We start from the raw sequence: 40829 nt of genomic DNA on the forward strand, positions 1-40829 counted from the left end.
TTAAAATATCTAAAGTTAATCATTCCTAACAAAAGTATATAAAATAAATCTATATATCAAAATATTTTTTACATAAATTAATTAATAATGATCATAATTCAAAAGCATAGAATCTATGCAGAAATAACAATATGATTCATCAGCTAGTATAATAAAATCTGTCATGATTGATTCATAAACCGATCATGACAGATTGATCAACGAATCATGATCGGTTGAATAACTTATCATGATCCGTTTCTTAGTGAAGAAGATTGATAATACAGCCGTGAACTTTAAGTTTATAGTTAAGCATTACGACGTTAACGGTAAGCAACTATCTATACAATATACAAGCCACTGGTAGACTATGTATAAAATAAAAAGAGAATTAACCATTAAGAAATTAAGAGGCATTAACTTTATTCTCAAATTTGAACTTGATAGCCTTAACATCTTAATGGTTAGAAAAATTAGAATAAGATTGTACCCAACGGCACAATTTTCATAAGGCATTCATCATCGCCAACTTTGATGCTTTTGAGCAGCTCAACATCGACTTCACATCCAAACGCTTTCTCGAAAAGCACTTTACTGTAACCGGTAGTGCACTGACACCAGGTTTTCGTCGGTAATTTTTGCACTTCGGCAAGCATCGGGCAGGGACAGAACGGAAACATAAGAAAAAGTGCTCCGTCGCGATATGACAAGCCGGCGGCTTGAGCTTTCTTCTGCGAACCGAATTCCTCCAAATTGGAAGCGTTTGCCATCAACTCTTTTACCAATGCCAGTTTTTCGTCCATCTCATAGCCGCATTGGCAGCTGATTCGGATGCTTTTGACGGTTGGAGAATCGAAACTTTCTTCCAAACGTTTCATCGTGTTTGCTACCCAATCCTGATTGTTTTCCAAAGGATGATCCACAATTGTTTCTGCCGTATTTTCGTCGCTTTCGTTTTTACAGCGTTGAAAATCGCCTGTTCCTGAATTTTTCTTATATCGAACATAGTTTTTTGATAATTATTTAAAATAGAAATAGTTGTCCCAAAAAAGGGATACTGTTTTCCTGATAATAAAAAGTACACGAAACCTTTCCCGAAAAGAGTATTCGGAATAATCAAACATTAACCTGTGGTTTTCTGAGGTTAACTATGCTGCAATTACCAATTTAAGAATAGTGTTCAAGGTTATTATTTTTGGTCTAGATGCAAAGATAATGAAAACATTCATTCCGTTTTCTATTTTAATACAAGAATTGTTGAGTATAAATTAACTTTAGTAACCCTGTAAATAATGAATCTTACATCATCCCCACTGAATGTGGCTCTAAATGATTTCAGCTTTGCATTGAAAAACTACAATTTATAGGAGTAAGAGATATTTCTTTCTTCTTATTCAGATTATCCAAAATTTATGCTTAAATCTTCAAGCCCTCAGAATTTCGGTATGATCCTAAAATATCCACTGATCCGCTGATCCCTTAATTCGATGTAAATAGCTGATATATAAGTAAAAAGGAAACTAATTAATATTTAGTTTCCTTTTTACTTTGTACACCCTCAGGGATTCGAACCCTGGACCCACTGATTAAGAGTCAGTTGCTCTACCAACTGAGCTAAGAGTGCAAAATAATATAATTCTTTTTAAAAACGCTTCAAGAGTACACCCTCAGGGATTCGAACCCTGGACCCACTGATTAAGAGTCAGTTGCTCTACCAACTGAGCTAAGAGTGCATTTCTGTTTTGCGGTTGCAAAGGTAGGCTATTTTTTCAAAAGCGCAAATAATAATAATGTTTTTTTACCCCTTTCCATCACATTTTTCAATCTAGAAAGTATATTTCAGAAGGAATAGTTCGCCTCAGTGCAACCAACTGAAAGTCCTTTCCTGCGATGATTCCTCTATCAAGAAGATGCATCTCAACGGTCTTATATGCCAACTCCGGATGGTTATTATCTTTACTTAAATGGCAGAGCATATATACTTAAGATTTGCTTGGAAATTTTCTGCAAGGAATTCGGCAGTTTCTCTATTGCTCATATGACCATTGGGACCAGCTATCCTCTCCTTAAGATATTTGGGGTATGGACCCATAGCCAACATCTCATCATCATAATTTGCCTCCAATATTAAATAATCTGCTCTTTTTATGTATTTGGCTGCAGTTTCAGTAATATGACCAAGATCAGTAAGGAATGAGAATACCTTTCCATCTATCTCAATGCAATAACCTACATTGTCGGTTCCGTCATGAGGTACCTCAAAAGCTGTGATCTTGAAATCTCCTACCTCAACACTCTCCTCTTTTTTTATGAAATTGACAGAGGTAGATAGTTTTTCTGTTACACAATAACTCTTATTTATTCCTTTATGTATTTCGGGTGTAGTGAATACTGGTATGCCATATTTCTCTCCAAGGTTTCCTACTGCTTTTATATGGTCTGCGTGGTCGTGAGTGATGAATACTGCTTTAATCGTGCTAAAATCTAGTTTGTAGTCTTTAAATATCTTTTTTACATTTCTTATTCCTATTCCTGCATCAATCAATATGCCATTTTTTTCAGTTCCTAAATAGTAACAATTTCCGCTGCTTCCACTTCCTAAACTTAAAAACTTTATTTTCATTATCGAGTACTATCTTTATTCATTCTAAAAACAAAGAACAAATATAGGTAAAAAGAAAGAGCCAATCTTTACTTTTTAAGGAAATAAAAGAATATGATTGATTATTGATAAAATCCTTAGATATGTTTATCTGTAATTTTTTTCAGATTATGTTTTGATATTTATTTATCTATTCGTAGTTTTGCGAACAACAAACAAAATAATTATGAAAGATAAAAAGTATACATCTGAACAGGAACAGATTGCTCGCTTTGCTAAGGCGATGGGACATCCTGCAAGAATGGCGATACTGTCATTCCTGTCAAACCAAGAGAGTTGCTACTTTGGTGGAATTCATGAAGAATTACCTATTGCAAAGGCTACTGTATCACAACATCTTAAAGAGTTGAAGGATGCTGGGCTGATACAAGGTGAAATTGAAGGCCCTAAGGTGAAATATTGTATTAACAAAGAGAATTTTGAATTAGCACGTAACCTATTCCATAATTTTCTGTCGGAACCTAAATGTAAAGGTGACGAGTGCTGCTAGGAACAGCTTTTTTTTAATATGTATATTCGTAGTTCTGCGAATAACAGACAATAATCTATAAATTAATAAAATATGGAAATTAAAGTATTGGGAACAGGATGCCCAAGTTGTAAGGCATTGTATGAGACTGTAAAACAGGCTGTCGAAGAAATTGGCAGTGATGCTTCTGTGATAAAAGAGGAAGATCTGCTGAAGATTATGAACTATAATGTCTTATCACTTCCTGCACTGGTTATTGATGAAAAAGTTGTTTCAGCAGGAAAGAAATTATCATTAAATGAGGTAAAGAAATTTATTAATCAATAATAATCTGTTTATGAAAAGCTTATTTTTTTATTTAATGCTACTATCAATGACTCTTGCCTCATGTGGAGAAAACTCAAAGAGCGAACAACAAAATAATAATGAACCAAAAGAGGCTACGTCAAAACTATCTGCCAACCATATTGAGGTACTATACTTCCATGGAAGCCAAAGGTGTATAACATGTAGGGCAATCGAAAGTAATACATTGGCACTTCTTGATTCTCTATATACCAAAGAGAAGGCTGACGGAAAAATTGTATTTCGCGTAATAGATATCTCGGATGAAAAGAATGAGAAGATAGCTGACAAATACGAGGTGACTTGGTCTTCCCTATTCGTAAATGGATGGAAAAATGGAAAAGAGAGCGTAAACAATATGACTGAGTTCGGCTTCTCATATGCCAAGAATTCTCCAGATGAATTCAAGAAAGGTCTGAAGGATAAGATTGATCAAATGCTAAGTGAGCTATAAGATGGATATTATTCAATCTATATTAGACAGTAGCACTATTCCTACAATTACAACTTTCCTATTAGGAATATTGACTGCGGTGAGCCCATGTCCTCTTGCAACTAATATTACTGCCATAGGCTTTATCAGCAAGGATATTAAAACTCCGCATCGTATATTCATAAATGGACTGCTCTATACTTTAGGGAGGATGCTAAGCTACACTGCTTTAGGATTTATCATTATTCCTATATTACGCGAGGGAGCAAGCATATTCATGATACAGAAGTCCGTAAGTAAGTATGGAGAGATGTTTATAGCTCCGGTAATGATTATCATTGGGATAATTATGCTCGACATCATTAAACTAAACTTACCTAAAGTGAATGTAGGTGTTGAGCGTATAAAGGACAGATTAAAAGGTGGCTGTGGTGCTACATTCCTAGGAATTCTTTTTGCTCTTGCTTTCTGTCCCTCAAGCGGTTTAATATATTTCGGGATGCTTATGCCACTTTCTGCAGCCGAGTCAGGTGGCTATCTGTTACCTGTTATATATGCTATTGCAACAGGTTTGCCCGTAATCCTCTTTGCATGGATATTGGCTTATAGCATGGCAGGCTTGGGTAAGTTCTATAACAGAATACAAGTTTTTGAGAAGTGGTTCCGTAAGATAGTAGCTCTTCTTTTTATTGCCATTGGAATATATTATGCAATAGTATTTTATTTATAAACAATAATCATAAAAATAATATCGTTATGAAAAAAATAGAAATATTCGATCCTGCTATGTGTTGCCCTACAGGATTGTGTGGAACAAATATAAACCCTGATTTGATGAGAATTGCTGTAGTAATTGAGGCTCTTAAGAGACAGGGAGTGACTGTAGTACGTCATAATCTACGTGACGAACCACAAGTGTATGTTACAAATAAGGTAGTTAATGAATTCCTTCAGAAAAATGGAGCGGAATCTCTGCCAATCACTTTGGTAGACGATGAGGTTGCTGTATCAAAAGGATATCCAACAACCAAACAGATGAGTGAATGGACCGGAATTAACCTGGATTTGATGCCTGCATATAAGTAATTGAGATGAAAGAATTTAATATTAATGATATGGAACTCACCAAATACCTATTCTTTACCGGAAAAGGTGGTGTGGGTAAGACATCTTTGGCTTGTTCAACAGCAATCGGACTGGCTGACAGAGGTAAGAAAATATTACTTATCAGCACCGATCCTGCATCCAATCTGCAAGATGTATTTAATGAGTCACTGAATGGACATGGTACCGAGATTAAAGAGGTACCTGGTTTGACAGTGGTAAACCTAGACCCTGAGCAGGCTGCTGCTGAGTACAGAGAGAGTGTGATAGCTCCATATAGGGGACTTCTTCCTGTGAGCGTGATACAAAATATGGAAGAACAACTTTCAGGCTCTTGTACTGTAGAGATTGCTGCATTCAATGAATTTTCTGATTTTATTACATCGGCTGAGAGTGCAAGGAGTATGACCATATTATTTTTGATACTGCTCCTACTGGGCATACTCTGCGTATGTTACAACTTCCTTCTGCATGGAGCACTTTTATAAGTGAGAGTACTCACGGAGCATCTTGTCTGGGACAACTTTCAGGATTGGAAACTCGTAAAGAGATATATAAGCAAGCTGTAAATACTCTGGCAGATGGAAATGCAACACGTCTTGTATTGGTAAGCCGTCCTGATACTGCTCCTCTTAAGGAGGCCGCTCGCTCTTCAAAAGAGCTTCAGCTATTGGGTATTAAGAACCAGCTGCTGGTAATAAACGGATTGCTTCAAGAGACAGACGAAATGGATACTCTCTCGTCACAGATCTATGAACGTCAACATGGTGCAATGAATAATATTCCTGATACACTAAAGGGTTATCCTATCGACTTTGTTCCGTTACGCTCATACAACCTCTCATCTATTGAGAATATAAGACGTATGTTGCTTGATGATAAGATAAAGGATGTAAATGGTTATACTCCGCTCACTCCTTCGCATACTTTGGATTCATTGGTTGCCGATCTGCACAAAAGTGGTAAGCGTGTCATCTTTACAATGGGAAAAGGTGGCGTAGGTAAGACAACTATAGCAACAGAAATTGCTCTTAAACTGAAGAGCATGGGTACTAGTGTACACCTTACAACGACCGATCCTGCAAATCACCTCAACTATGAAGCTGCTATAAAAGCGGGAATCTCTGTTAGCAGGATTGATGAAGAGGAGGTATTAGAGGCTTATAAAAATGAGGTAAGAAGTAAGGCGGCATCAGTGATGACAGCAGAGGATATGGAGTATATCGAAGAGGATCTTCGTTCTCCGTGTACTCAAGAGATTGCTGTATTCCGTGCCTTTGCAGAGATAGTTGACAAGGCAGAAAATCAGGTGGTGGTTATTGATACTGCTCCTACGGGGCATACTTTGTTACTACTGGATGCTACTGAAAGTTACCATAAAGAGGTGGAACGTACTCATGGGGATTCTCCTGAATCGGTAAAGAAATTGCTTCCAAGACTGAGAAATGAGAAGGAAACTGAGGTGGTTATAGTGACATTGCCTGAGGCAACTCCTGTTTTCGAGGCTCAGAGACTGCAAGCTGACTTGAAACGTGCCGGTATACATAACAGATGGTGGGTAGTAAATGCTTGTCTTTCACTTACAGAGACAAAAAATAAGTTCCTGCAGACAAAAGCTCAGAATGAGTTGATATGGATAAAAAAGGTTGAGGAATTGTCGAATGGCAATACAGCACTTATAGCTTGGAAAAATAGTTAGAACAATGAAAATATTAATTCTTTGTACGGGAAATAGTTGCCGTAGCCAGATGTCACATGGCTTCATGCAATCATTCGATAAAAATCTTAAAGTCTTTTCGGCAGGTACCAAACCTGCTGAAAAGGTAAACCCTATGGCGGTGAAGGTGATGGCTGAGTGTGGTATAGATATATCTCAGCATAAGCCTAAGAATGTAAACATTTACGTTGATGAGCCATGGGATTATGTTATAACTGTTTGTGGTGGTGCTATGGAGAGTTGCCCTACTTTTGCAGGAAAAGTAAAGAACAGACTGCATATCGGATTTGATGATCCTTCTGAAGCTGTAGGCAGTGTCGAATTTATAGATAGCGAGTTTCATAGAGTATGTGATGAGATAAAAGAGCGTTTCTATGACTTTTATATCAACGAAGTAAAACCTCAACTTAAATAGAAATATCATGGAAGAAAAAAAAGGAATAGGCTTTTTTGAAAAATACCTCACTATATGGGTTGTCTTATGCATTGTTATAGGTATCGCTGTGGGACAATGTATTCCTGCCATACCTGATACACTAAGTAAGTTTGAATATGCTAATGTCTCAGTTCCAGTAGCATTGCTGATATGGTTGATGATATATCCTATGATGTTGAAAGTGGACTTTCAGAGTGTTAAGAATGTGGGAAAACGTCCTAAAGGTATAATAATAACATGTGTCACAAACTGGCTAATAAAGCCATTCACAATGTTCGGTCTTGCATGGATCTTCTTTTTTGTTGTATTCAAGGCTCTTATTCCTGCTGAACTGGCTAATGAGTACCTTGCCGGTGCTGTGCTGCTTGGTGCTGCTCCTTGCACTGCTATGGTATTTGTATGGAGTTATCTTACTAAGGGTGATGCAGCATATACGTTGGTACAGGTAGCTGTAAACGACCTGATAATATTAGTGGCTTTTGCTCCTATTGTAGCATTTCTGCTGGGTATTGGTGGAGTTGAAATACCTTGGGACACACTCCTACTCTCTGTATTGTTGTTTGTTGTAATACCTCTTACAGCAGGTGTATTAACACGTCTTTATGTAGTAAAGCGTAAGGGAATAGAATACTTCAATAATGTATTTGTTAAGAAATTTGATAACTATACTATTGGAGGACTTCTTCTTACACTTATTATATTATTCTCTTTCCAAGGTGAGACGATTATGAATAATCCGCTTCATATTCTGCTTATTGCTGTGCCACTAATTCTGCAGACATTCCTTATATTCTTTATAGCATATGGATGGGCTAAATGGTGGAAACTTCCTCACGATGTTGCTGCACCGGCAGGTATGATTGGTGCAAGTAACTTCTTTGAGTTGGCAGTGGCTGTAGCTATCTCACTTTTTGGATTACAGTCTGGTGCTGCACTTGCCACGGTTGTAGGTGTGCTTGTTGAGGTACCTGTGATGCTTATTCTTGTTAAGATTGCAAATAATAGTAGAAAATATTTTGAAAGAGCTCTATAGCATATGCTATAGAGCTCTTTTTTATGCCTTTATATATTTTACACCTATTCCTACATCAATCAATAAGCTATTTTATTGATTAAGATTCTCTCTTTTTTTGTCAATTATTACAATGTATAGTTTTGAATAACAAAAAGATAATAATAGAATAATAGTTAGTTATTTTGCCTATCTTTGAAGTCAGTTTAAAGATTAAATATATACATTATGTATAATGAATACAGGCCTTGCGATTTATTGTCTCCATTTATTCATCGATTTTGGGAATTTAATGGCAATATAACAAAAGGCATGCATTTTAATATACTTCCCGACGGATGCACTGACATTATTTTTACTCTTGGAGATGTAGCAAATGCATGTGGGGATGATATAAGGCTGCGGCCTTACAATACTTATTTTATCGGTCCGATGTCACAATACTCTGAACTGATTACTGATTCGGATACAATAAATATGCTTGGCATACGTTTCCGACCATGCGGATTGAGCAATTTTGTCTATATACCATTAAATGAACTTCGCAATAAACGAATGCTCTTTTCCGACATAGAGGCCCTATTTGATAATTCCATTACTGAAATTCTGTGTGAAAAGAAGAATATCAGAGAGAAAATAGATTTCTTGGAAAAACTTCTCATTAGTCGCTATTATAACAGAGGTAATGAGATAGATCGTAAGATCCTGCTAGCTGTAAAGGAGATAGATTCGAGTTATGGGACACTGTCAATAAATAAGTTATCGGATAGTATAAACATGTGTCAAAGACATCTTGAAAGGAAATTCAAGATGTATACAGGTTTCTCTCCCAAGGAGTATAGCAGGATTATCCAATTTAAAAGAACTATGGATTTGCTGTCGGGCACAGAATATGATAATCTACTATCTGTGGCTGTCCAGGCAGGATATTATGATGTGGCTCATCTATCTAGAGAGGTCAAGAAGTTATCAGGTTCTTCTCCTACTTCATTTATATCATCTCCTCAACCGCTAGATGAGTCGTTGGCATATTATGGACTATAAAGTCGATTTTATACAACATTGTCTATTCACAAGATTATAATTTTGTCAATATAAATTAAACAATATAATATGAAGACTATTTTAGAGAAAGCAAATGAGATTTTGCAAAGATGTGATGTAGTTGTACTTACATCAGTTAACAGTGAAGGTTTTCCAAGACCAGTACCACTTTCGAAGATTAGTAGTAACGGACTTAATGAAATCTGGTTTGCAACAGGTAAAGGTTCTGTTAAGGTAAGAGACTTCTCTACTAACAATAAATCGGGAGTCTGCTTTTACGAGCAAGGGAATAGCATAGCTATGGAGGGCATAACTGAGATAGTTTCAGATATAGAATCTAAGAAGAAATTTTGGCAGGATTGGTTCATCGAACATTTCCCAAAGGGAGTTGAAGATGAGAACTATATACTTTTGAAATTTATTGGCAAAAATGCTACCATCTGGATAGATGGAGAATTTGTCCATACTAAAATTTAAGGCTATGATTTGGATTATTGTATCGATTATCATTGCTACTATTATTGTTGTATTGGCATATTTTGGAGCATTCCATAATGTTACCATCCGGACGGAGAATGTCGGTGGTGAGACTGTGGTATATAAGAGTGTGTTAGGTGATTATAGACAGACGGCATCTGTCTCTGACGAAGTCTATTATTATCTTCAGGATGAGTTGAAGATTGTTACTTATAAAGGAATAGGTTTATACTACGACGATCCAAAGAAGGTGAAGAAAGAAGAGTTGAAATCGGATGTAGGATGCATAATAGAACCTGAAGATATTGAAAAGTTGGAGAATGCTGATTGTAAATATAAAATAAAGAAGTTACCCGTCCAGGAGTCAGCTGTCACTGAATTTCCTTTCAAAGGCTTTCCATCTGTTATACTCGGTCTTATTAAGGTATATCCTAAAATGAATAGATATGTGATAGAAAATAGTATTGCCCCGAAACCATCGGTTGAAATTTATGATATTCCAAACAAGAAAATAATATATAGAAGATGAGTCATCTTCTATATATTATTTTTTTCAAGATTATTTTTTATTATTTCCAATATTCGTATAGAACCTGTCATCTTAGGATTCTCATAACAATCGTATGCCTGTTCGAAAAGATGGGCTACTGTTTCTTTAAGGTCCGGAGAGAATGCAGATGAGGTGATCTGCATAGATTCGGGTAGCTTCTGTTGGTCAAACCAAGCTTTTAGAGCATCTATCTCTTCTAGAGTATATTTTTTCTTTTCCTGTGCCATTATTCTTATTATTAAAATGGATAACCTACTGCAAAATGAAAGGCAAAATCTCTGCCGAAATCAGGACGTGTGATTGGATATTTCTCCTTCCCGGTACGCATCGGATTAATCGCTTTCATACCTCCATCGAATCTGAGAATAAGATAATCAAGGTCCATACGAATACCTAAACCATAAGCTACAGCTATCTGATTATAGAACTTGTTTATCTTAAAGACACCACCAGGCTGGTCGGAGTTCTCTTTCATATTCCATATATTTCCTGCATCAACAAAGGCTGCACCATTGAACTTCCAGAATAGATGTGTTCTATATTCAAGGTTCACATCTAACTTAATATCACCTGTATAGTTCAGGAAGTCGAGCTTGCCGTCTGTACTTCCCTGGAATGCACCTGGACCTAATGAACGTACTGTCCAACCTCTAACACTGTTTGCACCTCCTGAGAAATATCTCTTCTCGAATGGAAGCATCTTTGAGTTGCCATAAGGTACAGCTATACCACCACCTATGTGGAATACCAGACTGTTGCGTGGGTCGATTACGAAATTCTTTGTATAATCTACATCGGCTTTTACATATTGTGCAAATGGGATGTTGGCCAAAACAAAGCTTTCATTGTTCTTTGGTGCAACATTAGCCAACTTAGAAGCTGCATAAAGAAGGTTTCCTGCCTCTTCGAAACTGAAACGTATAGTGTATGAATCTTTAGTAGGATTCTTGTTTACAGATGTCCCAAGACTGTTGAAGGTGTAGTTATACCCCATCTTTACTATAAGTTGGTCTTCGTAACTATATTTCAGCAGAGAGTTTGATCCTGTCATATTATCCAGATAGTCGCGGAACTCATCAGAGATTTTTGGCATATAGATATAGTTGATATCTATAAGGTCGAAACGGTGGATATTTCTAAGACGGCTCCAACGGTAACTCCAAGATGCTGATGCTGATGTACGTGAGAACTCAGGACGTATCTGTGAACTGAACTTAATTCCCAATTCGGATGTAGCTCTAATCTTATTTTTGAATGATGAAGAGAGAAATGGGAACATAAACTCAGGGAAGTTAAGATTTGACTCTATTCCATACTCTGTATAGTTGTCACTGGCATATCCACCTTTAAGTCCTGTGATGGCCTCGTATGCTCCTCTTAGCTTAATCATAAATGACTCGGAACCTCTGAATAAATTCTTATGCATAAAGGCTACTGATGCTGCTGCACCAATATCTCCAGCCGAGTTTGTACCTTCAAGCTCAAATGAGAGGGACTTATTGTTGGCCCTTGCCATAAGAATGTATGCATCAAGACTGTTAGGAAGTGAATCATTCTCAAGGAAGCGGATGTTTGAATATTTCAAGGCATTAAGTCGTCCTAATGAGTAGTAAGTATTTCTTACATCCTGATCATTGAACAAACCATCTTCCTTAATTCTGTTGGCATTGTTCATCACCTTTGGCCTTAGGTAGCAATTCTCCTTGAAATAGATATTTCTGCCTTTGTACTGGATAGAGTCGTAACTACTCAATGTCGACTCATCAATGCGAGGTATGTTATCGTCGGCAACAAAATTGACGCTGTTGACTTTATACTGACTATGATCTGTAGGTGCATCCTCTTTCCTCTTTTGATAAGGAAGAAGACGCATTGTAAGGTCAATCTGATTGATGTTTCTGCTCGTATCAGCTTGATAAACTATAAAATCCTTAGTGAATTTATAATAGCCATTATCCTGAAGAAGTTTGTTTATACGGTCTCTCTCGGAATTGAGTACATTTACATCGAAGAGCATTCCCTCTTTTATGAGACTCTGCTCTTGACTGCCTGATATCAGTTCTCCAATCTTAAGATCTTTGATGTCATATGCTATTTGACGGATATAATATGGATGTCCGCTAATAATCTTATAAGTAAGCTTGAGTTTGTTTTTGTTTACCTTCTTCTCCATATTTACTGTAGCACCCATATAGCCGAAGTTTCGTGCAGCTTTTTGCATTTCATCTTTGGTCTTGATGGCTGTAGCTTCATCGTATATAACGGGTGCATCACCAATTTTACGGAAAAATTTGTTGATAGCTTTAGTGGAGTCCCTGCCTGAGGCGGAATAGATATACATAGGTATTTTAACTATATTGAACCACTTAGCATTTGGATTCTGACGTATATAGTTATTGAAAAGAGCAGGTTTCAACTCTTTTTTGTCTGTCTCAATCTTTACTTCATCGAGTAAATACTTCTTTTCGGGAATGAACTTACTTACTGAGCATGAGGCAAATAGGAACATTGAGAATATTGTTGTATAAACTAACGCGCTTTTCTTCATATAAATCTTTACACATCACAATTGTACACAAAGATAGATATTAATTGAAAATATCTTATTAGCTTTGTTTTATAATATTGTTTTTTAACCGAATTATATGCTCAGCAAGAACAAAATAAAATATATTAAATCGCTTGAACTGAAAAAAAACAGAAAGGAAGAGAAAGTATTCGTAGCAGAAGGTCATAAGAGTGTTGATGAACTGCTTGACTGCTTTTCATGCAAGTTGATTGTAGCAACAAGTGAGTGGCTCAGTAGGCATGATGATATAAAAGCTCAAGAGATTATTGAGGTAAGTGATGATGAACTCGCTAAAGCGAGTTTTCTGAAGAGTCCTCAAGAGGTTCTTGCTATATTTGAGCAGCCTGAATATAAGTTAGACGTATCTCTTCCTAAGAATAGTCTTTGTCTGGCACTTGACGAGGTACAGGACCCGGGTAATCTTGGAACAATAGTACGTGTTGCAGATTGGTTCGGCATAGAGAATATATTCTGCTCTTTGGGAACGGCAGATATCTATAATCCAAAGACTGTTCAGGCAACAATGGGAGCTATATCGAGAGTAAAGGTTCACTATTGTGACTTACCTGCATTCATCTCATCACTTGAAGGTGTGAAGGTATATGGTACTTTCCTTGATGGAGAGAATCTATATGACTCTGCCATCTCTGAAAATGGGCTTATAGTAATGGGTAATGAGGGCAACGGAATAAGCAGCGAGATAGAGAAGATGGTAAACAGCAAGCTATTAATACCAAACTATCCTGTAGGAAGGACAACATCGGAATCTCTGAATGTTGCTATGGCAACAGGTATAATCTGTGCCGAGTTCAGAAGAAGGATAAAGAGATAAGTTCTGAAGGTTTATTTCAGCAGACTGATGTTTCTCTCTGTTATGATTGAATCCGAAGTAATATCTAAACCTATATATGCCAGGCATAACTGTTGCCGGAATATATACGGTTTACATTTTTATCTATAAATTCGCTGATTCTTAGATTGGTGAAATTGTCTATCTTATTGGATGGTGAGCATACAATCATACCTCCTATCCACTCTACTGCCTCTCTCTCAACCTGCAGCGGATAATCATTTACTATAACTCCATTTTCCAGTTCAATGACATGATTGATTAACCTTGTAGTTGCATCTTTTATTATGATATTTGCTGCTACTCTTCTCATCAGTTTACCTGTCTTCGTTTCCTTGGTGTTCTTGCCTTTATAGAAAGTGGATCGTTCTTCAGAGGCTGTATCTGATTAATCATAGAACTATCGACAGTCGTCGTTATTTTCTGGACTGAATCAAGCGTTGGCTTTTGCAATGTTTCAGTAGGCATAGTTTGCGCAGGATTTGATACTGAAGTTGTGTCATTTGCCGGTGTTACCGCATATTTGTTATGTATCTTCAACAGTGATATGTTATTTGCCAGCATACCTGATAATTTCCTGTTACCTTTATAATAGATAAAACCATTTACACTTCTTACTTTGTATGGTGCTACATTTGCACTGAGGAAGAGTGTACGATGACCTGAAAAATTGACCTCCTCTGTGCGGCCTACTACTGAATCATTGTCTAAGGTGATATTTACGCAGATGATTGCGATCTGTTTGCCTGAACTGAGGAAATGGAAATCACCATCCATTATGTACATATCATTTGCTCTGAATGATGTATCAGCAATAGTGGTGAAGAGAACCTTATTGGTCAATTCGGATGATGTAAGCCAAACAAGATCACTCTTATTCCATATATCTATTGTATCGCCTGAGAAACTCTTCTCTTTCTTAACATTAAGATTTGCTGTAGCATCCTCTAAGAGTTTACTGTTCTTTGCAAATCTCTTGTCGACATTCTTATAAATCTTAGTCAGCTCATCAGCATGTTTAGAGTACCACAACATAGATGAGTCGAACTTCTCGGATGTTATATTGTACTTTTCGAACACATACTTATTATATAGTTCTTTCTTATAATACTCATTGTATTGAAGTTCATCACCCATAACATTGGCAAGATGATAATCGTATAGAATATCCTCCATCTCAGAAGGATCTATAACATCATCAGGAATCTGCTTGCCGCAGCCAAAGAGAAATGTTGATATAAGAGCTATTGATATGAATATATGTGATCTATGAAACATCTTACTAAAGTTTTTTGTCTTTTGGATGAGAACCAACATTTAGCGTCTTGCTATAGAACAAGAGAAGAGCAATAATACCGCAGCTTATTGAAGCATCGGCAAAATTGAATATAGGACTGAAAAAGATGAAATGCTCACCTCCAATAAATGGTAACCATTCAGGCCAATTTGTGTCAATAATTGGAAAATAGAACATATCTACTACCCTTCCGTGAAGGAATGACTCATAGCCTTGACCGAAAGGTACGAACTTAGCTATGGATGTATTCGTACTTTCGTTGAATATCAAACCATAGAAAGCGCTGTCGAATATATTTCCCATAGCTCCGGCCAGAATAAGTGATATACAGACAATGAACCCTGTATTGTAATTCTTTTTGATAAACTTATTGAGATACCATATAATAATTCCTACAGCTACAATACGGAATGTAGATAGGAACAGTTTACCTATCAACTCCATTCCAAAAGCCATTCCGTTGTTCTCGGTGAAAAATATGTAGAACCAGTCAGTAATATGTATACTTTCGTGCCAGTACATATTTGTCTTTACCAATATCTTAATAACCTGATCTATGATCAAGACAGATAAAACAATAATAACAGCTATTCGCCCCTTAGTAAAAAATTTCTTCATTCTGCTTGTGAGATAATAATTTGCCTATCATTAAAATAAGAACAGAAAAACATCAACAATAGTCATAAGTGATTGACTATAGCATGCTTTTCTGTCCTTATATATTTAATCAGTATTCTTTCACTAATTATTTTTTTCCATCATTCTTTGCTTCAATACTCAATGTAGCATGAGGAACGGCACGAAGTCTCTCTGCAGGAATAAGTTTACCTGTTTCACGGCAGATGCCATAAGTCTTGTTTTCAATTCTTATTAAAGCAGCCTGAAGGCTCTGTATAAATTTCAACTGACGAGCAGCAAGGCGTGTAGTCTCCTCTTTTGAAAGTGTACTTGCACCCTCCTCCAATACTTTGTATGTTGGAGATGTGTCGTCTGTATCATTACCATCCTTATTCATGATACTACTTTTCAAACGGTCATAATCACGTTGAGCCAACTCTAGCTTTTCCATAATTATAGCACGAAACTCTTCAAGTTCAGCATCGGAATATCTCGTTTTTTCAGACATAATACTATATTTTAACAGGTTAATATTCTTTTGTAACTTCTATATAAAGATTGAAGTCATCAAAATTAAGTTCTGTACCATTTTGTATATCATCTACTAATTGCAATGAATTAGCCAGTACTTGATTACAAATATAACTATTATATTCATTTACCGCATCATCTGTATTATTGTTTTTGCTCAATAATATGCTGATTTTATCGGTAATTTCAAATCCACTACTCTTACGTATGTTTTGAATTCTATTTACAAGCTCACGAGCAATACCCTCTTTACGTAATTCATCTGTTATAGTAACTTCAAGAGCAACAGTAAGTTTGCCTTCATTTGTTACTAACCATCCAGGGATATCTTCGCTATATATTTCAACATCAGATGTTTCGATAACTGCAGACTCTCCATTCAGATCAAGAGTATATTTACCATCTCTCTCCAATTGTGAGATAGCTTCCTGTGACATTTCTGCTACGGCACCAGCTACAGCCTTCATCTGCTTGCCAAATTTAGGGCCAAGTTTCTTGAAGTCGCATTTTACTCTCTTAACTAGGACACCCTCTGCTCCATCAACGAATTTTATCTCCTTGACATTAACCTCGCTCATGATAAGATCCTTAACAGCATCAATATGCTCTTTCTGAGCCTGATCAACTACCGGTACCATAATACACTGTAGTGGCTGACGTACTTTTATGTTCACTTTACGACGAAGTGCTAATACCATAGATGTAACATCTTGTGCCATCTGCATTCTTGCCTCCAACTCTTTATCGATGAGAGACTCGTTACAAATAGGGAATTTAGCCAAGTGTACTGATACAGCACTATCACGACCTGTTGTTGATACAAGATCAAGGAAGAGACGGTCTGCATAGAATGGTGCTATAGGTGCCATCAACTTAGCTATTGTCTCAAGACATGTATAGAGTGTCTGATAAGCAGATAACTTGTCGGTTGACATAGCATTGCCCCAGAAACGTTTACGGTTCAGACGAACATACCAGTTACTAAGGTTGTCGTTTACGAAATCTGTTATAAGACGTCCTGCCTTTGTTGGCTCATAATCGTTAAGACATGCGTCAACATTCTTTATAAGTGAGTTAAGTACAGAGAGTATCCATCGGTCAATTTCAGGACGATCTTCCATCTTAACATCAGCCTCACTATATGTAAAGTTGTCCACGTTTGCATATAGTGCAAAGAATGAATATGTATTGTAAAGTGTTCCGAAGAACTTTCTTCTTACTTCGTCAACACCTTCAGTATCGAACTTAAGGTTGTCCCAAGGAGAAGCGTTGGTAATCATATACCAACGAAGTGGATCGGAACCGTATTTATCAATTGTATTGAATGGATCGACAGCATTACCAAGACGCTTAGACATCTTGTTACCATTCTTATCCAATACTAATCCGTTAGAGATAACTGCCTTGTATGATACACTGTCGAATATCATAGTTGCAATAGCGTGAAGTGTGAAGAACCATCCTCTAGTCTGGTCAACACCCTCAGCTATAAAGTCAGCAGGATATACATCCTTATTATCTAAAGCATCTTTGTTCTCGAATGGATAGTGTATCTGTGCATAAGGCATAGCACCTGAATCAAACCATACATCAATAAGGTCTGTTTCACGTTTAAGTACATTTCCGCTATTTGATACAAGAACTACATCATCAACGTATGGACGGTGAAGATCTATCTTGTCATAATTTGTCTGATTGTATTCACCAGGAACAAATCCCATGTCCTTATAAGGATTAGATTTCATAAATCCTGCTGCTACAGATTTTTCAATCTCATTATATAGCTCTTCTACAGAACCTATACAGATCTCTTCGCCATCATCATTACGCCATATTGGTAATGGAGTACCCCAATAACGTGAACGGCTTAGGTTCCAGTCATTAAGATTCTCAAGCCATTTACCGAAACGGCCTGTACCTGTTGACTCAGGTTTCCAGTTGATTGTCTTGTTAAGTTCAATCATTCTCTCCTTGCAAGCAGTAGAGCGGATAAACCAACTGTCTAATGGGTAGTAAAGAATAGGTTTATCTGTACGCCAGCAGTGTGGGTAGTTGTGTACATGCTTCTCAATTTTGAATGCCTGATTGGCACCCTTCATCATCATGCAGATAACAATATCAAGAGATTCTGCATTCTGTGCAGCTTTCTCATCATATTTACCATCTACTGTGAACTGGGGATCGTATGCATTCTTAACCCATGCACCCTGATATTCTTTATATTTCTCTACATCGACACACTCTTTTACGAATCTCTCGTCTAGTTCGTCAAGCAGATAGAACTTACCTGTAAGGTCAACCATAGGACGAGTCTCACCCTTCTTATTTATCATGAAGAGTGAAGGGATACCTGCCGCACGTGCAACGAAGGCATCGTCGGCACCAAATGTTGGAGCAATATGTACTATACCTGTACCATCTTCTGTTGTAACATAGTCACCGGAGATTACTCTGAAACCGTCATTACTTGGAGTCCATTCACCCTTCTCGTTTACAGAGACAGGCTTAACCCAAGGGATGAGCTGCTCGTATTCTATTCCGATAAGGTCTGTGCCTTTGTACTCACCTACTATCTTGAATGGTATCAACTTATCACCCGGCTTATAATCTTCAAGTGCTATCTCCTCAGCTTTCTTGTTGAAGTGAGTATAAAGCAGATTCTTAGCAAGAACTACAGTAATAGGTTCGCCAGTGTAACTGTTGTATGATTGTACTGCTACATAGTCAATCTTTGGTCCGACACATAGTGCGGTATTTGAAGGAAGAGTCCATGGAGTTGTTGTCCATGCTATAAAATATGGAGTACCCCACTGTGCCATCTCTGCTTTAGGGCTCTTCATCTTGAACTGACCTACAACAGTTGTATCTTTTACATCGCGGTAGCAACCAGGCTGATTAAGCTCATGAGAGCTAAGTCCGGTACCTGCTGCCGGAGAATATGGCTGAATAGTATATCCTTTATATAGAAGACCTTTGTTGTAAAGCTGCTTGAGCAACCACCAAAGAGTCTCAATGTATCTGTTATCGTATGTGATGTATGGATTTTCAAGGTCTACCCAATATCCCATCTTATGAGTCAGGTCTGCCCACTCCTTAGTGAATTTCATGACATCCTTACGGCATGTTGCATTATATTCAGCTACAGAGATAGTCTTGCCGATATCCTCTTTTGTGATGCCGAGTGACTTTTCTACACCAAGCTCAACAGGAAGTCCATGAGTATCCCAACCTGCTTTTCTCTTTACCTGAAAACCTTTCATGGTCTTGTAACGACAGAATGTATCTTTAATGGTACGAGCCATGACATGATGAATACCAGGCATACCATTTGCTGAAGGAGGACCTTCGAAGAAAACAAATGAAGGTGAGCCTTCGCGTTCTGTCATACTCTTGGCGAAAACATCGTTTTCATCCCATTCTTTCAATACATCTTTATTGACCTGTGAGAGGTTGAGTTGAGAGTGTTCTGCAAATTTCTTACTCATAATTATATGTTGATTCCTTATATTTTACTATTCTTCAAAATTTAAGGTGCAAATTTACAAGAAAAAAAACAGATATAGAAATATTGCAATAAAAAAGAGACCGAAATAATCGGTCTCTTCATTCTTCATTAGTAAATATAGCAAATAGCTACCTCTGTTTTGAATTCATCCACTAACATTGAACAGAGGCATGCTAATATGGATTCTACTTGTTTGCTCTAGCCTCGCTGATATAACCTAAAGCCTCTTTACACTTGTCGGTTACATATTGCCAATCCTTAGCAGCTACCTTATCATTTGGGAACAGCTTAGATCCCATTCCTACACAGAATACACCTGCTTTAACCCATGATGTAAGGTTTTCCTGTGTTGGTTCAACGCCACCTGTAACCATAAGTTTACTCCATGGCATAGGTGCTAATAATCCCTTAACAAGTTTTGCACCAAGTACATCTCCAGGGAATATCTTGCATAGATCACATCCTAACTCCTGTGCTGCACCTACTTCAGATACGCTTCCGCATCCTGGAGTATAAGGAACAAGGCGACGGTTGCATATCTTAGCAATCTCAGGATTGAACAATGGGCCAACTACAAAGCAGGCACCAAGTTGTATATATAAAGCTGCTGTAGCTGGGTCAACAATAGAGCCAACACCCATTGCCATTTCTGGACACTCTTTAGCAGCAAACTTTACCACCTCAGCAAATACTTCGTGAGCAAAGTCACCTCTGTTTGTAAATTCAAAAGCTCTCACACCACCTTCGTAGCAAGCTTTTACTACATTCTTTGCAACTTCTGCATCTTTATTGTAGAAAACAGGTACCATACCTGTTGTGCCAATCTTATCTAAGACAGCTAATTTATCAAATTTTGCCATAATATATCTATTTATCTTTGAACGCGACCACTTGCATCACCACCAGCCAAAGCTTCAACTTCAGCAACCGATACAAGGTTGAAATCCCCGTTTATTGTATGCTTAAGAGCTGATGCTGCAACGGCAAACTCAAGAGCTTCACCTTGGTTTGGTTTAGTGAGCAGTCCATGAATGATACCACCTGAGAATGAGTCGCCACCACCAACGCGGTCTATGATTGGCTCAATGTCGTAATGTTTAGATTCATAGAACTCTTTACCATTATAAATCATAGCTTTCCAACCATTGTGACTTGCTGAGTATGACTCACGAAGTGTTGAAACAACATATTTGAAACCAAACTCTTTAGCCATCTCCATGAAAATACCTTTGTATCCTTCAGCATTTGTCTCTCCTGCTTCAACATTTGCATTTGGCTTGAATCCAAGACAAAGTTCTGCATCCTCTTCATTACCTATACATACGTCAACATACTGCATAAGTGGTTTCATGATAGATTGTGCTTTCTCTTTTGTCCAAAGTTTTTTGCGGAAGTTAAGATCGACTGAAACAGTTACTCCATGTCTTTTTGCAGCTTCACAAGCAAGACGAGTTAACTCTGCAGCTTTATCAGATATAGCAGGTGTGATACCTGACCAATGGAACCAATCTGCACCTTCCATTATTGTATCGAAATCAAAGTCTTTAAGATCAGCCTCTGCTATAGCTGAGTGTGCACGATCATAAATAACCTTACTTGGACGCATTGATGCTCCTGACTCAAGATAATAGATACCTACTCTATCACCACCACGAGTAATGTAATCTGTCTTAACACCATATTTTCTCAAAGCGTTAACTGCAGATTGTCCAATCTCGTGTGTTGGGAGTTTTGTTACGAAATATGCATCGTGACCATAGTTAGCACAGCTAACAGCCACATTTGCTTCACCACCTCCATAAACAACGTCGAATGAATCAGACTGAACGAACCTGGTGTTTCCAGGAGTAGAGAGTCTGAGCATAATCTCTCCAAGGGTAATAACTTTTCCCATTTCTTATAAGTATTTTTTATTAATTTAAATTTGTTGCCTCATGTTTTTTGCAAAACGCACATCGTGTACGCACACAAAGATATAGTATATTTTTTTATTACCAAAAATATGTTATATATTTGTGGTATAATTTTTTGATCTAGATATTTTATATACTAACACAGAATATTAGATAAATAAGATGCCCGAAAGAGTTAGAATTAAAGATATTGCACAGTTAGCAAACGTTTCTGTAGGTACTGTAGACAGAGTAATACATGGAAGAAACGGAGTTTCTGAAAGCAGTAAAAAAAAGGTTGAAGAGATTCTTGAGAAACTCAATTATCAACCAAATATGTATGCCAGCGCTTTGGCAACAAACAAAAAATATCATTTTGCTTGTATTGTTCCTAAACACTCTGTAGGTGAATATTGGGAATCTGTTGAGGAAGGAATGAAAAAAGCAGTATCTGACTTTTCTGACTTCCATATAACTCTGACAATAGTATATTATGATCAATACAACTTCAACTCTTTTCTGGATGTAGCTAATCAGGTTATTGATATCAAACCTGATGGTATAATCCTCTCGCCTACTACAGCATCTATCACAATGCGCTATATTGAAGAGGTCAAGAAACTTAATATACCATATATATTTATAGACTCAAACATTGACGGACTTCAACCTCTTGCCTTTTTGGCCAAATTCTGAGAAAAGTGGATATTTTGCAGCTAGAATAGCAATGCTTATTGCTGAGAACCCTAAAAAGATCGTTATTTTCAGACAGATAACTGATGGTCGACTTGGTTCAAACCAGCAGGAGAAAAGAGAAAATGGATTCAGAAGGTTTATGAAGATGAACTATCCATGCTGCAAAATAATGGAACTGAATCTCTCGGCTAATGATTTGGAGGAGTATAAAGCGTTGATGGATGAATTTTTTATACTAAATCCGGATGTTGAATGTGGTATAACCTTTAATTCTAAAGTATATCTTGTTGGTGAATATCTTATGTCTAATAAGATAAAGAACTTCAAACTAATAGGTTATGACCTTCTTGATAGAAATGTTATTTGTCTGAAAGAGGGATACGTAGATTTTCTTATTGCACAGCAGCCTATTACACAAGGATACAAAAGTATAGAGAGCCTCTGTAATCACCTAATATTAAAGAAGGATGTGAAAAGAGATAATTATATGCCTATAACACTTCTTAATAATGACAATCTGGAGTTCTATCTGGATTCTGACAAATAAAAACAAAATAAAGAATGCGAAAGCTACATTATCGACTAGATTGATAATGTAGCTTTCGCTTTCTCTGATTTGATAGTTTATAATCCTCTACTTAGTTGATTCTTTAATTTATAAAACTGCACTTTACTCTTTAACTGCCAGTCCCTTATCATTTCTATTTCAAAAGATACTATAAATATGAAATAAGGTTCTCCTATATCATATTTATCTGTAAGCAATTCTTTTTATATCTTTGCAGCTAATTTTGAAATAGTTATGAATAACGATAATATAAACGACATTAAGTCTAAACCCAACCTGTTGGCATTAACACCTCTTCTGGTATTCCTTTGCCTCTACTTAGTAACATCTATAATTGTAAACGACTTCTATAAAGTACCTATAACGGTAGCTTTTCTAGTATCATCTATATATGCCATTTTTATTACTAAAGGGCTCTCTATAAACGAGCGAATTTGTCAGTTCTCATCGGGAGCAGCCAACCAGAACATCATGCTTATGATATGGATATTCGTTCTGGCTGGTGCATTTGCCCAATGTGCAAAGGATATAGGTGCTATAGATGCTACAGTGAATATGACATTGAAATATTTGCCTGGTAACATGCTTTATGCAGGAATCTTTATTGCTACCTGCTTCATATCACTATCTATAGGAACATCAGTGGGTACTATCGTAGCTCTTGTTCCTGTTGTGGCTGCTATAGCCTCAAAGACTGGAGCAGACATGGCATTTATTGTTGCCATCGTTGTAGGTGGTGCCTTCTTTGGTGATAACCTTTCTTTCATTTCCGACACTACTATTGCTGCAACACGTACTCAAGGTTGTGGTATGAGAGATAAATTCAGAGCAAATTTCCTGATTGCTCTTCCTGCTGCTATAGCAGTATTGATATATTACCTATTCGCTGGAGCAAATATGTACTCTACAGCAGAGGTTGGTGATATTGAGTGGCTAAAGATAATACCATATGTAGTGGTTTTAGTCACAGCTATTGCCGGAGTTAATGTGACTCTTGTTCTTCTGCTAGGAATACTTTCAACAGGAATTATTGGTCTGTTGACAGGTAGTATCACTATGTTTGGCATATTCAACTCACTGGGTATTGGAATTGCCGGAATGGGTGATTTGATTGTTGTAACGCTACTTGCCGGAGGAATGCTTGAGCTGATACGATTCAATGGAGGTATAGAATATATCATTATTCTACTTACACGCCATATCAAAGGTAAAAGAGGTGCTGAGTTGTGTATAGCTGCCCTTGTAAGCGTTGCCAACTTATGCACAGCCAACAATACTATTGCCATAATAACTGTTGGCCCTATAGCAAAAGATATTGCTAAAAGATACAGTGTAGATAGCCGAAAGAGTGCAAGTATACTTGATACCTTCTCATGTGTAATTCAGGGATTAATACCTTATGGGGCGCAGATGCTTATTGCAGCGAAACTCGCTAATATGTCACCGCTGAATATAATAGGATATTTATATTACCCGATAGCTATAGGAATTATGTCAATACTGAGCATTATATTCCGTTACCCGAAGAGATATTCATAATCTCTTTTTGGTGATGTTTGTTATCAATCTTTCGTAAAGAATATTTGTAACCTCTTTAATATCCACTTCGTGACCTAGCTCTTTCTGTAAAGAGGTTACACCTTTATCGACAAAACCACATGGATTGATATAGCTGAAATAATTAAGATCTGTATTTATGTTGAATGCCAATCCATGCATAGTAACAAAGTGGCTGCACCTTACCCCTATTGCACAGATCTTTCTCTCGCTACTTTTTCCCTTATCAAGCCATACACCTGTGGCGCCGTCAACTCGTGTTGCCTCTATGCCATAATGAGCACAAGTTTCAATAACAGCCTGCTCTATCTGATAGATATAATCTCTTAGTTTCAGGTCAAACTCTTCTATATTAATTATTGGATAGCACACTATCTGCCCGGGGCCATGATAAGTAATATCTCCCCCTCTGTCGATATGATATATTGATGCACCTATAGATTCTATAAATGAATTGCTCATAAGCATATTCGACTCTTTGCCACTCTTTCCTATAGTATATACATGTGGATGCTCTACAAATACAATATGATTTGTATAGCTACTTTTCTCAAGTTTTGAACGAACGAGGCTATTGAACAGTTCCTCCTGTCTCTTCCATGCTATTTCATAAGGTACAATACCCCAATCTTCTCTTTTCATTTATTTAAATATTATAATAGCAAAAATAGTCTATCTTTGTAAATGTTAAAAGAAATCAGATGAAAAGAATACCTTTATTTATATTCATTTTTTTAGCCACTTCTAATCTCTTTGCCCAAGATGTAGAGAAATTAGATAAGGATCTCAAAATCAATATTGATGATTTGGTAATACCTGATGGCTATCTTCTTGATATGAGGTCTATCTTGCCTGCACCGCCTACTCTTGCAGTTCCTGCTTTTGACTGGAGAGAGATGAAAAAAGACAATCGATTTGATGAAACTTTCTTCTATAGGAAGAATGTAAAATATGGGAGGTCGGAATATTACTCGTTATCCGACAACTTTTCTCCGTTTGGTTTCGGTAATAGTACTACTCTTAATAAGGCAACCTATTCTCTAAGAAATGGTATGAAAATTAATACATACGGAGAGTATGATGCCGATGGTTACAAAAGGAATAATCCATCTGCTTCCTTGGCAAAAGAATAATTTCAAAGGGGCTTTCGAAATGAAAACAAAAAATGGAAGTTTTGGAGTTCGCGTTGAGGTACAAAGAGGAAGAGATAATCCATTCTGATAAAAAATAATAGCTGCTTGTTTTAAGCAGCTATTATTTTTATTTATCAATAAATAATTACTTAGAAGCAGCAAGAGATTTTTTTCTAAACTCTTTCATTAACTTTTCGATGTCAAGTGATGCTTTACGAGCACGTGTACCTGCTGTTTTGTTACCTTTCTCAATTTGAGCTTGAGCATCTTTCTGGAAAGCTTCTGTAAGTTCTGCAATTTTAGCAACTAATTCTTTCATAATATATATGTTTTTTAAAAATTATTAAATCGAACCAAAATAAATTATTTTTTATCAATAATCATACTCACAGAGCCTTTTTTACACGCGGTTTTAACAAATTTTTCTTTTTCATCTGTCTCTTTTATTACAAAAACGGAGAAATTCGTAAAAACTACCTGTGTAATTGGTTGGAAAAGCATTTTTTTGAACGAACAACATACTTCACATCATTGTTATAATAATAAGTTTTCATAATATTAGTTTAGAACTATGGGAAGTAATTGTTTGGGATAAATCATTACTTTATTGAAAATCGTTTTATAAAAAGAGGGAAAAATTTTCCCTCTTTTTATATTAGTTTTCTTTATTATCTTTTAAATCATCTATAGCTTCTATGATTTTTATAATCTCATCATTTGTCGATTGCATCTTTTTATATATAAAATATGCAATAACCAATCCTATCACTCCACCAATACCCATTCCTATAGTACAACCATGAACTAATCCATTGTAAAGTTCGGTGTTTGGGACTCCTGTTAAATGACACATGTCATAACCTAACCAAAATAACCATATACATGTAAGTAAAAATCCAAATAATGTTTGGTAGCTACGCATTTTTTTCATCTTGATGAGTTTCTTCACGGTCTGCATTAAGTTGTTTTTTTCGTAATCCGCAGGTTTCATTGATGATATATTTATTCTGTAATCCATATATATATCAGCTACACAGATTAGCAATATATATATATAGCTATAGAATGGTAAGTTAAACATAACATATATTCCGGACAACATTATTGCTAGAATAGGAATAACTATAACTTCACCTATAATGTATTTCACTATCCACGACATCTTACTCTTCATAGATGATTTTAAAAGCTTCTCATTTACTATGTCTTGTTGATCAAGCTTTTCCTGAAGAATATTTAGTTGCTGACGCATCTCTTCGAGTTCTTGTATATTATTTTCTTCCATTGCTCTTGATATTTATTCTATTGACATATTTTTTAATTGTTCACGTATTCTAAACATACGTACAGTTACATTCCTTGTTGAGATTCCAATTATCTGCCCAATCTCTTCATACGGCATATTCTCCAACCAGAGCAGTACTATGGCTCTGTCGAAGGGTTGTAATTTACTTATCCTTTTATGGAGTAACTCTATCTGTTTGTTTGATTCATCATTGCTTTTATCAAACAGATCGATATCCATACTCAAAGGTATCGTGTCATCTCTCTTCTTCTTTCTTGAGGAGGAGATACATGAATTCAAGCTAATTCTATATATCCATGTTTTCATATTGCTCCTACCCTCAAATTTCGAAAGACCTTGCCATATATTGATAAGTATATTTTGGAAAAGGTCATTTACTTCCTCTTTATCATTAGAGAACATATAACACACTGTAAAGATAGTACTCTTGTTCTCTTTAATGATTTTAGAGAAATAGGCTTCGCTAGCTTCCATTTTGTTGTTGATTTCTGTATACATCTAATTAGACGTGACATATTATGAATTATTACAAAATTATCTATTTTTTTTACACACTATAAGAATTATTTCAAATTGATTTATTGAAAAGACAAATTTTATTGTTTTATTAGCATAAACCTCTTGGAAAAGATTTATGGATATGAAGATTTTTCAAATAGAAGCCAATGATATTGTTCCTTGCAAAGGAAGAATACTTATTTCATCACCATTTTTGATGGATTATAATTTTAGTAGATCAGTTATATTGTTAGTCCAGCATAGTGATGATGGAAGCATGGGTATTGTCATCAACAAGGGACTCATATATAATATCACTCTAAATGATATATTTCCTGATATAAAATCAAAGGTGAAAATTCCTCTATTTAAAGGTGGCCCTCTTGCGAGAAACTCACTCTTTTATATACACAAATTAGACTTTATTCATAATGCTATTCCTCTAGGTGATGGGGTTTTCATAAATGGAGACTTCAATGATATAATGAACTATATTGACAGAGATGATTATAACCAAAATAACATAAAGTTTTTCTGCGGCTATGCAAGCTGGCAGATAGGACAACTTCAGCGTGAGATAAATGAAAATTCATGGATAGTAAGCTCAAGTAACCGTGAACTGATTTTTGATGATAAACCTAATGATATTTGGGGTATAAGTCTTGATTCTTTAGGTGGCAAATATAGTATATGGGCCAAATATCCTAAATATCCTATATTGAACTAGCTCGGATTTACCTTCTGTACCAACATTGCGTTGTAATATTTGCCGTAAATCTTTCCCCAGTCAATAATTTTTGCTGTCTCACGGAAGCCACATCTGTCAAATAACCTTCTGCTTGCCAGATTCTCTTCAGCAATATATGCATATAGCATATGTATGCCCAAGTTAACAAAACAATGCTCACTGAAAATAGCGAGTATCTTTTCACCTATTCCTTTATTACGGAATTCTGGAATGACGATAATACCTATCTCAGCCTTATTTGCAAAGGGTTCATAGTTGAATATATCTACAATGCCAATTACTCTCTTCTCTTTGTTCTCAACGAGAAGGCGCAGCTGTCTGTCTTCATATATATTATTTGTGCAACTTTCGATATACAGTTTCATCTGGAACCGGGAATATGGGCCTGCTGCTTCTGCGTTGCTGCTCCATTGTTCAGCAGCATTTTCAAAAGTCAACATACAATCCAGATCTTCAGGTTCAGGAGCTCTTAGGATAAAATCTGATGTAGAGAGTTTTCCTATCATATTACTGTTCAATATCAAGTTCGTTAAGTATTTTCTTCTTATCGGGTACACAGAAAAGAGATGCAATCAGAGCCATAGATGCGCAAAGTATACCTGTTGTATCCATAGTCATATAGTAGAATGATATATTCAGTATAGCCGGGATAAATAGAAGTCCCAGACGTATCTCGCTCCATTTCCTATAGCTTTTCATGGCATCATCAATAGAGAGGTTACGTATACGGTTCACTAATGAAAGGGAGAATAATTTTAGTGCTAAAGGGATAAGAATTACTGAGAGAAGAATTCCTACTGTATAAAGTATATACTTAATCTTTACATCATCGGTATAAATACCCTCTTGAATAATGTTGCTTTCGTAAAGTGGAATAAGTGATAACGATCCTATCCAGAAGAAAGAGTACTCTATCTTTAATGTAGCAAGCAGTTTGTCAATTTTTTCATTCATAATAATCTATTTTGTTGTATTGAAAGGGGTTCTGTTTATTATAGAACGTCCTAATGTTATTTCGTCAGCATACTCCAATTCATCACCAATTGATATGCCTCGTGCAATTACCGATAATATCACATCTACATCTGCAAGTTTGCGTGAGATGAAGAAGTTTGTTGTGTCACCCTCCATAGTGGTGCTGAGTGCCAATATAACCTCCTTAACCTCATCTCTTTTAGATCTCTCAATAAGACTCTCTATTTCAAGGTCAGAGGGTCCTATTCCATCCATTGGTGATATAATACCACCCAGGACATGGAAAAGTCCGTTGTATTGCTGTGTTGCCTCAATAGCCATAACATCCCGTATGCTCTCTACAACACATATAGTAGATCTGTCTCTGGATTTGTTGGAACATATAAGGCATGTATCAGTATCTGAGATATTGTGGCACTCTTTACAGTACTTAACCTCATTTTTTAATGTTATAATAGAGTTTCCGAAGGATTCAACGCTCTTTTTTTCTTGCTTAAGTAGGTGAAGGACAAGTCGCATAGCCGTCTTCTTTCCTATCCCCGGTAGTTTTGCAAACTCTTCTACAGCTTTTTCGAGTAGTTGGGAAGAATATTGTTGGTTCATTTGAAATCACATTTAATATGGTGCAAACATAAATAAATTAAGTGATTTTGACTATTTTGCAGCAAAATTATATGAACGGAATATATATACTGCTAATTATTATCTTTTATTTTTCAGTTCTTCTTTTAGTATCTTATCTCACTGGAAAGAATAGTGGGAACGCTGCTTTTTTTCAAGGTAACAGAAAATCACCTTGGTATATTGTCTCTTTTGGAATGATAGGTACCTCTATATCAGGAGTAACCTTCGTATCAGTACCCGGCATGGTGGGCTCTATAGATATGACATACATGCAGACCTGTTTCGGATTCTTTTTCGGATATATTATTATAGCAAAACTATTATTGCCACTATATTATAAATTAAATCTTATATCAATTTATACATATTTAGGTGACAGAATAGGAAGAAGATCATACAAGACCGGCTCTTCGTTTTTTCTTATCTCTAAAATTATTGGTGCAGCAGCAAGGCTGTACCTTGTATGCCTGATACTACAGGAGTTTGTATTTACTCAGTTCAGTATACCTTTTCCTATTACAGTAACAATTATTGTACTTTTGATATGGCTCTATACAAGACGTAGTGGTATCAAGACAATTGTTTGGACTGATAGCTTACAGACGTTATGTCTGCTGTTGGCTCTTGGCCTTATTTTATTTCAGGTATCTACCAAGATGAATTTGGGAACTATGGATATGATAAATGTAATTAGAGATAGTGACCACAGCAAGATTTTTGTTTTTGATGATTGGCACTCAAAACAGAACTTCTTCAAACAGTTTTTCAGCGGTATATTTATTACAATAGTTATGACAGGTCTCGATCAGGACATGATGCAGAAAAATCTATCATGTAAGGACTTGAAATCGGCACAAAAGAACATGTATTGCTACGGCATCTCTTTCGTACCAGTTAATTTTCTATTCCTCTCTTTGGGGATACTTCTGCTTATATTTGCATCGCAGAATGGTATCACTCTTCCTAAAGCCGGTGATGAGATTCTACCTATGCTTGCTGTAGATGGCTATCTTGGATTCGGAGTACTGGTATTCTTTACTATCGGTATTATTGCTGCTGCCTTCTCTAGTGCTGACTCTGCTCTTACAGCTCTTACAACAAGTTTCTGTATTGATATTTTAGATATCTCTAAACTTGATGAGAAAAGTGCAGAGAGAAAGAGGAAGAAGATTCACTTTATTATGGCAGTGATATTCATTATATGCATCATACTTTTCAGAATTATAAATGATAAGAGTGTAATAGATGCTATATATACCATCGCCTCTTACACATACGGTCCACTTCTAGGACTCTTCGGGTTCGGACTCTTTACAAAGCTTCACCCAAGAGATAAATATGTACCTTATGTGGCTATCTCCTCACCTATAATATGTTTTATAATCGATACTTTAATATATGACTATACCGGTTATAAATTCGGATATGAGATGTTAATGTTCAACGGATTTATTACATTTGTAGGATTATGTTGTTTAAGTATTAAAACAAAAAATAATGGATATATTAAGTGCTGATTTTGTTATCAGCAACACTAAAGTTGAAAAATGTCCACAAGATGGATTACCAGAATATGCTTTTATAGGTAGATCGAATGTGGGAAAGTCTAGTCTTATAAATATGCTTACCAAAAAGACTAAACTTGCCATGACATCGTCTACTCCCGGAAAGACTTTGCTTATAAATCATTTTCTAATAAATAAGCAGTGGTATCTTGTTGACTTGCCAGGTTACGGCTATGCATCAAGAGGAAAGAAAGCTGTTGAGAAGATTCAGAAGATTATAGAGGATTATATCCTTATGCGTGAGAAGATGACGTGCCTCTTCCTTCTCATTGATATACGTCTTGAGGCTCAGAAGATCGACCTAGAGTTCATGGAGTGGCTTGGAGAGAATGGAATACCTTTTGCTATAATATTCACTAAGGCAGATAAACTCACCATTTCGCAAGCTAAGAATAATGTGAATACCTATTTGAAGAAACTCACAGAACAGTGGGAAGAACTTCCAAAGTACTTTGTATCTTCAGCAGAGAAGAGACAGGGAAGAAATGAGATACTAGACTATATTGATGAGATAAACAAGAGTTTATAAGGCTTATTATCTGTGTTTCAAAATCTGTCGTGATTGGTTAATCAATGAATCGTGATCGGTTAGTCAATTAATTATGATCGGTTGAACAGTTTATCATGATTCATTTCCTGAACAATGAAAATAGTTGATTCTGCATTTCCTTTGCATGAAACAAAGAAATATCATTAATCAAGAAGAAATAGAATCTGTAAAATCACCAAAGTTACGGAGTGAGACGTTTATAACAACAATATATACAAAAAGAGGTTGCTTTCATAAGCAACCTCTTTTTCTGTTTTATTTAATTATATCAAGCTTTTTGAACGCTTTAGTCAAATGTTCAACAGCATAATCAATCTGTTCTTTAGTATGAGTTGCCATCAAAGCTACTCTAACCAATGTATCCTGAGGAGCACAAGCTGGTGGAATAACCGGATTGATAAAGATACCTTCATCGAATGCAAGTTTAGTCACCTCGAATGTCTTATCTGCATCGTGAACATAAAGAGGAATAATTGGACTCTCTGTTTCACCGATTTCAAATCCTGCAGCGCGGAATTTCTCAAGAGCATAGTTTGTAATGTCCCAAAGATTCTGTCTACGTTGTTTATCTTCCTGAATGATATGAAGAGCTTCACGAGCAGCAGCAGTAGCAGCTGGAGTGTTACTTGCAGAGAAGATATAAGAACGAGAATTATGACGAAGCCAGTTAATAGTATCTTTGTCAGAAGCAACAAATCCACCGATTGAAGCAAGTGACTTAGAGAAGGTGCCCATAATAACATCAACTTGATCAGTCAATCCGAAGTGGTCGCAAACACCTCTACCATCTCTTCCGAATACTCCTAAACCATGAGCTTCATCAACCATGATTGATGCATTGTACTTCTCTTTTAATCTTACAATTTCTGGAAGATTTGCTAAATCACCCTCCATAGAGAATACACCGTCAACAACGATAAGTTTTACAGCATCCGGCTTACATTTCTGTAACTCCTTTTCAAGAGCAGCCATATCATTATGCTTATATTTTAACTGAGTTGAAAATGAAAGACGACGACCATCAACTATAGAAGCGTGATCTCTATCATCGCATAAGATATAATCATTTCTGTCAGTCAAGCAAGATACAACACCTTCGTTTACAGTGAAACCTGTAGAATAAACGAGTGCTTCTTCTTTTCCAACAAATTCTGCTAATTCTTTTTCTAGTTGTACATGTAAATCTAATGTACCGTTGAGAAAACGTGAACCTGCACATCCTGTACCATATTTGCGAGTAGCTTCAATTGCGGCATTGATGATTCTCTCATGGTAAGTTAGACCCATATAAGAGTTGGATCCAAACATTAGGATTCTCTTACCATCCATGGTTACTTCAGTATCCTGTGCACTGTCAATTTCACGAAAATAAGGGTAAACGCCTCTTTCCATAAAATATTGAGGCAATCTAAATTTACTTAATTTTTCCTGTAATAATCCCATATTAAAGTTTGTGTTTTGCAAGTAATATAATGTACTTACAATAGAAAATGTATGAATTTTAAATACATTCTGCTTTCTAATCTTTATTGCTCAAAAAGCAGGCTGCAAATATAGTGAATTAAAAATATTTCTGAACTTTTTTTTTTAAAAAACTTTATATCATTCAAAAGATGCATTTTGTGATTTCCCATATGAGCGAAATATATTACATTTGCAAGCATTGTAATCAACTATACAATATGATATGATCAAGAAGAAAAAGATAATTTTTATTGTTAATCCCAAATCAGGAACTCAGGGTAAAAAAAATATCATTAAGATTATTAAAGAGCGCATCGATAAGAAGACTATTGATTATGTTATTGTTGAGACAAAACATGCTGGACATGCTGTTGACCTTGCAAAAGAGGCAGCAGATAACGGAGCGGATGTTATTGTTGCAATTGGTGGTGATGGGACTGTCAATGAGATAGCTCGTTCTCTTATTCATACAAATACTACCCTAGGTATTATACCATGTGGATCTGGTAACGGATTGGCAAGGCATCTTGGAATTCCTATGGAAATTAAAGGTGCTGTTGACATTATCAATGATGGCGAGACTGTATGTATAGATTATGGTAAAATTAATTCACGACTCTTCTTTTGCACTTGTGGCGTAGGCTTCGACGCTTTTGTAAGCTTAAAGTTTGCAGACTCTAAAAAACGAGGACTCCTCACCTACCTTGAGAATACTCTACACGAGAGCCTCACTTATGTTCCTGAGACATATGAGATAGAGAATGAAGAGGGAACAATAAAGTATAAAGCTTTTCTTATTGCCTGTGCTAATGCATCTCAATATGGTAATAATGCATATATTGCTCCTCAAGCATCACTTACTGATGGGCTGATGGATATAACAATCATGGAACCATTTACAGTTCTTGATGTGCCATCACTATCTTTCCAACTATTTAATAAGACAATCGATCAGAATAGTAGAATAAAGACTATGAAATCGAAGAAGATTAAAATTCATCGCTCTTCTGTTGGAGTAATTCATTTCGATGGTGACCCTGTTATAGAAGATAAGGATCTTGAGGTAGAGATCATACCTCAAGGCTTAAATGTTATCGTTGGAAAGAAGAGTAAAGATGAACCATCAGTAAATGTAATACAACAGATGTTGGAATATTTCAATGAACTGACTCCAATAGAGAAAGAGGCATTTAACATAAAGTATAGCAGATTATTTAATCTAAATAAGCAACTACTCCGACGTCTTTCTAAAAAATAGGAATTACATTTTAAGATAAAAATCTTTGGTGAGTTTGATATACTCATCACTATAGTTATGCCGTGATTTTTCTATCACAATATCCTCATATACAGTATCTTTTTGGTCTCTGCTAAGCTCTACCATCACTCTTTTAACGTTGCTATCGGGTAATGGATAGACCTTTGCCACTCTCTCGGGGTATAACTTGTTATTTATACCATGCTCAATCACCTCTTCATAATAATTGTAAGGTAATATGATTGACAGTCGTCCGCTTTCATTAAGAATTTCTGCTGATTTTTCTATTAGTCGCTTATAATCCAAGGTATCACAGCTTCTGGCTATGCTCCTGGACTTGTCGGGACTCTTGATCTGTTCAGTAAAATATGGTGGATTTGAAACAATCACATCATATCTGACGTTGTCGAACAGGCAGAAATCGCTGTTTATTATCTCTATTCTCTCTCTCCATTCTGTATCATATGCATTCTGAGCGGCCTGTTCAACTGCATCGGAATCTATATCAACACCTGTAATACGTGCATATGGATTACGTTGTGCAGCGATAATAGATATTAATCCCGTTCCACATCCTACATCCAATATAGTTCGTGCATTATCAAAATTTGCCCAGGCAGCAATAAGTACTCCGTCTGTACCGACTTTCATTGCACACCTCTCCTGATGTATCGTAAATTGTTTGAATTTAAAGAAATTGTTTGCCATATATTTTAAAAAAAGTTCAAAGATTAAAAATAAAGAGATTTAATCAAATTTATTTGAACTTAAAAGCCATTATTTGTTATACATACTTCCTAAATCAAGATTGAATCATTAAATTTGCAGCTATTTAGGCTTTATTTTATTATATAAAAGGATAAAGAGAGAAATTAACATGAAAAGAAAAAACAATAATTTATTCCTCAACTCTGACAATGATGAAATTTCAATGCTTGCTGAGATTAAGACAGAGGCTTTAGAGGGAGAAACTGAAATCGATATTAATAAAGATATTCCCGTTATCCCTTTAAGAAACATGGTAATGTTTCCCCAAGTTGTAATGCCTATTACTGTCGGGAGAGTAAGCACTCAGAAACTGGTTAACGCTGCTTTTAAAAATAGTCAGTTGGTGGCTGTTGTCTGCCAAAAACATGGTGATATTGAATATCCTGAATTTGAAGATCTTTATCATATAGGTGTACTAGTGAAGATTCTGAGAATTTTCGATATACCTGGTGGAAACATGACCGTTTTTGTTCAATCTGCAGGACCAAAGATAAAACTTGAAAGCATTGTTCAGTCTGTTCCATATCTTATGGGTAGAATATCATTCATTCCGGAAGATAATAATAGCAAGAAAAATGATGAGTTTATAGTTCTTATAGACTCTTGCAAAGAGCTTGCAAATAAATATATAGAGATCTCAGAGAAACTAAGTCCTGATACAGCTATAGCTATCAAGAATATAGATTCGGCTGAGATGCTCCTTAACTTTATATGTACTAATTTCCCTTTCACTGTTGAAGAGAAGATACGTCTTCTTAAACTAGACTCTCTGGAATCAAGAGCATACGAGCTTCTTCAAATTCTCAACCGAGAGAATCAGCTCGCTGTGATACGTCAGGATATCCAGATGCGTACACGCGAGGATATTGATAAACAGCAGAGAGAGTATTTTCTGCAGCAACAGATAAAGAATATACAGAATGAATTAGGTGACAGCCAGCAGGATCAACTTGATGAGCTTAAAGAGAAGGCAAAAAAGAAAAAATGGGATAAGACCACTGCTGAACTATTTGAACATGAGTTAAGTAAGTTGGAACGTATGAACTCTCAGGCTCCTGATTATAGTGTTCAGTTGAGCTATCTTCAAACACTTCTTTCATTACCTTGGAATGTATATACTCATGATAACATTAATATAAGTAATGCTGAAAGGGTATTGAATAAGGATCATTACGGTTTGGAAAAGGTAAAGGAGAGAATTCTTGAACACCTTGCTGTCCTAAAGTTCAAGGATGATATGAAGTCACCTATCGTCTGTCTATATGGCCTCCGGGAGTTGGTAAGACATCTCTTGGTAAATCCATTGCTTCTGCACTGAAGAGAAAATATGTACGTATGTCTCTTGGAGGTGTTCATGATGAAGCTGAGATCAGAGGACATAGAAAGACATATATCGGTGCTATGCCTGGGCGTATAATTAAGAGTCTTATTAAGGCAGAGTCATCTAACCCTGTGATTATTCTAGATGAGATAGATAAATTGGGAAGTGATCATAGAGGGGATCCAAGTTCTGCTCTTCTTGAAGTACTTGACCCGGAACAGAATAACACTTTCCATGATAACTATATCGATACAGATTATGATCTATCAAAGGTGCTCTTTATAGCAACTGCCAACAATATTAGTACTATACCTGCTCCTCTTTTGGATAGAATGGAACTTATTGAGGTAACAGGTTATATCACTGAGGAGAAGGTAGAGATAGCTAAACGCCATCTGATTCCTAAGGAGATTAATAATTGTGGCTTGAATAAAGATAATATCAAGTTCTCTAAAACTGCTATTGAATATATTATCGAGAATTATACCCGTGAGAGTGGAGTTCGTGAATTAGAGAAGAAGATAAATAAGATAATGCGTAAGCTTGCACTTCGTTTTGCAAAAACCGGAGAGCAGACAGCTATCAATATAAAAGTATCTGATGTCGAAGAACTGCTTGGCACACCTATATTTTCACGTGATAAGTATCAGGGAAATGAGTATGCCGGTGTTGTTACAGGACTTGCCTGGACTGCTGTTGGTGGCGAAATTCTATTTGTTGAGACAAGTCTTAGCAAAGGAAAAGGTTCTCAACTTACATTGACAGGTAATCTGGGAGATGTTATGAAGGAGTCTGCCATGCTTGCTTTGGAATACTTAAGATCACATGCTTCTCTTTTTGATATTAATGAAGCGATCTTTGATAACTGGAATATTCATATTCATGTTCCAGAGGGCGCTATACCAAAAGATGGACCATCTGCAGGTATAACTATGGTGACATCACTTGCTTCTGCTTTCACACAGAGAAAGGTGAAAGACAAATTGGCTATGACCGGCGAGATAACCTTGCGTGGAAAAGTTCTTCCTGTAGGTGGAATTAAGGAGAAGATACTTGCAGCAAAACGTGCAGGTATAAAAGATATTATTCTATGTGATGAGAATAAGAAAGATATAGAGGAGATTCTGCCTATCTACCTTGAAGGACTGACCTTTCATTATGTATCTGATATAAAAGAGGTTATAAAATTGGCTCTTACCGAAGATAAAGTTAAGGATGCCATTGATTTTAAAATAAAGAAAGAAAAATAGAGAAGATAAATGACATTTGAACTACAATATAATGATCCTAAATCAAATGCAAGAGCAGGATTAATAACTACTGATCATGGTAAGATAGAGACACCTATATTTATGCCGGTTGGTACTTTAGGCTCTGTAAAAGGTATACACCTTCATGAGTTGAAAGATGATATTAAGGCACAGATAATTCTTGGAAATACATATCATCTATATCTTCGTCCGGGACTTGAGGTTATTGAGGGTGCTGGCGGATTGCACAAATTCAATGGTTTCGACAAACCTATGCTTACTGATAGCGGTGGTTTTCAGGTGTTTTCTCTTTCAGGAATAAGAAAACTTAAAGAAGAGGGCGTGGAATTCCGCTCTCACATTGATGGTTCTAAACATCTATTCACACCTGAGCGTGTGATGGATATTGAGAGAACTATTGGTGCCGACATTATGATGGCATTCGATGAGTGCCCTCCTGGAACCTCTGATTATGAGTATTCAAAGAAGTCTATGGAACTTACTCACCGCTGGTTGGACAGATGTTTTACAAGATTCAACGAGACTGATCCAAAGTATGGGTATAAACAGTCACTTTTCCCTATTGTACAGGGTTGTACATACACTGATCTTAGAAAGCGTTCCGCAGAATATATTGCTTCTAAAGGTGCTGATGGTAATGCCATTGGCGGTCTTGCAGTTGGTGAACCAACAGATGTGATGTACGAGATGATTGAGGTAGTAAATGAGATATTGCCAAAAGATAAGCCAAGATACCTGATGGGCGTAGGAACTCCCGTAAATATCCTTGAGGGTATTGAGAGAGGTGTAGATATGTTTGACTGTGTAATGCCTACACGTAATGGTAGAAATGGTATGCTCTTTACAAAGGATGGTATAATGAATATGCGCAACAAGAAATGGGAGAAAGATTACTCTCCTATTGAAGCAGATGGTGCATCTTATGTTGATACCATGTATTCACGTGCTTACCTGCGTCATCTTTTCCATGCAGAGGAGCTGCTTGCCATGCAGATTGCATCTATACATAATCTGGCATTTTATCTCTGGCTTGTAGGTGAGGCAAGAAAACATATAATAGAAGGCGATTTTTCCACTTGGAAAACAATGATGGTGAAAAGAGTATCGACAAGATTATAATACATTTCTTATGAAAATTTGGTTTAAAAGAGGTAAAACCCCAAAGAATAAGTTAAATTCTGAGTCCCAGGAGAAGAAGAAAGAGAGTTTCAAAAAGAGACTCACGAATTCTCTGAAAAAGATTAAGCCACAAAAGGATTGGTTTACTCTTGGAAGATGGATAAAGAGGCTTGACAGATATATCATCGTTAAGTTTCTTGGTACATACTTCTTTGCCATTGCGCTTATTATAACGATCTCTGTAGTATTCGACATAAATGAGAATATCGATAAGTTCATAAACAACAATGCGCCTGTGAAGGCTATCATATTTGACTACTATTTGAACTTTATCCCCTATTTCACGAATATGTTCAGTCCGCTGTTCGTATTTATTGCCGTAATATACTTCACATCTAAGCTTGCCGAGAACTCTGAAATCATAGCTATGTTCTCAACGGGTATGAGTTTTAAGAGGATGATGCGACCATATATGATTTCTGCTGCGATTATTTCTGTTGTTACATTCTCACTTGGAGCATATGTCATTCCAAAGGGCAATGTAACCCGTCTGAATTTTGAAGATAGATATAAGAAAAAGAAGAAGCAGAACTTCGTTAGGAACGTCCAGCTGGAAGTGGACAGCGGAGCGATTGCATATATTGAGAGATATGAGGATTACAATAAGACAGGTTACCGATTTTCACTTGATAAGTTTGAAGGGAAAAAACTTGTATCACATCTTACAGCCAGCAGCATCAACTATGATTCTACAAGCGTAGATAAATGGTATATCAATGATTATATGATAAGGGAGATGTATGGTATGCGTGAGAAGATAACCAAAGGTACTCGCAAGGATACGATAATTTATATGGACCCGAATGATTTTCTAATCATGAAAGGACAGCAACAGACTATGACCAGTCCTAAGCTTAGTGAATACATTACTAAGCAGAAAAAACGAGGATTTGCCAATATCAAGGAGTTCGAGATAGAGTATTACCAAAGAATAGCGATGTCGTTTGCTGCATTTATCCTTACCACGATAGGTGTTTCATTATCTTCAAGGAAAGTAAAAGGAGGAATGGGATTACATCTTGGAATAGGCCTGGCGCTAAGTTTCTCATACATTCTATTCCAGACAGTCTCGGCAACTTTCGCAATCAATGGTAATGTACCGCCACTTATAGCAGTATGGATTCCAAATGTTCTTTATACTATTATTGCAATATACTTATATAGAAAAGCCCCTAAATAAAGGGGCTTTCTTTTATCTATTAAGAGAATAATCAATCGTTTTCTAAAAGCTTTTCAATCTTGTCACGCCAGTCTTCCCTGTTTTTTGTCAGCAATGTTTTGAAACCTATCTTGTTTCCAGCTTCAATATTCTGTTCGCCATCATCGACAAAAAGAGATTCTTCAGGTAAAATGCCTGAGTCGCTAATAAGGTATTCAAAAATCTTTCTATCCGGTTTCACACTCTTAATCTCGTATGAAATGTATGCTCTGTCTACGTAATGATCTATAGATAGCCCCTCTTCAGTAAACTCCTTACTTCTTGCCCACTTCATAACAAAAGGATTGGTATTGCTAAGTAGAAATACCTTGTAGCCTCTTTGACGTAGTGATAGAATATAATCAAGCTTATATTTCTCAGTATTTACAATAAATGCATTCCAACCATCGTAAACCTGTTGATATGTAAGATCTTTATTACAAAGTGCTCTTAACTTCTCAACAAACTCCATCTCACCTATCTCGCCATTCTCACACTGAAGGAAGATACCTTTCTGATGATATTTATCCAGATATTCATCTGCCTTATTTACACCTATTGACTTAAACTTCCTCACAGCATTTTCTCTGTCGAGGTCTAATATTACTCCTCCGAAGTCGAATATTATATTTCTAATCTTGCTCATATTATATTTTCTAT

Annotated in this window: 38 protein-coding genes, 2 tRNA genes and 5 pseudogenes; 22 read left to right on the forward strand and 23 right to left on the reverse strand. The window is 36.3% G+C overall.

Features of this window, described 5'->3' with window-relative positions; translation table 11 throughout:
- Nucleotides 1-452 precede the first annotated feature (452 nt).
- From JCM15092_RS15905 to JCM15092_RS15910, 4 genes and pseudogenes are all read right to left on the reverse strand, one after another.
- Nucleotides 453-938: pseudogene (locus tag JCM15092_RS15905) on the reverse strand (DUF6144 family protein); the annotation flags it as partial.
- Nucleotides 939-1530: 592 nt separating this feature from the next.
- Nucleotides 1531-1603, reverse strand: a tRNA-Lys gene (locus tag JCM15092_RS11365).
- A gap of 36 nt (nucleotides 1604-1639) precedes the next feature.
- Nucleotides 1640-1712: transfer RNA gene (locus JCM15092_RS11370), tRNA-Lys, on the reverse strand.
- A gap of 87 nt (nucleotides 1713-1799) precedes the next feature.
- Nucleotides 1800-2602: pseudogene (locus tag JCM15092_RS15910) on the reverse strand (MBL fold metallo-hydrolase).
- Between the two features lie 205 nt (nucleotides 2603-2807).
- On the opposite strand from JCM15092_RS15910, the gene JCM15092_RS11380 reads away from it, so the two are divergent.
- The 11 genes and pseudogenes from JCM15092_RS11380 (at nucleotide 2808) to JCM15092_RS15920 (ending at nucleotide 10207) form a co-directional block, all read left to right on the forward strand.
- Nucleotides 2808-3131, forward strand: a complete 324-nt coding sequence (locus tag JCM15092_RS11380) for an ArsR/SmtB family transcription factor (protein WP_024994769.1) — start codon at nucleotides 2808-2810, stop codon at nucleotides 3129-3131.
- A 72-nt stretch (nucleotides 3132-3203) separates the two neighbouring features.
- Nucleotides 3204-3437, forward strand: coding sequence for a thioredoxin family protein (locus tag JCM15092_RS11385; protein WP_024994770.1), 234 nt, complete (start codon nucleotides 3204-3206; stop codon nucleotides 3435-3437).
- A gap of 10 nt (nucleotides 3438-3447) precedes the next feature.
- Entirely contained in the window at nucleotides 3448-3909 is a 462-nt protein-coding gene (locus JCM15092_RS11390; RefSeq protein WP_024994771.1) for a nitrophenyl compound nitroreductase subunit ArsF family protein, read from the forward strand.
- Between the two features lies 1 nt (nucleotide 3910).
- On the forward strand, nucleotides 3911-4618 hold the full coding sequence (locus JCM15092_RS11395; RefSeq protein WP_024994772.1) for an aromatic aminobenezylarsenical efflux permease ArsG family transporter: 708 nt from the start codon (nucleotides 3911-3913) through the stop codon (nucleotides 4616-4618).
- A 26-nt stretch (nucleotides 4619-4644) separates the two neighbouring features.
- The gene (arsD, locus tag JCM15092_RS11400; protein ID WP_024994773.1) at nucleotides 4645-4974 is read left to right on the forward strand and encodes an arsenite efflux transporter metallochaperone ArsD; all 330 of its coding nucleotides are present in this window, start codon (nucleotides 4645-4647) and stop codon (nucleotides 4972-4974) included.
- A 5-nt stretch (nucleotides 4975-4979) separates the two neighbouring features.
- A pseudogene (arsA, locus tag JCM15092_RS15915) lies at nucleotides 4980-6691 on the forward strand (arsenical pump-driving ATPase).
- A gap of 4 nt (nucleotides 6692-6695) precedes the next feature.
- The gene (locus JCM15092_RS11410; protein ID WP_024994774.1) at nucleotides 6696-7124 is read left to right on the forward strand and encodes an arsenate reductase ArsC; all 429 of its coding nucleotides are present in this window, start codon (nucleotides 6696-6698) and stop codon (nucleotides 7122-7124) included.
- 7 nt (nucleotides 7125-7131) lie between these two features.
- Nucleotides 7132-8178, forward strand: a complete 1047-nt coding sequence (gene arsB, locus JCM15092_RS11415) for an ACR3 family arsenite efflux transporter (RefSeq protein ID WP_024994775.1) — start codon at nucleotides 7132-7134, stop codon at nucleotides 8176-8178.
- A 207-nt stretch (nucleotides 8179-8385) separates the two neighbouring features.
- Complete coding sequence (locus tag JCM15092_RS11420) at nucleotides 8386-9201, forward strand: helix-turn-helix domain-containing protein (protein WP_024994776.1); 816 nt, start codon at nucleotides 8386-8388, stop codon at nucleotides 9199-9201.
- A gap of 69 nt (nucleotides 9202-9270) precedes the next feature.
- Nucleotides 9271-9678, forward strand: coding sequence for a pyridoxamine 5'-phosphate oxidase family protein (locus tag JCM15092_RS11425; RefSeq protein ID WP_024994777.1), 408 nt, complete (start codon nucleotides 9271-9273; stop codon nucleotides 9676-9678).
- A gap of 4 nt (nucleotides 9679-9682) precedes the next feature.
- Complete coding sequence (locus JCM15092_RS15920) at nucleotides 9683-10207, forward strand: GyrI-like domain-containing protein (protein WP_034541966.1); 525 nt, start codon at nucleotides 9683-9685, stop codon at nucleotides 10205-10207.
- A gap of 8 nt (nucleotides 10208-10215) precedes the next feature.
- Here JCM15092_RS15920 and JCM15092_RS11435 read toward each other — a convergent pair whose 3' ends face one another.
- Together JCM15092_RS11435 and tamL are read right to left on the reverse strand one after the other, a co-directional pair.
- Nucleotides 10216-10455 (reverse strand): DUF6965 family protein, encoded by a 240-nt coding sequence (locus tag JCM15092_RS11435; protein WP_034541964.1) that lies wholly within the window; start codon nucleotides 10453-10455, stop codon nucleotides 10216-10218.
- A gap of 11 nt (nucleotides 10456-10466) precedes the next feature.
- The gene (tamL, locus tag JCM15092_RS11440) at nucleotides 10467-12776 is read right to left on the reverse strand and encodes a translocation and assembly module lipoprotein TamL (protein WP_024994779.1); all 2310 of its coding nucleotides are present in this window, start codon (nucleotides 12774-12776) and stop codon (nucleotides 10467-10469) included.
- A gap of 97 nt (nucleotides 12777-12873) precedes the next feature.
- Here tamL and JCM15092_RS11445 point away from each other — a divergent pair, with 97 nt between their 5' ends.
- Complete coding sequence (locus JCM15092_RS11445; RefSeq protein WP_024994780.1) at nucleotides 12874-13629, forward strand: TrmH family RNA methyltransferase; 756 nt, start codon at nucleotides 12874-12876, stop codon at nucleotides 13627-13629.
- Nucleotides 13630-13699: 70 nt separating this feature from the next.
- Here JCM15092_RS11445 and JCM15092_RS11450 read toward each other — a convergent pair whose 3' ends face one another.
- From JCM15092_RS11450 to JCM15092_RS11480, 7 genes are all read right to left on the reverse strand, one after another.
- Nucleotides 13700-13960, reverse strand: coding sequence for a hypothetical protein (locus tag JCM15092_RS11450; protein ID WP_024994781.1), 261 nt, complete (start codon nucleotides 13958-13960; stop codon nucleotides 13700-13702).
- On the reverse strand, nucleotides 13960-14925 hold the full coding sequence (locus JCM15092_RS15925; protein WP_159101398.1) for a DUF4296 domain-containing protein: 966 nt from the start codon (nucleotides 14923-14925) through the stop codon (nucleotides 13960-13962). Before JCM15092_RS15925 ends, JCM15092_RS11450 begins: the two co-directional genes overlap by 1 nt.
- A 4-nt stretch (nucleotides 14926-14929) precedes the next feature.
- Complete coding sequence (locus JCM15092_RS11460) at nucleotides 14930-15562, reverse strand: lipoprotein signal peptidase (RefSeq protein WP_024994783.1); 633 nt, start codon at nucleotides 15560-15562, stop codon at nucleotides 14930-14932.
- 127 nt (nucleotides 15563-15689) lie between these two features.
- Nucleotides 15690-16070 carry a TraR/DksA family transcriptional regulator gene (locus JCM15092_RS11465; RefSeq protein ID WP_024994784.1) on the reverse strand — a complete coding sequence of 127 codons (381 nt, stop codon included), beginning with the start codon at nucleotides 16068-16070 and terminating at the stop codon, nucleotides 15690-15692.
- 19 nt (nucleotides 16071-16089) lie between these two features.
- Nucleotides 16090-19578, reverse strand: a complete 3489-nt coding sequence (gene ileS, locus JCM15092_RS11470) for an isoleucine--tRNA ligase (protein WP_024994785.1) — start codon at nucleotides 19576-19578, stop codon at nucleotides 16090-16092.
- A gap of 205 nt (nucleotides 19579-19783) precedes the next feature.
- The gene (locus tag JCM15092_RS11475; protein ID WP_024994786.1) at nucleotides 19784-20458 is read right to left on the reverse strand and encodes a bifunctional 4-hydroxy-2-oxoglutarate aldolase/2-dehydro-3-deoxy-phosphogluconate aldolase; all 675 of its coding nucleotides are present in this window, start codon (nucleotides 20456-20458) and stop codon (nucleotides 19784-19786) included.
- Between the two features lie 11 nt (nucleotides 20459-20469).
- Complete coding sequence (locus JCM15092_RS11480) at nucleotides 20470-21492, reverse strand: sugar kinase (RefSeq protein ID WP_024994787.1); 1023 nt, start codon at nucleotides 21490-21492, stop codon at nucleotides 20470-20472.
- 172 nt (nucleotides 21493-21664) lie between these two features.
- Between JCM15092_RS11480 and JCM15092_RS15930 the strand changes: the two are divergent.
- Together JCM15092_RS15930 and JCM15092_RS11490 are read left to right on the forward strand one after the other, a co-directional pair.
- Nucleotides 21665-22733 (forward strand): annotated as a pseudogene (locus JCM15092_RS15930) (LacI family DNA-binding transcriptional regulator).
- A 255-nt stretch (nucleotides 22734-22988) separates the two neighbouring features.
- Nucleotides 22989-24293, forward strand: a complete 1305-nt coding sequence (locus JCM15092_RS11490; RefSeq protein ID WP_024994788.1) for a Na+/H+ antiporter NhaC family protein — start codon at nucleotides 22989-22991, stop codon at nucleotides 24291-24293.
- Here JCM15092_RS11490 and lipB read toward each other — a convergent pair.
- Complete coding sequence (lipB, locus tag JCM15092_RS11495; protein ID WP_024994789.1) at nucleotides 24288-24953, reverse strand: lipoyl(octanoyl) transferase LipB; 666 nt, start codon at nucleotides 24951-24953, stop codon at nucleotides 24288-24290. The two genes, JCM15092_RS11490 and lipB, sit on opposite strands and share 6 nt — an antisense overlap.
- A gap of 59 nt (nucleotides 24954-25012) precedes the next feature.
- On the opposite strand from lipB, the gene JCM15092_RS15935 reads away from it, so the two are divergent.
- Nucleotides 25013-25444 (forward strand): hypothetical protein, encoded by a 432-nt coding sequence (locus tag JCM15092_RS15935; protein WP_051532545.1) that lies wholly within the window; start codon nucleotides 25013-25015, stop codon nucleotides 25442-25444.
- 145 nt (nucleotides 25445-25589) lie between these two features.
- Here the strand turns inward: JCM15092_RS15935 and JCM15092_RS11505 are convergent, their stop codons facing one another.
- From JCM15092_RS11505 to JCM15092_RS11520, 3 genes are all read right to left on the reverse strand, one after another.
- Nucleotides 25590-25763: a BF3379 family histone-like protein gene (locus tag JCM15092_RS11505; RefSeq protein WP_024994790.1), complete on the reverse strand. Its 174-nt coding sequence runs from the start codon at nucleotides 25761-25763 to the stop codon at nucleotides 25590-25592.
- A gap of 336 nt (nucleotides 25764-26099) precedes the next feature.
- Complete coding sequence (locus tag JCM15092_RS11515; RefSeq protein WP_024994791.1) at nucleotides 26100-26729, reverse strand: hypothetical protein; 630 nt, start codon at nucleotides 26727-26729, stop codon at nucleotides 26100-26102.
- Between the two features lie 12 nt (nucleotides 26730-26741).
- Nucleotides 26742-27224 carry an RNA polymerase sigma factor gene (locus tag JCM15092_RS11520; protein ID WP_024994792.1) on the reverse strand — a complete coding sequence of 161 codons (483 nt, stop codon included), beginning with the start codon at nucleotides 27222-27224 and terminating at the stop codon, nucleotides 26742-26744.
- Nucleotides 27225-27390: 166 nt separating this feature from the next.
- On the opposite strand from JCM15092_RS11520, the gene JCM15092_RS11525 reads away from it, so the two are divergent.
- Nucleotides 27391-27975, forward strand: a complete 585-nt coding sequence (locus JCM15092_RS11525; protein WP_159101399.1) for a YqgE/AlgH family protein — start codon at nucleotides 27391-27393, stop codon at nucleotides 27973-27975.
- Here JCM15092_RS11525 and JCM15092_RS11530 read toward each other — a convergent pair.
- From JCM15092_RS11530 to recR, 3 genes are read right to left on the reverse strand one after another with little or no spacing between them, the layout of a single operon-like run.
- Entirely contained in the window at nucleotides 27972-28502 is a 531-nt protein-coding gene (locus JCM15092_RS11530) for a GNAT family N-acetyltransferase (protein WP_024994794.1), read from the reverse strand. The two genes, JCM15092_RS11525 and JCM15092_RS11530, sit on opposite strands and share 4 nt — an antisense overlap.
- A gap of 1 nt (nucleotide 28503) precedes the next feature.
- Nucleotides 28504-28950 carry a hypothetical protein gene (locus JCM15092_RS15940; protein ID WP_034541965.1) on the reverse strand — a complete coding sequence of 149 codons (447 nt, stop codon included), beginning with the start codon at nucleotides 28948-28950 and terminating at the stop codon, nucleotides 28504-28506.
- A gap of 6 nt (nucleotides 28951-28956) precedes the next feature.
- A complete protein-coding gene (gene recR, locus JCM15092_RS11540) occupies nucleotides 28957-29574 on the reverse strand; it encodes a recombination mediator RecR (RefSeq protein ID WP_024994795.1) in 618 nt (205 codons plus the stop codon).
- Nucleotides 29575-29645: 71 nt separating this feature from the next.
- Between recR and JCM15092_RS11545 the strand changes: the two genes are divergently transcribed.
- Both JCM15092_RS11545 and yihA read left to right on the forward strand, forming a co-directional pair.
- Nucleotides 29646-31112 (forward strand): sodium:solute symporter, encoded by a 1467-nt coding sequence (locus JCM15092_RS11545; protein WP_024994796.1) that lies wholly within the window; start codon nucleotides 29646-29648, stop codon nucleotides 31110-31112.
- Nucleotides 31093-31689, forward strand: a complete 597-nt coding sequence (gene yihA, locus JCM15092_RS11550) for a ribosome biogenesis GTP-binding protein YihA/YsxC (RefSeq protein ID WP_024994797.1) — start codon at nucleotides 31093-31095, stop codon at nucleotides 31687-31689. Before JCM15092_RS11545 ends, yihA begins: the two co-directional genes overlap by 20 nt.
- A 276-nt stretch (nucleotides 31690-31965) precedes the next feature.
- On the opposite strand, the gene spt is transcribed toward yihA, so the two are convergent.
- Nucleotides 31966-33153, reverse strand: a complete 1188-nt coding sequence (gene spt / locus JCM15092_RS11555) for a serine palmitoyltransferase (protein ID WP_024994798.1) — start codon at nucleotides 33151-33153, stop codon at nucleotides 31966-31968.
- Between the two features lie 244 nt (nucleotides 33154-33397).
- Here spt and JCM15092_RS11560 point away from each other — a divergent pair, with 244 nt between their 5' ends.
- Nucleotides 33398-34432, forward strand: a complete 1035-nt coding sequence (locus JCM15092_RS11560) for a diacylglycerol/lipid kinase family protein (protein ID WP_024994799.1) — start codon at nucleotides 33398-33400, stop codon at nucleotides 34430-34432.
- A 3-nt stretch (nucleotides 34433-34435) separates the two neighbouring features.
- Here JCM15092_RS11560 and JCM15092_RS11565 read toward each other — a convergent pair whose 3' ends face one another.
- Nucleotides 34436-35140, reverse strand: coding sequence for a tRNA1(Val) (adenine(37)-N6)-methyltransferase (locus tag JCM15092_RS11565; protein WP_024994800.1), 705 nt, complete (start codon nucleotides 35138-35140; stop codon nucleotides 34436-34438).
- 169 nt (nucleotides 35141-35309) lie between these two features.
- Between JCM15092_RS11565 and lon the strand changes: the two are divergent.
- The 3 genes and pseudogenes from lon (at nucleotide 35310) to JCM15092_RS11580 (ending at nucleotide 40151) form a co-directional block, all read left to right on the forward strand.
- Nucleotides 35310-37771, forward strand: a pseudogene (gene lon / locus JCM15092_RS15945) (endopeptidase La).
- Between the two features lie 9 nt (nucleotides 37772-37780).
- A complete protein-coding gene (gene tgt, locus JCM15092_RS11575) occupies nucleotides 37781-38911 on the forward strand; it encodes a tRNA guanosine(34) transglycosylase Tgt (RefSeq protein ID WP_024994801.1) in 1131 nt (376 codons plus the stop codon).
- 10 nt (nucleotides 38912-38921) lie between these two features.
- Nucleotides 38922-40151 carry an LptF/LptG family permease gene (locus JCM15092_RS11580; RefSeq protein ID WP_024994802.1) on the forward strand — a complete coding sequence of 410 codons (1230 nt, stop codon included), beginning with the start codon at nucleotides 38922-38924 and terminating at the stop codon, nucleotides 40149-40151.
- A gap of 31 nt (nucleotides 40152-40182) precedes the next feature.
- Here JCM15092_RS11580 and JCM15092_RS11585 read toward each other — a convergent pair.
- The coding region (locus tag JCM15092_RS11585; RefSeq protein WP_369384657.1) for an HAD family hydrolase at nucleotides 40183-40829 on the reverse strand (647 nt) is incomplete at its 5' end.

The organism is Phocaeicola paurosaccharolyticus JCM 15092 (genome assembly GCF_000613805.1).
Classification (GTDB): domain Bacteria; phylum Bacteroidota; class Bacteroidia; order Bacteroidales; family Bacteroidaceae; genus Phocaeicola; species Phocaeicola paurosaccharolyticus.

Bases quoted from the DNA above. Each gene is read 5' to 3' on its own strand.
- JCM15092_RS11380 (WP_024994769.1), top strand. From the start codon at position 2,808: ATGAAAGATAAAAAGTATACATCTGAACAGGAACAGATTGCTCGCTTT.
- JCM15092_RS11385 (WP_024994770.1), top strand. From the start codon at position 3,204: ATGGAAATTAAAGTATTGGGAACAGGATGCCCAAGTTGTAAGGCATTG.
- JCM15092_RS11390 (WP_024994771.1), top strand. From the start codon at position 3,448: ATGAAAAGCTTATTTTTTTATTTAATGCTACTATCAATGACTCTTGCC.
- JCM15092_RS11395 (WP_024994772.1), top strand. From the start codon at position 3,911: ATGGATATTATTCAATCTATATTAGACAGTAGCACTATTCCTACAATT.
- arsD (WP_024994773.1), top strand. From the start codon at position 4,645: ATGAAAAAAATAGAAATATTCGATCCTGCTATGTGTTGCCCTACAGGA.
- JCM15092_RS11410 (WP_024994774.1), top strand. From the start codon at position 6,696: ATGAAAATATTAATTCTTTGTACGGGAAATAGTTGCCGTAGCCAGATG.
- arsB (WP_024994775.1), top strand. From the start codon at position 7,132: ATGGAAGAAAAAAAAGGAATAGGCTTTTTTGAAAAATACCTCACTATA.
- JCM15092_RS11420 (WP_024994776.1), top strand. From the start codon at position 8,386: ATGTATAATGAATACAGGCCTTGCGATTTATTGTCTCCATTTATTCAT.
- JCM15092_RS11425 (WP_024994777.1), top strand. From the start codon at position 9,271: ATGAAGACTATTTTAGAGAAAGCAAATGAGATTTTGCAAAGATGTGAT.
- JCM15092_RS15920 (WP_034541966.1), top strand. From the start codon at position 9,683: ATGATTTGGATTATTGTATCGATTATCATTGCTACTATTATTGTTGTA.
- JCM15092_RS11435 (WP_034541964.1), bottom strand. From the start codon at position 10,455: ATGGCACAGGAAAAGAAAAAATATACTCTAGAAGAGATAGATGCTCTA.
- tamL (WP_024994779.1), bottom strand. From the start codon at position 12,776: ATGAAGAAAAGCGCGTTAGTTTATACAACAATATTCTCAATGTTCCTA.
- JCM15092_RS11445 (WP_024994780.1), top strand. From the start codon at position 12,874: ATGCTCAGCAAGAACAAAATAAAATATATTAAATCGCTTGAACTGAAA.
- JCM15092_RS11450 (WP_024994781.1), bottom strand. From the start codon at position 13,960: ATGAGAAGAGTAGCAGCAAATATCATAATAAAAGATGCAACTACAAGG.
- JCM15092_RS15925 (WP_159101398.1), bottom strand. From the start codon at position 14,925: ATGTTTCATAGATCACATATATTCATATCAATAGCTCTTATATCAACA.
- JCM15092_RS11460 (WP_024994783.1), bottom strand. From the start codon at position 15,562: ATGAAGAAATTTTTTACTAAGGGGCGAATAGCTGTTATTATTGTTTTA.
- JCM15092_RS11465 (WP_024994784.1), bottom strand. From the start codon at position 16,070: ATGTCTGAAAAAACGAGATATTCCGATGCTGAACTTGAAGAGTTTCGT.
- ileS (WP_024994785.1), bottom strand. From the start codon at position 19,578: ATGAGTAAGAAATTTGCAGAACACTCTCAACTCAACCTCTCACAGGTC.
- JCM15092_RS11475 (WP_024994786.1), bottom strand. From the start codon at position 20,458: ATGGCAAAATTTGATAAATTAGCTGTCTTAGATAAGATTGGCACAACA.
- JCM15092_RS11480 (WP_024994787.1), bottom strand. From the start codon at position 21,492: ATGGGAAAAGTTATTACCCTTGGAGAGATTATGCTCAGACTCTCTACT.
- JCM15092_RS11490 (WP_024994788.1), top strand. From the start codon at position 22,989: ATGAATAACGATAATATAAACGACATTAAGTCTAAACCCAACCTGTTG.
- lipB (WP_024994789.1), bottom strand. From the start codon at position 24,953: ATGAAAAGAGAAGATTGGGGTATTGTACCTTATGAAATAGCATGGAAG.
- JCM15092_RS15935 (WP_051532545.1), top strand. From the start codon at position 25,013: ATGAAAAGAATACCTTTATTTATATTCATTTTTTTAGCCACTTCTAAT.
- JCM15092_RS11505 (WP_024994790.1), bottom strand. From the start codon at position 25,763: ATGAAAGAATTAGTTGCTAAAATTGCAGAACTTACAGAAGCTTTCCAG.
- JCM15092_RS11515 (WP_024994791.1), bottom strand. From the start codon at position 26,729: ATGGAAGAAAATAATATACAAGAACTCGAAGAGATGCGTCAGCAACTA.
- JCM15092_RS11520 (WP_024994792.1), bottom strand. From the start codon at position 27,224: ATGGAAGCTAGCGAAGCCTATTTCTCTAAAATCATTAAAGAGAACAAG.
- JCM15092_RS11525 (WP_159101399.1), top strand. From the start codon at position 27,391: ATGAAGATTTTTCAAATAGAAGCCAATGATATTGTTCCTTGCAAAGGA.
- JCM15092_RS11530 (WP_024994794.1), bottom strand. From the start codon at position 28,502: ATGATAGGAAAACTCTCTACATCAGATTTTATCCTAAGAGCTCCTGAA.
- JCM15092_RS15940 (WP_034541965.1), bottom strand. From the start codon at position 28,950: ATGAATGAAAAAATTGACAAACTGCTTGCTACATTAAAGATAGAGTAC.
- recR (WP_024994795.1), bottom strand. From the start codon at position 29,574: ATGAACCAACAATATTCTTCCCAACTACTCGAAAAAGCTGTAGAAGAG.
- JCM15092_RS11545 (WP_024994796.1), top strand. From the start codon at position 29,646: ATGAACGGAATATATATACTGCTAATTATTATCTTTTATTTTTCAGTT.
- yihA (WP_024994797.1), top strand. From the start codon at position 31,093: ATGGATATATTAAGTGCTGATTTTGTTATCAGCAACACTAAAGTTGAA.
- spt (WP_024994798.1), bottom strand. From the start codon at position 33,153: ATGGGATTATTACAGGAAAAATTAAGTAAATTTAGATTGCCTCAATAT.
- JCM15092_RS11560 (WP_024994799.1), top strand. From the start codon at position 33,398: ATGATCAAGAAGAAAAAGATAATTTTTATTGTTAATCCCAAATCAGGA.
- JCM15092_RS11565 (WP_024994800.1), bottom strand. From the start codon at position 35,140: ATGGCAAACAATTTCTTTAAATTCAAACAATTTACGATACATCAGGAG.
- tgt (WP_024994801.1), top strand. From the start codon at position 37,781: ATGACATTTGAACTACAATATAATGATCCTAAATCAAATGCAAGAGCA.
- JCM15092_RS11580 (WP_024994802.1), top strand. From the start codon at position 38,922: ATGAAAATTTGGTTTAAAAGAGGTAAAACCCCAAAGAATAAGTTAAAT.